Here is a 52,634-nt window from a genome sequence, read left to right on the forward strand (position 1 = left end):
AGGCGAATTCCAACCAGGCTGTGTTGAAGGTGCTGGCAAGGCTCGGCGCCGGCGCCGACGTGGTCTCGGAAGGCGAACTGCGCCGCGCTTTGGCCGCCGGCATTCCGGCAAGCAAGATCCTGTTTTCAGGCGTCGGCAAGACCGCGCGCGAAATGGATTTTGCGCTCTCGGCCGGCATTCTCTGTTTCAACGTCGAATCCGAACCGGAGCTGGAGCTGCTGTCGGCCCGCGCCACCGCGCTGGGCAAGATCGCGCCGATCTCGCTGCGCATCAACCCGGATGTCGACGCCAGGACGCACAAGAAGATTTCGACTGGGAAGGCCGAGAACAAGTTCGGCATTCCCTGGCAGCAGGCGCGGAAGGTTTATGCCCGCGCGGCTGAGTTGCCGGGCATCAGGATCACCGGCATAGATACCCATATCGGCAGCCAGATCACCGAATTGCAGCCCTTCGACGACGCCTTCGCGCTGCTGGTGGAACTGGTCGGCGCGTTGCGTGCCGACGGGCATGCCATTGAGCATATCGATGTCGGTGGTGGCCTCGGCATTCCCTACCGCGTCGACAACAACCCGCCGCCTTTGCCCGAAGCCTATGCCCAGATCGTCAGGAAGCATGTCGCCAAGCTCGGGCTGAAAGTGATGTTCGAGCCGGGCCGGCTGATCGTCGGCAATGCCGGAATCCTGGTCTCGGAGGTCATCTTCGTGAAAGAGGGCGACGCCAAGAACTTCCTCGTCGTCGACGCCGCGATGAACGATCTGATCCGGCCGACCCTTTACGACGCCTTCCACGACATCAGGCCGGCGGTGCAGCAGCCGGTCGCGGCACCGCGCATGAAGGTCGACGTCGTCGGCCCGGTCTGCGAGACCGGCGACTATCTCGGGCTCGACCGTGACCTGCCCAGGCTGAAAGCCGGCGACCTGATCGCTGTCGCCACCGCCGGCGCCTATGGCGCCGTCCAGGCCGGCACCTACAACACCAGGCCGCTGGTGCCGGAAGTGCTGGTCGACGGCGACCGCTTCCACATCGTGCGCCCGCGCCAGACCTATGACGAATTGATCGGGCTGGATTCGGTGCCTGATTGGTTGACCTGAGAGATACCTTGCAGCGCTACAGCCGGTGCTGAATGAGCACCCTGGCCTCGGCGATCCTGTCCTCGTTCCGGCGATAGAATATCCACTGCTTGATACGCTTGCTGCGCAAAAGCCCTGCCTGGGTGAGCACGCGCATATGCTCGCTGAGCGTCGCCTGCGTGATCCCCAGCTTTTCCGCGATCAGCAGCGCGCAGACCCCGTCCTCGACCAGATCACCGTCCGCCTGCGGCGGAAAATGCGCGCGCGGGTCCTTGAGCCAATCGAGGATCTGCAGTCTGCGCTCGCTGGCAATCGCTTTGAAGACGTCGACCTCTTGCATTTAGGCACTTTGCCAAGTTACTAAGTAATGTCAACTCTGGGAGTGAAGCATGCTGCATGGCCACACGATCACCCGCGAGCGCATTGCGGCGATGGAACCCCGCATCCGGCCCTTCGTGCGCCACACGCCGGTGCTGCGCGTCGACATGGCCGATTTCGGCCGCCCGCCTCTGCCTGTCGACCTGAAGCTCGAATGCCTGCAGCATTCCGGCTCGTTCAAGGCGCGTGGCGCGTTCACCAATCTCCTCGAACGGCCGGTTCCCGCAGTTGGCGTCGTCGCCGCATCGGGCGGCAACCACGGCGCCGCGGTCGCGTATGCCGCCATGCGGCTCGGCCATAAGGCGACCATCTTTGTTCCCGAAGTGAGCCCGCCGGCCAAGCTGGGCCGCATCCGCGGCTACGGCGCCGAGCTGATCGTCGGCGGCGCCCGTTATGCCGAGGCGCTGGCCGCCAGCGAGAGCTTCGCCGAAAAATCCGGCGCGCTGCAGATCCACGCCTTCAACCAGGAGGAGACGCTGGTCGGGCAAGGCACGCTGGGCCTCGAGATCGAGGCCGACCTGCCGAAGCTCGACACGCTGCTGGTCGCTGTCGGCGGCGGCGGCTTGATCGGCGGCATCGCCGCTTGGTTTTCCGGCCGCATCAGGATCATTGCCGTCGAGCCAGAGGGTGCGCCGACGCTACACCGCGCTTTCGAGGCGGGCCGGCCTGTCGATGCCCCAACCGAGGGCATCGCCGCCGATTCGCTCGCGCCGAAGCGTGTCGGCGAAATGATGTTTCCTATCGCCGAGGCGTTCGTCGAGCGCTCGATCCTCGTCGGCGACGACGACATTATCGCCGCCCAGGCGGCGCTGTGGGACCGGGTGCGAATCATCTCCGAGCCGGGCGGTGCGGCGGCCTTCGCGGCGCTCCTGTCCGGCCGCTACAGGCCGGCTGTGGGCGAGCGCGTTGCCGTTCTGGTCTGCGGCGCAAACGCCAATCCAGCGAAATTTTGACAATATCCGGGGCATTATTGTTCACGTTTTGGGGAACCGCCTCGCCTTCGCCGTGTTTGTTGGTATCCTTAGGGCGACGTGCAGCCGCCTGAATGCACGACGTATGCGCTAAGATTTTGGGTCTTCGCATCGTGCTTCCCGAAAATCGACTTTTCGGGCCCATGCGATAGACTCGTGAGGTCCGGGCTATCCCGCCCGGCCAGGAAGGGCCGATGACGCAACGACCCGTCTTTACCAGCGATCGCAGCCTGGCCGGGCGCCTTGCCTTGAGCCGGCTGGCGACGCAGGTCTCGATAATCGTCGAGCGCGGCTGGCCGTTGCTGCTGCCGCTGATCATCGTCGCCAGCCTGTTTCTCAGTATCTCGTGGCTCGGTCTGTTCCCGCTTTTGCCCGATTTAGCGCGATTCGGTCTCATCACGGCATTCGGCGTCGCAGCGCTTGCCGCACTCTATCCATTGCGTTTCTTCCGCACGCCATCCAGTGCCGAGGTCGACCGCCGCATCGAGGCGGCCAACCGGTTGCTGCACAGCCCGGTGCAGGTCCAGACCGATCGCCCGAGCGGCAAGGAAAGCATTTTTTCGCGAGCCCTGTGGCGCGAGCATCAGCGGCGCATGGCGGACCGGCTGGGCGAGCTTGGCGGCGACGTGCCGCGCACGCGCGTCCCCGAGCATGACCCGTGGGCGTTGCGCGCCGTTGCGGCGCTTTTGTTGGTCACCGCCTTTGCCTTCTCCTTCGGGCCGTCGGGCGGCAAGCTGAGTGACGGGTTTGTTGCCCGTGCCGCGCGCGACGTCGTGCCGCCGCGCATTGATGCCTGGGTGACGCCACCGGCCTATACCGGCAGGCCACCAGTATTCCTCAACGCCCCTGTCCTTGCCAACAATGCCAATCAAGCGGCGCAGACCTTCACGGTTCCGGAGGGCAGCGACGTGTCGCTGCGCGTCACGGGCGGTTCGGGCGAGGAAACGCTGAGCTACGCCGACGCCGGCGGCAACACCCGCGCCATCGATCCGACCGGGCCGCAAGCCAAGCCAGAGGCAAATACTGCAACGCCTTCCACCGTGCGCCAGTTCAGCGGCAAGTTGACGGCCGACGGCATGCTGACGCTGCAATCCGGCGACGGCGAGCTCGGCCGCTGGGCCTTCGCCATAATCCCCGACAAGCCGCCGCAGATCCGCTTTGTCGGTGAGCCGAAACGCGCCGTCAACGGCGCCTTCGAGCTCAACTACCAGATCGACGACGACTATGGCGCGGCCTCCGCCAAGGCGGTTTTCGCATTGGCCGATCCGCAGGTGCCCAACGCGCATCCGCTCTATGGCCCGCCGGATATGCCGCTGACGTTGCCGCGCCGCGGCGGCAAGGCCAATGCCGCCAAAACGACGAAGGATCTGACCGACCATGTCTGGGCCGGTGGCAACGTCAAGCTGTCGCTTGTCGCCACCGACGGCGCCGGACACACGGCGACCAGCGAAACCAAGACGCTGGTGATGCCGGAGCGGCCATTCTCCAACCCCTTGGCGCGGGCCGTGGTCGAGCAGCGCCGCATGCTGGCGCTCGACGCCTATGCCAAGGACCGCGTCCTCGACCTGATGGATGCGATCACGCTCAGGCCCGAAGACACGTTCGACAATATGGCGCACTACCTCGCCATCATGAGCGCCCGCACCCGGCTGAAGATGGCCGACAGCGACGACCAGTTGCGCGACGAGGTCGCTTACCTCTGGGAGATCGCGCTCGGCATCGAGGAAGGCAATCTGTCGGCGGCCGAGAAGCGGCTGCGCCAGGCGCAGCAGGCGCTGCAGGATGCGATCAAGAACGGCGCTAGCGACCAAGAGATCGAGAAGGCGATGAAGGAACTGCGCGAGGCGATGAACCAGTTCCTGCAGGAATTCGCGGCGCGGGCGCAGCAGAATCCGAATGCGCCACAGATGCAGCAAAACGGCCAGGAACTGCGCCAGAGCGACATCGACCGCATGATGGACCAAATCGAGAACCTGGCGAAATCCGGCAATCGCGACCAGGCGCAGCAATTGCTGTCGGAGCTGCAGGACATGATGAACAATCTGCAGGCAGGCCGCCAGCAGCAAGGCGGCCAGCAGGACAGCGAGATGCGCCAGCAGATGGACAAGCTGGGCGAGATCATGCGGCGCCAGCAGGAGATGATGAACGACACCTTCCGTATGGACCAGATGCAGCGCGGCCAGCAACAGCGCGGGCAGAACCGCGACGAGCAACTCGGCGAGAACGGTGAGCAAGGCCCGATGGGCGAAGAGGGCAAGCCCAGCCCGGGCGACGACCGCGATCCGCTCGGCCGGCCGAAGCCGATGACGCCGCAGGAATTTGCCGATGCGCTGAAGCAATTGCAGGAAGGCCAGGGCAAGCTGCAGAGCGAGCTCGATCAATTGAGGAAGGGCCTCGAAGGCATGGGCCTCGACCCCAATGAGGGGTTTGGCGAAGCCGGCAAATCCATGGGCAATGCCGAACAGGCGCTCGGCGAGGGCGAGGGCGACCAAGCCGTCGGCCACCAGGGCCGCGCATTGGAAGCCTTGCGCAGGGGCGCCAAGGATATGATGAAGCAATTGCAAGCGATGCAAGGCGACCAGGGCGGCAACGGGCAGGGCGGACGCCAGCAGAATGCCGACCGTGACCCGCTCGGGCGGCCCCGCACCAGTGAGGGTCCCGATGACGGAAGTTCGGTGAGAGTGCCTGACGAGATCGACGTGCAGCGCGCGCGCCAGATCCTCGAGGCAATCCGCAAGCGGCTCGGCAACGCGCTCAGCCCCGATATCGAGCGCAGCTATCTGGAGCGGTTGCTGGAGCTGAAGTAAGGCTGCACTCTACATTTTTGGAAGATCGCCGTGCGCGGTCCTCCGTGGTGGCAGCTATCGCCGGACCGAGCGACGTGTTTAACGGTTGGTGAACGCCTCGCGGATCGCCTCTTCCATGCCGTCGATCGCCTCGCCGGAAGCGTTCGGATTGCGCCGCAGCACTACGTTCGAGGAATCGATGTCGCCGAAGCCGTCGGCGGCCGTAAGTTCGCGGCAGCCGGCCGGAATGTTGCTGCGCGAGATCGGCGCAATCGCCAGCCCGGAGGTGACGGCGAGCCGCAGGCCGCCATTGGTATCGCTGGTGTAGGCGACACGATAGGCGAGACCGCGCTGTTCCAGCGACTTTATCGCGAAATCCTTGCACCAGCCGGCGCGGTTGTAGAGCGCGATCGGCACCGGCCGGTCCTCATGCATGTGATGCAGCTCCGACGTCACCCATACGGTCGGATCATGCATCAGCACCTCACCGCCCGAGAGATCCTGCCATTCGAACACCACCGCCAGATCGAGCTCGCCGGCGGCGAGCGCCGCGATCTGCGCACCGGAATGCGCGTAGCGGACGGTGATGTCGACCTGAGGATGGCGCTTGGCAAAGGCACCGAGCGCGCGCGACAGGATCGCGTGGCCATATTCCTCCGGGATACCGATGCGCACCGGCCCGCCAAGCGGCGCCGCGACCATCGATGCCGCCGTCTCGTCGAGCAGCGAAACGATGCGCCTGGCGTTGGCGATGAGCTCGCCGCCGCGCCGCGTCAGCGCCACACCACGCGAGCCGCGCTCGAACAGGCTGTCGCCGACCATGCTTTCGAGCTTCTTCATCTGCATCGAGACCGCCGACTGGGTGCGGCCGGCCCGCTCCGCCGCCTTGGTGAAATTGCCGGTGTCGGCGACCGCGACGAAGGTGCGCAAGAGGTCGCTGTCGAGATTGGGTCGCATGTGCCCGCCATAAGAAAATCTGATTGCTGGCATCATTCCAATTCGTTTGCAACATGTCAAACGGCGGACGATAGTCGCCTCACCCATTGGATATGCGGCCGCGAAATCGGCCGCGGACCAATCAAAAGTCCTCACTCGTACCCGCTGCCCGAAACGGTGGCGGGTTCTTTTTACCCGGATGCAGGCCTGCTTCCGGCCGGCGCGTAGGAGACCGGAGCGCCCATGCAGAATCGGCTTGTGCTCGGCATCCTCAGCCTCTGTCTCGGCGTGTTGGTCTTTTCACTGCAGGACCCGCTGGTCAAGGCGGTGTCGAGCCGCTATCCCGTCACCGAGGTGATGGCGATCCGCTCGATCGTCGCCCTGCCGATCCTGGTTTTCCTCGTCCACGCCGACGTCGGATTGCAGGCGATCCAGTCGAAGCGGTTCGGCATGTTGACGATGCGCGCCTTCATCCAGTTCACCTCCTACACGGCCTACTATCTGGCAATCGCCGCCCTGCCGCTGGCCGACGCGGTGGCGCTCTATTTCATGGCGCCACTGTTCATCATGGCGCTGGCCGGCCCGTATCTCGGCGAACGCGTGTCCTGGCAGGCGCTCGCCACCGTCCTGGTCGGCATGCTCGGCGTGCTGGTGATGGCGCGCCCGGGTGCCGGCGTGTTCGACTGGGCGGCGCTGCTGTCGCTAGGCTCGGCTCTGCTCTACGGTTTTTCGCAACTGATGGCACGCAAGATCGGCGACACCGAATCCTCGACCGTTATGGCGTTTTACCAGAACGGCGCCTATCTGGCCGGTGCTGCCCTGGTGGCGGGGCTGTTTTGGCTGGCAGACATCGACCATGCCGTGCATCCGAGCCTCGAATTCCTAGTCCGGCCATGGGTCTGGCCGACGACGTCGGATCTGCTGAAGATGGGGGCATGCGGCTTCGTTGCCTCGGCCGGCATGATCCTGTTGTCGCAGGCCTACCGGTTGGCGCCCGCCAACAGCGTCGCCACCTTCGAATACACCGGTATCATCTGGTCGCCGCTATGGGGTTTTCTGTTCTTTGCCGAAGTGCCGCGACCGGCGACGGCGGCCGGCGCAGCCCTCATCATCGGCGCCGGCCTGTTTGCGCTCCATGCCAGCCGGCGCCGGAGCGGCGCGCCAGCCATCGCTGCGACCTGCGACCCTGCGTGAAGGCGGTCGGCCTTGGGCTTTAGGCGAAACAGGCGAGCGCCTGTTCGACGCGGGCGCGAATTTCAGCCAGCGTGAACGGCTTTTGCACGACATCGAGAATAACGCCGTCCAATTCCTCGGCGCGCTCGCGCTGATCGGCAAAGCCGGTCATCAGCATGATCTTCATCGCCGGGAACAGCGCCGCTGCCGCCTTGGCCATCTCGATGCCGTCCATCTCCGGCATGCGGATGTCGGACAGCACAAGGTCGTAGCCCCCTTGCGCCGCCCGGATCAGAGAAAGACCGTGCGCGCCGTCGGCGGCAATAGTGACATTATGCCCGGCGCGTTCGAGCGCACGGGCGGCGAGGGTGCGGACGGATTCATCGTCCTCGACGATCAAGAGCTTTGCCATGGGCAGGATATTTGGCGAGGAAAAGTTGATGTTTCCTGAAGGCGCTGAGTGTCGATGAGGCCTTTTCAGAATTCGCTCCGGCGAGTCAGATGGCGTGGTTTTCGAGAACCGGAGCGGAGCGGACGTTCGAGTCCGGGAGCTTCGCGCTTGATCCCGAACTCGGTTTCGATTTCGGAAAGCATCATGCGCAAAATCAAAAGTGCTACAGCGTCCTTTGCGCGTCCAAAGGACGCGCTGCGCTGCAGGAAGCGCAGAACACTGCGTCAGGTGGCCGCCGGAGTAGAATTATCAAAAAGGCCTCAAGCGTCGCCCTTGACCATGCCGACGAACGGCAATTCGCGAAACGCGTGGGCGACGTCCATGCCATAACCGACGACGAAATAATCGGGGCAGTCGAAGCCGACATAGTCGGCGTTGAGCGTGGTCTGGCGGCGCATGCGCTTGTCGAGCAGCACGGCGATGGCACAGCTCCTCGCGCCGCGCGACAGCATGAGGTCGCGGGTGAAGCTCAGCGTCTTGCCGGATTCGAGAATGTCGTCGATGAGAAGCACATCGCGGCCGGCGACCTCGTTGTCGATGTCGCGCAGCACCCTCACCTCACCGCTGGTTGTCCCGGCGCCATAGCTCGAGATGAAGATGAACTCGACCTCCGGCGACAGGCCGACATCGTGCATGGCACGGATAAGATCGGCGGCGAAGATGAATGATCCCTTCAGCACCGAGATTACCAGAAGGTCGTGGTAGTCGTGCCCGGCGATCTCCTTGGCAAGTTCCAGATTCCGCCGCGCGATGGCGGACGCCGAAAACAGGACTTCGATGTCCTTGCCGCGCACAACTGGCATTGGCCGCCTTTCCAGAAATGATCGCCTTGTAGGCGAAGCTGACCGAAAACGGTCTTCAACCCCGTTTCTAGGCATGTCGAGCCGTCTGGCAAGGCCAAATCTTTGGCAGGGCGCCCGCGAACCGTCCCCTGCGCGTCGCAAATCGTTTATCTGGTGACCTGTTGATTTTCTGGCGCCGTTCTAACGAACCAGCGCATGGCCGCCCGAAATCCAGAAGGCGGCCAAGGCGGCACCGACGCCGGCAATCCAGAAGATCGGCCCACCGTGCACCCATAACGGCCGTTCGACGGCGGTTTCCGGCTTGCGCAACATGTCCATGCCTTCGATCGAAGGGGTGGAAATCGTGCGCGCAGGCGGCGGCGCAAAGTCTGGACGCGTAAAATGGCGGGGCAGCACCTCATAATCGGCATCGATGACGTCGGCGGTCACGTCGCGCATGATGCGTTCCGGCTCGGCGGCCGCATCGGTCATGATTTCGCCGGAAACCGGGCGCGCGGTTCGATCCTCAGCCATCGTGGCCCAACACTACGGCACCTGTTCGCTGTTCGTTTCTTTGGGTAAACGGAAATGGTTAACGCTTCCCCACCGGAACCCCTGTGACTCGTTTGAAAAGCCCCCAAATTAACCGTCGGTTAACCATGCCGGCCGATGGTCTTTCCACAGAAAGGGCTGGCATCTTGCCGCCGAGAATTTCAGGTCGTCGAAAGTGATCCGCTTCGAAAATGTCGGCCTCCGCTATGGCATGGGTCCGGAGATCCTCCGCGACATCTCCTTGCACATTCCGGAGCGCTCCTTTCAGTTCCTGAGCGGACCTTCAGGCGCCGGCAAGACGACGTTGCTGCGGCTTTTGTTCATGTCGCTGAAGCCGACGCGCGGCCTGATCACCATCTTCGGCAAGGACCGCTCGCGCATCTCGCGCACCGAATTGCCGCATCTGAGGCGCCGCATCGGGGTGGTGTTCCAGGATTTTCGCCTGCTCGACCATATGACCACCTACGAGAACGTGGCATTGCCGCTGCGCGTGCGCGGCCGCGAGGAGGCGACCTACCGCACCGACGTCACCGAGCTGCTGAAATGGGTCGGCCTCGGCGAACGCATGCATGTGCTGCCGCCGGTGCTGTCTGGCGGCGAGAAGCAGCGCGCCGCGATCGCCCGTGCGTTGATCGAGCAGCCCGAGATCCTGCTCGCCGATGAGCCGACCGGCAATGTCGATCCACCGCTGGCACGACGCTTGCTGCGGCTGTTCATCGAGCTCAACCGGCTGGGCACTGCCGTGGTGATCGCCACGCACGACCTCGGCCTGATGGAACAGGTCGACGCACGGCGCATGATCCTGGCCGGCGGAAGGCTGGACATCTATGACTGAGCTCTCCGTCGAACATTTCGAGGGTCACGACGCCGCAGCGGCCAAGCCCCGCGTCCAGCGCAAGATGGCGCCGATCGTGCCGGCGCAGAACATCGCCGGCCGGGCGCTGGTGCTGGTCATCGCCATCATGACGTTTCTGTCCTGCCTGACGTTTGGCGCAGTCACGCTGGTGCGTGACACCGCCTCGGTCTGGGAGAACCAGATCTCGCGCGAGGCGACCATCCAGATCAAGCCGGTCGACGGCCTCGACATGGAGGCCGCGCTTGCGCTGGCCTCGCAGATCGCCGGCGAATTCCCTGGCGTGAAAAGCGCCAGGATCGTCGACCGCGAAGCAACGGCCCGGCTGCTCGAGCCTTGGTTGGGCTCGGGCCTGAACATCGATGAGCTGCCGGTGCCGCGCCTGATCATCATCACCATCGACGAGAACAGTCCGCCCGATTTCGCCGCACTGCGCGCGGCGATCACGCCGAAGCTGCCGAGTGCATCGCTCGACGATCATCGCACCTGGGTCGACCGGCTGGTCACCATGGCCCGCACCACGGTAACGATCGGTCTCGCAGTGCTGGCGCTGATGCTGTCGGCGACGGTGCTGACCGTGGTGTTCGCGACGCGCGGCGCCATGGCCGGCAACGGCCACATCATCGAGGTGCTGCATTTCGTCGGCGCCGAGGCGCGCTTCATCGCGCGCGAATTCCGCCGGCATTTTCTGGTCACCGGCATGAAGGGCGCCGCGGCGGGCGGCGCCGCGGCAATCCTCGTCTTCATCGTCTTCTCCTGGTGGTCGTCACGCAACATGGCAACGCCGCAGGCCGACCAGGCGACCGCCCTGTTCGGCAATTTCGCCATCGGCTCGGCGGGTTATCTCGGGGTCGCTGTCATGGTGCTGGTGATCGGCGCGCTGACCGCGGCAACCTCCCATTTCACGGTGGTTACCTATCTCAGCGACATCGACATTCGCCAGCCGGACGCCGGCTAAAGGAAAGATCGATCACGGATGAAAACGCATCGTCACGAAAATTGCATTTTTTTCCTACCAAAGGCCGTATTTCGGGGTTAACCATTTCATGATGGACGTTCGGGACTCGACCGATACCGCTGGGTGTATGCCAGTGCTGGTTGCGCGTCCGCATGAATTCGCCGGGCCTGATGAATTTGCCAAGCCGGATCAGTTCGCCAAACACGGGCGGCTGCTGGCAGCCCGCTCCTTACGCCTCTCGGCTCTCCTTCTGCTCGGTCTTGTGGCGTTGTTTGTCGCCGGCTTCGGCTGGTTCGCCAATACCGTCAGCCGTCTGACGACGCCCGCCAATCCGGCAAGGGCCGACGCTATCATCGTGCTGACCGGCGGTCAGTCGCGCCTCGACGCCGCAATGGGGCTGCTTGCGTCAGGCAAGGGCGAGCGGCTGCTGATCAGCGGCGTCCATCCCTCCGCCAGCCGCCGCCAGCTTCAGGCCGCGACCGGCGGCGACAAGAGGCTGTTTTCCTGCTGCGTCGACATCGACCGCGCCGCGCTCGACACGATCGGCAATGCCGAGGAAAGCGCCAAATGGGTCGAGGACCACGCCTACGGCACCGTCATCCTCGTCACCAACAATTATCACATGCCGCGCAGCCTGCTGGAAATGGGACGGCTGCTGCACGGCGCCAGGCTTGAACCCTATCCGGTGGTCAACACCAACCTTGGGAATGGCGGCTGGCTGACCAAGCCGGAAGCACTGCGCGTGCTGTTCACCGAATACAGCAAATACCTGCTGGCGCTGGCGCGCGGCATCATGCCGGTGAAGCAACCGCCCAACAGCGTCTCGCTGGCCGACGCCGCGGGCGGAAACTGAACGGCACCGGCAGTTTTTATTTCCTGGCTGTTGCACCCGAGCGCAAGCGCGCGATCTCCTGTTCGAGCCGTTCTATGCGCCTGTCGCGCTCGGCCAGAGCCGCCGCCACGTCGGCCGCTTCGAAACGCTGCGGGATGTGCTGTGAGCAATTGGAATCCCAGGCCGAAACGGTAAACAGGATGACCTGTTCGGGTCGCGCTTTGTAGTCTTGCGGCATCAGCTTTGCCATCAGCTCGGCATCGCCCTCGACGACGCACGCTTTGCCCCAGATCTTGATGCGCTGCCGGTGTGCATAATCGATCAGGAACAGGAAGGCCTGCGGGTTGTCGCTGAGATTGCCTTGGGTGATGAACTGCCTGTTGCCGGTAAAATCGGCAAAGCCGATCGTCCGCTCATCAAGTACCTTGAGGAAACCGGCAGGCCCCCCGCGATGCTGGATGTAAGGCTGGCCGTCCGCATTGGCGGTCGACAGGAAGACGCTGGTCTGCGCCTCGATGAAGGCGGCGAGATCGGGCATGATTGCCGCCTGCCAGCCACCACGCTCCTCGACGCGGGCATAGGCCTGGCGCGAGCCCTTGCGGGTCTGGATCGCCTTCACCGTCGGTGTGAAGGCAACATCGCTGGTGTGAGCGTTCATGAAGACCCTCCTCAACTGCCGAGCTACGCTGCATTACTCACCGAAAAGTAGATACTTCCATCTTCGAGAAGCAGATGCCATATCTGCGATGCGTCCTTCCATTCTTCGGAAGGGCCAATTTTTTCGGGAAAGTTATGGATCGCCTCCACTCCATGTCGCTTTTCGTTGCCGCGGCGGAGACAGGCAGCCTTTCGGCGGCCGGGCGTCGCTTCGGCATTCCGCTGACGACGGTCAGCCGCAAGGTTTCGGACCTGGAAAGGCACCTGAAGACACGGCTGTTGAACCGCTCGGCGCGGCAGCTGTCGCTGACCGATGCCGGCCACGCCTATCTCGCCGCCTGTCGTCGCATTCTCGACGAGGTCGGCGAGGCCGAGCGAATAGCCGCCGGCGAGTACAGCGCCCCGACCGGCGAACTGATCGTCACCGCGCCGATCGTCTTCGGCCGCCTGCATGTGCTGCCGGTCGTCACCGCCTTTCTCGCCGCCTACCCCGACGTAAGTGTGCGGCTGACACTCGCCGACCGGATAACCCAGTTGGTCGAAGAGCACATCGATCTCGCCATCCGCATCGGCGCCCTTGCCGATTCGAGCCTGGTCGCCGTCCGCCTGGGTTCGATCCGCCGCGTCGTTTGCGCGAGCCCGGCCTATCTCGCCGAGCACGGCACGCCGAAAACGCCGCAAGAGCTTGCAGCACACAGTGCGATCACCTTCGAAGGGCTCAACGCCTCCGCCTGGAGTTTCGCCACCGGCAAGGCCGAATTCACCGTACCGGTCCGCTCCAGGTTACGGGTCAACACCGCTGAGGCGGCAATCGATGCGGCGATTGCTGGCGTCGGCGTGACGAGGCTGCTTTCCTACCAGATCGCCGCCGCGGTTCGGTCGGGTACGCTGCGCCCCGTGCTGCAGGAGTTCGAGCCCGAGCCATGGCCGGTGAGCCTCGTCCACGCCGGCCAAGGGCTGCTGCCGGTGAAGCTGCGCGCGTTCCTCGACTTCGCCGCCCCACGCCTGAAGCAGCGCCTGCTGCAGGCGGCGTGGCAGGCGTGACGAAGGACGGCCTACCGCAAAACCGGGCCGATCGCCCGCCTCGCACCGTTTCCTTTTTGCCGGCGCTTGGTGTAACCAACGCACACCTCCTCACCGGGCACTTGCTGTATGCTCTATTTCCGCTCGCTGGCGTTCAATCTCGCCTTTTACCTCAATCTGATCGTCCAGATGATCCTCTGGACCCCGTATTATTTCCTGTCGCCGCGCCACCGCGCCTGGTTCGTGCCGAAATTCTGGTCGCGCACCAGCATGTGGCTCTACGACAAGATCGCCGGCACCAGAAGCGAGATCACCGGCCAGGAGAACCTGCCTGAAGGCTCCTTCATCCTGGCGCCGAAGCACCAGTCCTTCTGGGACACGATCGCTTTCCTGCCGTTCCTCGACGATCCCGTTTACATATTGAAGCGGGAGCTGACCTGGATCCCGTTCTTCGGCTGGTACATCTTGAAGATGCGGATGATTCCGGTCGACCGCGGCAGCCGCTCGAAGGCATTGAAGATGGTGATCGCCGCGACCAAACAGGAATTGGCGCGCAATCCCCGCCAGCTCATCATCTATCCCGAGGGCACGCGCCGGGCGCCGGGCGACGAGCCGGTCTACAAATACGGCATCGTCGAACTCTACGCGCAACTTGGCATTCCGGTGGTGCCGGTCGCTCACGTCGCCGGCCTCTATTGGCCGCGCCGCAAATTCCTGCGCTATCCCGGCACGATCAAGGCGCGCTTCCTGTCGCCGATCCCGCCCGGCCTCGGCAAGGACGAATTCATGCAACGACTGATCGGCGAGACGGAGGCCGCCTGCGACCAGCTCCTCGTCGAGGCGTCGCAAACGCCGAACCCGCCGCCGATGCCGCCGACTGCGGTGAAAAGGCTTGGTGAGCTGGACGCGAAACCTGAATTGAAAGGCTGAGGCAACGGCCTCAGATGCCACAAGGGCTCACGGCAGGGCAGCCAGGGCGGCTGTTGCAACCAGCGTCACGGCAAACACCAGATTGATGATCCGCGAAGCCAGCGGTTTGCGCAGCAAACGTGCAAAGGCTGCGCCGGCGAGAAGCCACAAGAGATGAATGGCAACGATCATCAAGGTGAGAACCCCCAGCTTGGCTGAAATACCGAGACCGCCGGCGCCGGAAGACGCGCTGGCGAACACGGCGGCAATCGCCACATAGGCTTTCGGGTTGGCAACAGCCAGAAGAAACCCGCCAAGGAAAGTGGGAAGCGCCGCTCCACGGACGCGTGCCGTCAGTGGCGGCGCCGTCGCTATCTTGAACGCCAGGTAAAGGATGTAGGCTGCCGAGGCGACCGCCAGCAGCGCCGCGAGCTTCGGCAACGCGGCGAGAACGGCCATGATGCCCGTCGCCACCACCATGAGCACGAGGATCGTGCCAACAACGATCCCCGAGGCATAGCGGAGCGAATCCCGCAGGCCGAACGCGGCGCCGACCGCGGTGACGCTTATCGTCGCCGGCCCCGGGCTGCCCATGACGATGGCCGATGCCAGCACAAGCGCCAGCAATTGCTGCCATAGCTGCTGATCGAGAAGAACCTGTCCGGCCATGCGGCGTCCCTGCATCCTGTGACGATGTAGGACGGTAGGCAAGGCAGCGGTGCGGGTCTTGAACGATCGTGCGCGGCTATGCGCTGGCCTTGTCGAGCTCGGCGATATCGTCCGGACTGAGCTGCAACGACGCCGCACGCACCAGGCTGTCGAGCTGGCCGAGCGTCGTCGCGCTGGCGATCGGAGCGGTGACGCCAGGGCGCGCCATGACCCAGGCCAGCGCCGCTTCCGCCGGCTTGGCCGAATGTCTGGCCGACACGGCGTCGAGCGCTGAGAGAATGCGCATGCCACGCGCGTTGAGATACCCTTTCACACCGCCGCCGCGCGGGCTTTTGCCGAGATCGGCTTCGCTGCGGTACTTGCCGCTCAAAAACCCTTTGGCGAGGCTGAAATAGGTGATGACGCCGATGTCCTCGGCCACGCACAGATCACGCAGCGGACCATCGAAGAACGAGCGGTCGTAGAGGTTGTATTCCGGCTGCAGCACCTCGTAGCGCGGCAGGCCGCGCAGGCTTGCTACGTCGAGTGCGGCGCGCAATTGGGCGGCGTCGAGGTTGGAAGCGCCGGCATAGCGGATTTTGCCCTTGTCGAGCAGTTTCTGGTAAGCACCGAGCGTTTCCTCATACGGGGTCGCAGGGTCGGGCCAGTGCGACAGATAGAGATCGACGGTATCGACCTGCAGCCGCTTCAGCGAGGCATCAATGGCCTTTTCGATATAGGCGGCGGACAGATCCCTTTTGCCCTGCCCCATGTCCGAACCGACCTTGGTGATGACGACAACCCTGTCGCGGTTGCCGCGGCTCTTCATCCATTTGCCGATGATGGTTTCGGATTCGCCGCCCTGGTGGCCGGCAATCCAGCGCGAATAGGAATCGGCCGTGTCGATGGCGTTGAGACCGGCGTCGACAAAGCGGTCGAGCAAGTCGAACGAGGTTTTCTCATCGGCGGTCCAGCCGAACACATTGCCGCCCAGAACCAATGGCGCGATGGATAGGTCGGTGCGACCGAGACGACGTTTCTGCAAGGCTGATCTCCATGGTGATTCATGCTGAGGCGGGTGGGAGCCGCCGACCGGGCTAACCTATGTCGCGCCATGGCAACGTCAAACGCATAGCCTCTTTTCCAACCCGCTGGCGCTTCACAAAACCGCGACCCGCCGCGCCGTGTCCGGCTTCCAAACCAGCCCCTCTGAGGAAATTGGCAAGTTTAGCACATAGATTGTCAAATCTGCCAATTCTGGCCTTTGCCGGCCGGCCATAAGTTCCGCGGCGCCGACGCAAATTTCGGCACGGTCTGGCCAAGCCCAGACTGTTTGCCCCGGATCGTTTGTTATGGAGACCGGCATGAAAGCAATTGTATTTGACGCCATCGGCTCGCCGCGCGACGTGCTCTACGTGGACGACCTGCCGATGCCGCGGATCGGCGATGGCGAGGTGCTGGTCAGGATGGTCTCGGCCTCGATCAATCCGGGCGACTTCCTGTTTATCCAGAACCTCTATCCCGAACCGAAGAAGCCGCATTTTCCCCAGCAGATCGCGGGAAACCATGGCGCCGGCATCGTCGAAGCCGTTGGCGCGAACGTTTTGCTGGAACCGGGCACGCTCGTCGCGTTCAGCTATTATGGCAGTTGGGCCGAGTACGCGGCCATTCCCGCCGAATGGCTGATCCCGTTGCCTGCCGGCTATCCGGTCGAACGCGCCGGGCAGATGGTGAACCCCATTACCGCGTGGGATCTGATGGTGGATTCCCGTGTGCGGCCTGGCCAGTGGCTGGCTGTCACGGCCGGCTATTCGTCGATTTCGACAATGGTGATGCAGTTCGCCCAACGACGCGGCATCAACGTCATCGCGCTGGTGCGGCGCTCGCACCAAAGCTTCGATCTGAAGACGCTTGGCGTCGCCGCCATTCTTGACCTTTCGGACTTGAAGGCAAGTATCCGGGAAGCCGTGATGGATATCACCGGTGGCGCCGGATTGAACGGGATTATCGACAATGTCGGCGGACCTGTCAGCGGCGAATTGATCCGCACCCTGGCGCTCGGCGGGCAGATGGTGATCAATGGCGGCATGAGTGCCGAGCGCTTCGAACTTCACAATTTCGATGTGTTGCTGAGCGGCGTGGAGATCAGGGCGAATATCTATCGCTACTTCTTTTCGCCGCCGGTCGAAGCCGACCGACCTGTGCTACGCGAGATCATCGACATCTTCGGCCAGCCCGGCTTCCACGTTCCTGTCGGCGGTCTCCGCCCGTTGACCGAGTTCAAGCTCGCCGTGGCAAACAGCCTGGATCGCGCCGATCTTGGCAAACAGATTTTCAGGATGTAGCCCGGACCACGACGCCGAAAGCATCATGGTCAACGACCAAAGAAGCTACGTCGCGACCCGTCTTGTCACCTCTTCCAGCCAGCGATCGCTTATACCCAGTGCTTCGAGGTGCTCCAGCGTGCTGAGCACGTAATCCTCATTCCTCCCCGACTGGCCGACGGCGCCGCGAACGACGGCTGCTGCCTCGGCGGCGTCGAGCGCACCGGCGTATTGCTCATGGCTGCGGTCCACGACATAGGCGATGGCTTCGACCGTCTCGCCCCCATCCGTTTCACGCTTGTCGAGGCGGACGCTGAGCACACGCTCGAGATAGACGTTGGTGACCAGCTCGCGTTCGCGCAGATAGGTGACGACCTCGTTGCGCAGCTCGCCTGGAACCCGGAACGCCAGCCCGATGCAGGAGCCGCCGCGGTCGAGGCCGAGCACCAGGCCCGGCCGTTCGCGCGAGCCGCGATGCACGAAAGAATAGACGCAGAGCGAACGGCGATAGCCATGCAGGCGGGCACGCCGCGTCTCGACATGCGCGAATCCCGGCCGCCAGATCAGTGAGCCGTAGCCAAAAACCCAAAAATCGCCCATATCGCCAAGCCTGATTGTGACGAACCACCTCACCGGTGGTGTTTCAGTCCGTCTACCTGTTGTTGCCGAAAGCGACAGCCCGCCCGTGCCACCCGCGTTAACGAAAGCCGGAGCATGACGTCAAGTGACGAGCGCCCGCCGCCCAGCCAACGTCGCCGCCTGTTGTGGCTTGCCGCTTTCATTCTCGTGCTGTTCGGCATCTACAGCGCCGGCTGGTTCTACCTGGCGGTCTTGGTCGAGAGCGCAACCGACAAGGCGGTCGCCGATCTCGACGACAAAGGCATCAAGGCCGACTGCGCCAATCTCGCGGTCAGCGGCTATCCCTTCACCTTCACCCTTTCCTGCGACAGTCTGGCTTACGAGGACGACAGCCGCAACGTCGCTGCATCGACAGGCAAAATCAACGCCGCCACGCAGATCACGCGGCTTCTGTCGCCTGCCGCCGAGTTCAGGGGGCCGCTCAGGACCTCTGTTCCCGGCATGACGCCGCTGTGGATCGACTGGGATGATTTGCAAGCCGACATGAAGCTGTCCTGGCCGCTGCCGAGGCGCCTCTCGCTGCAGGCAGAAGGCCTGTCCGGCCAGACCGATCCGGCGGACGACACCGATCCCGTCTCGCTGTTCAGCGCCGGAACCGCCACCGGACAATTGCGCCCAAACGGCCCGGACATCGACTATGCCGGCAATTTCACCGATCTCGAAATTGACGCAGAGGCCATCGGCGGGCGCGTCTTGCCGCCGCTCGACGGCAGCGGCGACGTGACATTGAAGAACGGCGTGACGCTGATCAAGGCAAGTCCGAAGAGCCTGCGCGGCCAGGCGGCCGAAATCCACGAGCTCGATCTGTCTTCAGGAACCGCGCGCATCACCGTTTCCGGACCGCTGTCGGTCGATGACGACGGTCTCATAAATGCCGACCTGATGATCAAGCTCACTGACCCGAAGGCCGTGGCGGCAATCCTCGCCACCGCCATCCCCGAGCAGAAGAAAGAAATCCAGACCGGCTTCGCCGGACTGGCGCTGCTCGGCAACGCACCGTCGATGCCGCTGAAGATCGTCAAGGGCAAGGCCTCGCTCGGCTTCATCCCGCTCGGCAAGATCAAGCCGCTCGACTAGAGCAATTCCAGGAAAATTGTGAACGGTTTTCCGTCCGGATTGCGTCAAACAAAAAGATAGACCGGTTCGGCGTTTCCGTGAAACGATGAACCGTTCTGGGGCGGTACGGCCTGCGATCGGCTTGCCGCGGCTTATCCCTTCGGCGGGTGTTCGACTGCCTGGCGGCCGAAATCCGGTACGTCGATGTCCTGGCCGGCCTCGATAATCGAGCGGCGGACAGCGCGGGTGCGGGTGAACAGGTCGAACAGCTTTTCGCCGTCGCCCCAGCGGATCGCCCGCTGCAGCGAGGNGGATGGCGTCCTTGTTGTGCAGGCAGACGTCGCGCCACATGGTCGGGTCGGACGCCGCGAGACGGGTGAAGTCGCGAAAGCCGGAAGCCGAGTATTTGATGACCTCGGACTTGGTCACCGACTCCAAATCGTCGGCGGTACCGACGATGTTATAGGCGATGATGTGCGGCAGGTGCGAAACGATGGCCAGCGTCATGTCGTGATGCTGCGGGTCCATCGTGTCGATGTTGGAGCCGCAGCGGCGCCAGAATTCCGAGAGCTTTTCCAGCGCCACGGGATCGGTGCCGGCCAGCGGCGTGAAAATGCACCAGCGGTTCTCGAACAGTTCGGCAAAACCGGCATCCGGTCCCGATTTTTCGGTGCCGGCCAAAGGATGGCCGGGGATGAAGTGCACGCCATCAGGCACATGCGGCTGCATCTGCGCGATCACCGATGCCTTGGTCGAGCCGACATCGGTGAGGATGGCGCCCTTCTTCAGCGCCGGTGCGATCTCCTGGGCGACCGTGCCTGAAGAGCCGACCGGCACCGAAACGATGACCAGATCGGCATCGCGAACCGCTTCTTTCGCATCTGTCGTGTAGNTGTCGTGTAGGTGTCGCCAAGGCCGAGTTGGCTCGCCCGCTCCAGCGTCGCTTCGCTGCGCGTCGAAATGGCGACTTGGCCGGCAAGTCCCTCGCGGCGGATGACGCGGGCCAGCGACGAACCGATCAGGCCGATGCCGACCAGCGCGATCTTTTCGAACATGGGTGAGGTCATGGTGCCCTAGCTTTTCAGGAATGTCGCGAGTGCTGCGACAACGCCGCGATTAGCCTCTTCGGTGCCGATGCTCATGCGCAGCGCGTTGGGAAAACCGTAGCCGGAAACGCGCCGCAATATGTAGCCGCGCGCACTGAGGTAGTCGTCGGCGGCCGCCGCCGAATGCTTTTTGTCCTCGGGAAAGTGGATCAGGATGAAATTGCCGACGCTCGGGGTCACCCGCAGCCCGAGCCCGGTCAATTGCTCGCTCAGCCAGGCCAGCCAGGTCTCGTTATGCGCGACGCTGCGCTCGATATGAGCGCGGTCGCGGATCGCCGCGATGCCGGCCTCGATCGCCGTCGCATTGACGTTGAAAGGCCCGCGCACGCGGTTGATCGCGTCGATGACGTGCATTGGCGCATAGATCCAGCCGATCCGCGCGCCACCGAGGCCCAATTTCGAGAAGGTGCGGGTCATGACCACGTTTTCCGCGCTGCCCACCAACTCGACGCCGGCTTCATAGTCGTTGCGCCGGACATATTCGGCGTAGGCGGCATCCAGCACCAGAAGCACGTTTCGCGGCAGGCCGGCATGCAGGCGGCGCACCTCCTGGAACGGCACGTAAGTGCCGGTCGGGTTGTTCGGATTGGCAAGGAAGATGATCCTGGTACGCGGCGTCACCGCGGCGAGGATCGCATCGATGTCGGCGCGTTCATCGGTCTCCTTGACCGTTACCGGGACGGCACCGGCCGACTGTATGTAGATCTTGTAGACCATGAAGCCGTGTTCGGTGATGATGGCTTCATCGCCGGGCGCGAGGTAGGTCTGCGCAAGCAGGCCCAGGATCTCGTCGGAACCGTTGGAGCAGACGATGTTCGCCGGATTGAGCCCATGCACCTCGGCGATCGCCTCCCGCAGGCGCCTGGCGCTGCCGTCGGGGTAGACCGCGAGCTTGTCGGCGACCGCGCGCGCGGCCTCTATCGCCTTTGGCGAAGGACCGAGCGGGTTCTCGTTCGCCGACAGTTTGTAGACTTTGGCGACACCTTCCGGCGCCGCGCTCTTGCCGGGCACATAGGCTTCGATGTCCATGATGCCGGCGCGGGGCGTTGGACGTGTCTGATCCGGTGTCTGGCTCATTCCATGAAATCCGTCGAGGATGCCTCCATCCGGAGGCCGCAGCGGAAATACAAGCCGTGGCCAGGAATGTCGAGGGGCGGCAATTCGGGATCAAGAACTTGCCGTTGACGAAGCCATGCGTCAGTCCTAGAAGGGCATCGACAGTTCCGTGGTGATTTGGCCGGTCGGCTTGCAGCCACGTTAAACAACTTGCTAAAGGGCCGTTTGCATCTTGTAACCGGCTTTGCGAAGGCATGGCCGGTTTTTTGTTGCCCAGACCGGTGGACAACTAAAGCCCGGGCAAGGAGATGTGATGGTCGCTTTGCGCGCTCGAAAAACCAACAACGAGGCCGACCAGCCGTCGAGCCCAGTGTTGCGTTTCGGCGCCGACGAGCCGCTCAAGCTCGACGCCGGCACGCTGCTGTCGCCGTTCCAGATCGCCTACCAAACCTATGGCACGCTCAACGACGCGCGCTCCAACGCCATCCTCGTCTGCCATGCGCTGACCGGCGACCAGCATGTCGCCAACACCAATCCGGTGACCGGCAAGCCGGGCTGGTGGGAAGTGCTGATCGGCCCCGGCAAGATCATCGATACCGACCGTTTCTTCGTCATCTCGTCCAACGTCATCGGCGGCTGCCTCGGTTCCACCGGCCCCGCCTCGACAAATCCCGCAACCGCCAAGCCTTACGGACTCGACCTGCCGATCATCACCATCCGCGACATGGTGCGGGCGCAGCTGATGCTGGTCGAGCATTTCGGCATCGAACAGCTGTTCAGCGTGCTGGGCGGCTCGATGGGCGGCATGCAGGTGCTGCAATGGGCCTCCAGCTATCCCGAGCGCGTCTTCTCGGCCCTGCCGATCGCCACCGGCGCCCGCCATTCCTCGCAGAACATCGCTTTCCACGAGGTCGGCAGGCAAGCGGTGATGGCCGACCCCGACTGGCATGGCGGCAAATATTTCGAGCACGGCAAGCGACCGGAAAAGGGGCTGGCGGTGGCGCGCATGGCCGCCCACATCACTTATCTGTCGGAAGCAGCGCTGCACCGCAAGTTCGGCCGCAACCTGCAGGACCGCGAAGCGTTGACCTTCGGCTTCGATGCCGACTTCCAGATCGAGAGCTATCTGCGCCATCAGGGCATGACCTTCGTCGATCGCTTCGATGCCAACTCCTATCTCTACATGACCCGGGCGATGGACTATTTCGATCTCGCCGCCGACCATGGCGGCCGGCTGGCCGATGCCTTCGCCGGCACCAAGACCCGTTTTTGCCTGGTCTCCTTCACCAGCGACTGGCTGTTCCCGACCGAGGAGAGCCGCTCGGTCGTTCACGCGCTGAACGCGGCCGGCGCCTCGGTATCGTTCGTCGAAATCGAGACCGACCGCGGCCACGACGCCTTCCTGCTCGACGAGCCGGAACTGTTCGCCGCCATCAAAGGCTTCATCGCCTCGGCGGCCCGGGCTAGAGGGCTCGGCGCATGACCTCGAAAAGTTGCACGCTTTTCGGATCAGGACCATGTGCCAGGCATCAGCGCATGACCCTGAAAAGTTGCAGACTTTTCGGATCAGGATCATGCGCCAGGCATCAGCGCATGGCCCCGAAAAGTTGCAGACTTTTCGGATCAGGACCATGCGCCAGGCAGGAGCCGAGCCAATGAGCGTCAACCGCGCCCAGCGCGTCGACCTCGAAGTCGTCGCCGATCTCATCCCGCCGCAGTCGCGGGTGCTGGACGTCGGTTCCGGCGACGGCCTGCTGCTCGAATTGCTGCAGGCGACCAAGAAGGTCGACGGCCGCGGGCTGGAACTGTCGCAGCGTGGCGTCAACGAATGCGTGGCGCGCGGCCTGTCGGTCATTCAAGGCGATGCCGACAAGGACCTCCAATTCTATCCCGACAAGGGCTTCGACTTTGTCGTCTTGTCGCAGACCTTGCAGGCGACCCGCAATCCGAAGCTGGTGCTCGACGAACTGCTCCGGATCGGCAACCGCGCCATCGTCTCATTCCCCAATTTCGGCCACTGGCGGGTACGCTTTTCGCTGCTCTTCAACGGCCGCATGCCGGTGACCAAGGACCTGCCCTATTACTGGTACGACACCCCCAACATCCATTTCTGCACCATTCGCGATTTCGTCAATCTATGCGACGAGCTGGGCGCGACGGTGGAAAAGGCAACCGCGCTCGACGCCAACGGCCAGCGGATCGGCTTCTCGATGCCGTGGTGGTTCTGGAACTTTTTCGGCCAGCAGGCGGTATTTCTGCTGAAACGATAGGTTAACAGGCAGAAGCAACGAACCTCCGACCTCCGCAAAAAACCATATTTTCAGTTTTCCATTCAATGAAGTTGCCCAGCATTCTTTGTTGCTTTAACAGGTCTCAAATGGGTTGGTTTGGGGGAAGCAATGAAGACGCTAGTATTAGCAACAGCTTTGATATCGGCCACTTTGATTTCTGGGTGTACGACATCGAAGACCGATTTCCAGAATGGACAAGTCGCGTTGAGCGGCAGCCCGGCGCTGAAGCGGCAGGCGATCCAGCGGTGCATGACCAAGTTCAAGATGCGGTTCGGCAAGGTTGAAAGGGCAAACCTCGCCGCGCTCATGAACGTCCAGGACGCCGGATTGGAACACACGTTCTGCACGCGATTGATGAACGGCTTCGCGAACGGGAGGATCAACTACTCGGATTATCTGGCTGCATTGTCGCACGGCGACATGTCCAACGCGATCAAGGTGCTGCAGGGGCGGTGAAGCTGCCGATGCAGACGCGATCCAAATTCAGTGTCGCCGGACAGATGGCGGCGCCATAGAAGCCGATCGTAGCCGATCATTGCCCTATTCAAGTACGTCGGTGGCCTTGTGCGGATGCGCAACGCCGTCGACAAGGACCACATCGGACTGAGAATTCTCGGTGCGCAGCGGCAAGATCTCCTGATAGGCGGCCGAGCGGTACCATCCGCGCGCCTGCTGCATGTCTGGAAATTCGATCATGACGAGGTGCCCCGGCCAGGTGTTTTCAACCACGTCCACCTCGCTGCCATGCACAATGAAGCGCCCGCCGAACGGCTCAAGCGTGGCATCGATCTTCTGCAGGTACTCGACGATCGGCGGCCCCGGCGTGACCTGGCGCATATGGGCGACGGCGTAGGCGGTCATGGTGTAACTCCTTGTGGTCGAAAGCCGGACAACCGGCTTGATGGGAGCAGTTTGCCGGGACGTTGCGCGCTGGTCGATTACCCCCGAGGTAATGACACCGAATACAAAACTGGCGCGCCGCTGCCGTCACCTGAAAGATATTTCTGCCTGGCACCGATGATTTCCGCCCACCTGCGCTGTCCTTATCGATGAGCGCGCCTGGATGGTCCGGCGGCCGGGAACAGAGAGGTGATCCATGGGATCGTTGCAAAATCAGAATCTCGTCGTCGTCGGAGGCAGCCGGGGTGTCGGCCGCTCCATTGCGGAGGTCGCCCTCAAGGAGAAAGCGACGGTGCTGGCGGTCGCCCGCGGAAAACAGGCCCTGGCGCAATTTGCCTGGGAGGTCTCCGGCGTGAAGACGCTCGCGATCGATGCGACGGTGGACTCCGCCCCCGATAAGGTCTTCGCCGCGCTTGAGCCGGACGTGCTGGTGATCTGCGCAGGTGCGCTGGCCCCTTCCGCGCCGGTGCATGAACAGAACTGGAAGGCCTTCTCGGCAAATTGGGACACCGACGTCAAGGCGTCGTTCCTGTTTTGCCGGGCCGCTCTGCGCCGTCCGCTCAAGCCGGGAACCCGGATCGTTCTGATCTCCAGCGGCGCGGCCTTGACCGGCGGACCACCCAATGCCGGCGGCTATGCCGGCGCAAAACGCATGCAGATGTTCCTGGCCGGTCATAGCCAGAAGGAGTCGGACCGGCTTGGCCTCGGCCTGCGCTTCATGGCGCTCGCGCCGATGCGGATCATGCCGGAGACCGGCGTGGGCAAGGCCGGCGTCGACAGCATCGCGGCCTATATGGGCATCCAGCCGGCGGACTTCATCGCCGCCATGACCGACATGCAGACGCCGGCCGATGTCGGACGGGCGGTGGTCGCACTCGCCACCGGCCAGCCGCAAGGCAGTTCCTTCATGGTGAGCGGGAGCGGGCTTGCCCCGGCCGCCTGAGGCGCGCGTAATGCAAACCTGACCCGGAACCCGAAAGTAGCATGACAGACGCTCAACCACCTCTGGAACCGGCACGCCAGCCGATCCTCGATCGGCTGGCCTTCGAGAAGGTCACGGCCGCGCATCGCCGCGAGCTCAAGCTGCATTGCTATCGCATGATGGGTTCGCTGCACGAGGCCGACGACCTCGTCCAGGACACGTTGCTTCGCGCCTGGCGCGCAAGGTCGGAGTTCGACGGGCGGGGTTCGGTTCGCGGTTGGCTCTATATGATCGCGACCAATGCTTGCCTTAACGCCATCAAGGCGAGGTCGAGGGCGCGTCGCATTCTCCGGGAACCCGGACGGCCGCCGTCGCACGGGGCGGCCATAGGCGGGCCCGTAGCTGACGTCGCGTGGCTGGAGCCCTACCCCGACGCCGAGCTTCCAGACATTGCCGGCAGCGAGCCAGGTCCGGAAGCCCGTTACGAGAGCCGCGAGGCCGTCCAGCTCGCCTTCGTCGCCGCTATCCAGGATCTGCCGCCCAGGCAGCGCGCCGCGCTGCTGCTTGCCGACGTCCTGGGATGGTCGGCCGTCGAGACGGCGCGTTTGCTGGGCGGATCGACGGCTTCGATCAACAGCGCGTTGCAGCGCGCCCGCGCAACGCTGACGGCGCGCTATCCTGGCGGACGGCCGGCCAGCCGATCACGGCCCAACCCCGAAGAAGGCCTGCTGCTCGAACGTTACATGCAGGCCTGGCAGGCCGCCAATCTCGAAGGTTTGATCGAGCTCCTGCGTGAGGACGCCATCTATACCATGCCGCCTTGGCGCGAATGGTATCAAGGCCGCGAAGCGATCCGCGGTTTCTTCGAGACCGTCTGGCCGAGGTTCGGCGGCTTCCGCACGCTGGCCACCGCGGCCAATGGCCAGCCGGCGGTCGGGGTCTATTCCCGCAGCCACGATGACCCGGCGTGGCGGGCCCATTCCCTGCATGTGTTCGAGCCAGCCGAGGGCGGGATCGCTTCCTTGACGATCTTCATAGGGCCGCTCGGGCCATCTCTGTTCCCGGCCTTCGGCCTGCCACCGGCCTAGCTTACCCGTGGGCAAGCCTTACCGGTCGAGTTCCGGGAAATACGGGTCGGAGAAAAACCGCCGGTCGCGCTCGCCTTGCAGGCAGTCGATCGGTGCGTCGATGCGGATCGTCCTCGGATCCTCCTTGGGATACTCGACGCCGCTGACCTCGAGGATCAGTTTGCGGCGAGTGGCGGTGGCGAATTCGGAAACCGCATAGATTGGCAGGACGAACGAGCCCGGTCCGCCGGTGACGCATTCGGCATAATACCGGTCGAGATGGCTGAAGGTCGGTGACGGGCTGATCAGGATCGGCAACCCGTTGATGACGATGCCCTTCGCCAGCGCCGCATCGCGTGCCGTTGTGACCGGCAAGCCGGTGTTGTTTGGGCCATCGCCAGAGACGTCGATGACGCGGCGTTTGGCCACGAAGGCCGTGCCATCGAAAAGCTCGGCGCCGAAGGCCACGGCACCGGAAATCGAGGTGCCGCGGAAGCTCCTGAACGGGCGGGCCGCGATCTTGTCGGCGAAAGCGTTGGCGCTCTCCTTGCTGTCGATGACGTGCCAGGCAATGACCGCATCGTCGCGGATGGTGCCGGCCCATTCGAAATAGGCGATGGCGATGCGGCCGGAAGGGCCGGTACGCACGGCATTGATGAAGTCGGGATGTCGCAGCGCCGCGACATAGCCGGCGCGCTGCAGGGCAAACTCCCTTTCATCCATCGACTGCGAGATGTCGACGGCCAGCACCAGCTCGACGTCGACGGCAATGGCATTGGCGGGCGCGGCCACAGGTGCTGCCGGGGCACAGGCAAGGCAGGCGAGCAGGGCGAGAGCGTCAAGCATGGCCGATCGGAACGTTCCCATCTGAAACGATCGCGATAGTTTTTCGCCGCGATCGCGGCGAAATAAAGCTTGGCTTCTATTTCTTTCGGCGAGCCGAGGCGATAATCGGGGGCGGTTCGATGGCGCCTGCCCTGACACGGGCCGGCTTGAGGGGCGGTTGGCCGGCATCCTTGACGATGGTCAACGCTCGCGGGAAGAAGCGGGTATTGTGCTGGCCGCGGCCGATATTGAGGATCGCGGCGTCTGGAAGGCGCTTGTCCAGCATCGACAGCACTTGCCTCAGCGTCGCGCCGTCGAACGCGTCCAGCGCCTCGTCGATGATCACCCATTTCGGCCGTCGCAAGGCGAGCCTGGCAAAGGCCAGCAGACGCTGCTCGTCGTCGCTGAGCTCACGCTCCCAGCGCGCCGAGTGATCGAGCGAGGACGACAGGCGTTGCAGCCCGACATCGGCCAGCACCTCCGAAATCTCGGCATCGCTCGCCTCCGCCGCGCCGTCTGAATGGTTGAGCACCTCGCGCAGCCTGCCGAGCGGGAAATAGGGAGTACGCGGAACGAAGATCGGCGCTTCTCCGGCCGGCATGCCGATCCGGCCGCTGCCCCATGGCCACAGACCGGCAATGGCGCGGAAGAAAAGCGTCTTGCCGGCGCCCGGATCTCCGGTGATCATGACGCGGTCGCCGGCGCGGATTTCGACATGCGGCTCGGCAAGCTTGGTGCATCCGTCCGGCGAGGCAATCTCGAGCTTCTCGAATGTCAGGCTGCCGTCGGGATTTTCGCCGAACGAAATGCGCCTTTCCGTATCGTGCAGCGCGTCGGTGTCGCCGAGCGCGATGCGGAAGTCGGCGACCCGCATCAGCGTGGCGCGCCAATCGGCGATGCCGCCGATATTGTTGATGAACCAGCGCAGCGAGGAATGGACCTGGTTGAAGGCGCCGACCGCCATCATCAAGCCGCCAAAGCTGATATCGCCGGCAAAATAGACCGGGGAAGCGACGAGGATCGGCGCGACGACAGTGATCCAGCCATAGGTGTCGGTTACCCAGGAAAGATTGATCTGGGCGCTGTAGATGCGCCGCATGGCACCCAGCACCATGCCAAGGTCGAATTCGAGCCGGCGCCTGGCATCGGCCTCGCCATGCGCAAGCGCGATGGCATCGACATTCTCGTTGACGCGAACCACCGAGGAGCGCAGTTCCGCCTCACGCGTATAGCGATCGTTGTTGAAGCGGATCAGCGGCCGCCCGACCAGCCAGCTCAACCACGAAGCTGTGCCCGCATAGAGGATCGCCGCCCAGACCATGTAACCGGGTATGGCCAGCGAATGGCCGCCTATGTGGAAGACGAAGCCGGAAGACAGCGACCACAAGACGCCAACGAACGAGGCAAGCAGGATGCAGGACTGCAGCAGGCCGATGCCGAGACCGGTCGAAAGGTCGGAGAGATGCCCGGCATCCTGCTGCAGGCGCTGGTCGGGATTGACGCCGATGGCGCCGGCATGGGTCAGCCGGAAGGCACGCGCCGGCCGCATCCATTCGCCGATCAGGTCGAGCGTCAGCGCCTCGCGCAGCTTCAGGCGAAGCATCTGGTCGAGCCAGGTCTGGCTGACATTGAGCACCACAAGCCCGCCGGCGATGCCGGCGAAGACCAGAAGCTGATGCAGGAAAGCCGGCATGTCGCGCCGCGCCAGCGCGTCGTAGAAAGGCTGGTTCCAGCGATTGAGCAGAACCTGCCCGATCGAGCTCGCCACGATGACGGCGACGATGCCGATCGCTGCCCAAAGCAATTGTTTTCGCACTGGCGAGGTGGTCAGCGCCAATTTGATTGTTGCCAGCTGCTCACGCAGGCTGCTGGCTTCGATCGACGTGGCAAGCTTCTGGGCGCTGGGCTCGACATCCGGATGATCAGCCATGAGTGGATCCTTGCATTCGGAAGCGGTGCTAAACCCCGGTGATAGGATCGACCGCATATGCCTTCAATCGGGCAGCGAACCCGTCCGCGACAGATAGGTGAGAAAAAGCCTGCGTCGGATCACGAACGCGTCATCCTGGCGACGCCGGACGTTCGGCCCCCGACAGCCGGCCAAGCGTCGGCGCGCCATGCGGCGAGAGAACCGGCACGAAGACGCGGCGGGAGGCGCGCTGCGCCACCGGGACGCCCTGATAGAGCCGCTTCTGCGCCTCGACAACGATGACGCCCGAAAAGATCGGCCAGAAGCGCCGGCCGGCACGCTCCAGCACATTGTGGAACTGCATCATGAAACGTCGCGGCGACGGCGGAAAGAACAGCGCATCGGACCATGCCGCCGGCGTGAAATTCGCTTCGCGCAGCAATTCGGTCAGCTGGCCGCGCGAGAACGGCCGGCCATTGCCGAAAGGCGTATGCTCGAAGCGCGCCCAGACGCCTCGCCGGTTGGGCACGACGATGACGACACGTCCGGCCGGCGACAGCACCCGCCAGATCTCGTTCAGCGTCTCGCGCGGGTTCTCGACATGTTCGAGCGAATGGACGAGCAGCATGCGGTCGATGCAGGAATCGACCAGCGGCAGCTCCTCGTCGAAGACCAGGGCGGTCGCCGTCGGCCCCGTCGCCGGCCAGACCACCGCGCCCTGCGTCGCCGGCATGAAGGCAAAGACACGCTCGGCATCGCTGCCGAAGCGCTCCAGCCATGGCAAGGTATAGCCGAGGCCGACCAGCCGCTCGTTGGGCACAGCAGCCCATAGCGAGGACAGCGCCATGGTGATCGAGCGTTCGGCCAGGCGCCCGAGCGTGGTCGAATAGAAGGAACGGAGGTCGACAATATCTGAATGCATGGGCGGAACGGTAGCTTCGAAGCAGTCCAAGTTCAACAAAGGCAGATGACATCGGCTGGCAGGCGCCCTATGTCTGCGCCTGTAAACGGAGAGATATGATGCCGGTCGAGATCGAACAATTCATGTGCCGCAGCGACAATTTCGGCGTGCTGGTGCATGACCCCAAAAGCGGCCAGACGGCGCTCATCGACGCACCAGAAGAGGCGCCGATCCTGGCCGCCATCAAGCGCACCGGCTGGACACCGACGATGATCCTGACCACCCACCACCATCTCGACCACGTCGAGGCCAATCTGGCGCTGAAGGAGCGTTTCAAGCTGCGCATCGTCGGGCCGGAAGCCGAAAAGGCAAAGATTCCCGGCATCGACGAAACCGTCGAGCAAGGCTCGGTCGTCCACCTCGGCGATGAGCGGATCGAGGTCATCGCCACACCCGGCCACACCGCAGGCCATGTCACCTATCACCTGCCGGCGTCAAAAGTGGCATTCGCCGCCGATACGCTGTTTGCGCTCGGCTGTGGGCGGCTGCTCGAATGCAAGCCGCCGGTGATGTACGAATCCCTGAAAAAGCTCGCAGCGCTGCCGGCCGAGACGGTCGTCTATTGCGGACATGAGTATACGCTGGCCAACGCCCGTTTCGCGCTGACCGTCGACCCGACCAATTCGGCGCTGAAAGAGCGTGCCGCCAAGATCGAGGCGCTGCGCGCCGACGGCAAGCCGACGCTGCCGACGACGATCGGCGAGGAACTGTCGACCAATCCGTTCCTGCGCTGGCACGATCCGGCGATCCGCAGGCATCTCGGCCTGGAAAAGGCCTCCGACGCCGAAGTGTTCGCCGAGATCCGCAAGCGCAAGGACAATTTCTGAGCGGCACCAGGAGCTAGGGCATGACCAGTTCCGCCGAAATCATCGCCCTGCTCGGCCTGAAGCCGCATCCGGAAGGCGGCTGGTATGCCGAAACCTTTCGCGACGGCGCGGCAGGCACGCGCGGCCATTCGACGGCGATCTATTTCCTTCTGGAGAAGGACCAATTGTCGGCCTGGCACCGGGTCAAGGACGCGGCCGAGGTTTGGCACTTCTATGACGGTGCGCCGCTGGCGCTGTCGATACATCGAGAAGGCGGTCCCGTCATCGAGGAGATCCTTGGCACGGCGCTTGCCGCAGGCGAGCGGCCGCAGATCGTCGTGCCGGCAGGCTGGTGGCAGTCGGCACGCAGCCTCGGCGAATGGACGCTGGTCGGCTGCACCGTGGCGCCGGGCTTCGATTTCGCCGCCTTCGAATTGGCAGAGCCGGGCTGGCAGCCTGGAGCATGATTGACATGAATGATCATCGGCTTCCTGCGCGGAACAAGGCGCTCATTGCCGCCTACGTCGCGATTGGTATAGCAGGCCTTCTGTTGCGCCCTATTTATCCGAAGAGCATCTTTGTAGCGCTCTTTCTGATGTCCGTGTTCGGTGCAGCCTATTTGATCTTCTGGTCTCGGATGACGTTTCAGGAATGGAAGCAACTTCCGACGCTTCAGAAACGCTTGCTCTTCATGATTTTTGTCGTGGCCCTCGGCGGATTCTTATGCATGATTTACCTGACACTGCGTTCCACGTTGAGGTAGTGAGCAGTAGTTAGCCGAATCCGGGCGGTTGATTAGCGCTGACCCGCCCCATTGAGCGCCATTAGGTCTTGCACTTCGGACTCGTCGGTCCCGACCAATCCTGTAGGTGCGATTTTTGCAAACAGCTTAGAGGATCAGCCTTGGACGTCTCTTCGCGTTGATCCTAGCCCAGCAGCAAACCCAGCGTGATCGCCAGCTGGCCGGCATAATACAGCGCCCAGACCCCATGGCGCACCCAAATGCGGTACGCCGAGATGGCAGGCAGCAGGAACTTTTCCGCGGCGTGCAGCCCGTCGGACAGCAGGAGCAGGACGCCGCCGCCTACGACCCAGACGCTGTTCAGGGTGAGCGCCGCAATGCCCATGCCAAGCAGTGCCGCGGCATGCACACCGATCGGCAAACGCAAGGCCTGGCCGATGCGGCGCTGGAGCGCGAAAACCATGGCCAGCACCGATACGATCATCGCCAGCACGATCGCTGCCCGCCACGGCTCGGCCGAAAGCAGCCCGAGGCCGCTGCCGGCGCGCAGGAACAGCACGACGTAAAGCACATGCGCGGCAAGAAAACTGGCCGTGCCGCCAAGAAATGCCTTCTCGCCGTCGCGCGACAGGAAGGCGTCGCCGACGGCACCGACGCCCAGCGCGGCGACAAGCAGCCATGGGCCGCCCTGCTGCGCGACCAGCACCGCCAGCATCGCCACCGCCAATGTCCTTGCCGCCGACCGCGAAAGGCGCGGCGGCATGCCGAGGCTGAACGCGTAAATCACCGCCGCCGCCAGCGAAAACAGCAGCGTCGCATTGGCATTGGCATCGATGCCGCCGGAAAACGGCATCATGCGTTTGCCTCGCTCGCGGCCCTCTTGCGCAGGAACAGCGATTTCGCCGCCAGTGCCGCGCCGCCGGTGATCAGCACGCAGGCGGCGAGGATGCGCCATGACGGCTCGGCGAAGCCGGCTGATATCAGCACCAGCGTCGACAGCAGCGGTGCGGCATAGCTCGCCGCCCCCAGCACCTGGATGTTGCCGCGCTTGACGCCGATGTCCCAGGCATAGAACGCCGCTCCCACCGGCATCAGACCGAGGCCGAGCACGGCCAGCCACTGGCCGGCGCCGTTGGGCAGCACCGTTTCTTCCAGCAACAGATGGCAGACCAGCGAAAGTGCCGCGGTGGCGGCGCAGAACCAGGTGACGATGCTGGTCGGCACCGACGGGAAGCGCCGCGACAACAGCGAATAGGACGACCACAGCACCGCGCAGACGCCGGCCATTGCATAGCCGAAGGCATAACGCGCATCGAAGGCAAGCCCGCCGCCCTTGGTGACGATCAGGACCGTGCCGGCAAGGCCGAGCAGCGCGCCGGCGACATGGTTCCAGGCCAGCCGCTCGCCCGGCATCAGCGCCGACCCCAGCACGATCAGCAGCGGCCACAGATAGGCGATCAGGCTGGCCTCGACGGCCGGCGCATTGCGCAGCGCGGTGAAATAGAAGAAGTGGTAGCCGAACAGGCCGGCAATGCCGATCACCCAGACTTTGCGTGGTATTTTGACTTGGCGCGGTATCTTCGCGGCGCCATCGGCTGCCGGCATGAACAGCCGGGCAACCAGGCCGACGCAGGTGCCGATCGTAAAGGTGATTGCCGAAAGCAGGAACGGCGGCACCGAACCCGAAGCATCCGTAAACAGCGCCAGCAGCGCCCACATGGCGACCGCGGAGAAGCCGATCAGTGTTGCGCGCGCCATACCCGTCGCCCCGTGGCCCATTGGCGGCGCACCATCACGCCTATTCGTCTGCTTCGAACCGCTCCGCGCTGACCGTCAACGGGCCGATTTGCGTGCTGACCGTGGCGCGGATCGGCGCATATACGCCGCTTTGGCCGACCGGTGCAAACGTCACCATGATGCGGCTGCGTTTCTTCAGGTAGTTCAGCGCCTTGCGGTTCTTGCGGTAACCGGCCACCGGCTCGAAGCCCAGCCTGCAGGTGACCGTATCGCCCTTGTAGCCGGCCACCGAGATCGACCCTTTGGACTCGTAGGTCAGTTTCAGATCGGCACGCATTTCGCCGTCATAGAGCTTCACCGTGCGCCCGCAGACCTGGTCGAGGCTGTCGGCATGGATGACGGTGGCGGCCATCGGATCGAGGACCGATACGAGATGGCTGCCGGCCAGCGGGATCCAATTCTCGGGATTGCGCTTCTTCGGTTCAGGCACGACCTTGGTTGAGGTGACGACGCCGTTGGCAAACTGGATGTCGATCATCGATGCCTTCTTGCCGGACGTGTAGTCGGCGTGGAACGCCTGCGGCTGCAACTGCTTGCCCGAAATCTTGCCCTTAGACGAGATCGTGCCCCGCGTGTCGTCGAACAATGTGGCGAGCCCGGCGGCAGAAACGCTGCCCTCGATCGAATAGGTGTCGCCCTCGTAATGGCTGGAGAATTTCGCCTTGGCCACGGAAAGGCCGAGGAACGACACCGAATACTCTCCCGTGAAGGATTGCGGCTCAGCGGCCGAAACCGTCGTCGACAGCGCGACGGCCACCAGCACGACCAGGGCATGAAGGAAAGAACGAGGCATGGGCGGGTCCTTGATTGTCGACCGGAGACGGGCGATCTGGCATGTCCCTGTGCGACCGCTTATAGGCTGAATTCCGGCCTTAATGTGAAGGCGGCGTCGGCAGGGAACGCTGGGGCTGGTCGGTGGGAGGTGACGGAAGCCAGAAATGAAAAACCCGCCTCGGCGGGCGGGTCGTCGGCGCGAATCAGCACCATACCCAAATTAGTAGCATAGCTGCCGGCACAAAGCAAGAACAAAATGTGGCGCTCGATGAATTTGTCGATCTCCCCCCTTGCGGAGGAGATGCCCGGCAGGGCAGAGGGGGTGGGAAGGATCGCCAAGATCCAGCTTATCCTCCCAGTGCCGAGAGTTTTGGCTGCAACGGAGCTAAGTCGGAGGGACAGCACCCCCTCTGGCCTGCCGGCCATCTCCCCCGCAAGCGGGGAGATCGGCAGCTTCGCCACTGGTGCTCATCTCTTGAAGGTGCAATTCCCTCTCCCGAACCAACCCCAAGCTTGACGCATCGGCGAAATGCAACTATGGAACGCCAACTTTTTCCATAAGGCCGCCTGACCGAAACCGCGCGCCACCCGGCGCGGGTCGAATGTTTGGCCAGGACCGAGAACCGAAGGTTAGTATCATGTCCCGCACCTGCGAACTCACTGCCAAGGCAGTCATGTCCGGCAACAATGTGAGCCACGCCAACAACAAGACCAAGCGTCGCTTCCTGCCCAATCTCGTCAATGTGACGCTGATCTCTGAAGCGCTGAACCAGAATGTGCGCCTGCGCATTTCGGCCAACGCGCTGCGTTCGGTCGAGCATCGCGGCGGCCTCGATGCCTTCCTGGCCAAGGCCGATGCCAAGCAATTGTCGCAGCGCGCCCGCCTGTTGAAGAAGCAGATCGCCAAGAAGCTCGCCGAACAGCCGGCCGCCTGAATTTTTCGGCGGCAGCCGCCTTCCAGGGCGTGATCCGAACTCCGGATCGCGTTCCGCTGGTTCCATTACCCAGGATAAAAAAATGATTTTCCTCTCGCGATACCTGCCCTTCGTGGCCGCCATGGCGCTCGTCGTCGTGGCCTCGAACATCCTCGTGCAGTTTCCGATGCAGGGCGCAATCGGCGGGTTGTCGCTGGCCGACATCCTGACCTGGGGCGCCTTCACCTATCCGTTCTCCTTCCTGGTCACCGATCTCGCCAATCGCCGCTACGGCCCGGCGGTGGCGCGCAGGATCGTCTTTGTCGGGTTCATGACAGCGGTGGTCTGCTCGATCGTCATCCCGCCCTTGCTGTTTCGCCACGGCCTGATCGAATTCGAGACCGCCGCCGACCGGCTGGTGCGCATTGCCGCGGCGTCGGGTGCGGCCTTCCTCACCGCGCAATTGCTCGACGTCACCGTGTTCAACCGACTGCGCCGGCAGAGCTGGTGGCGCGCGCCGATCGTCGGCACGCTGGTCGGCTCCGTTTTCGATACGGTGGTGTTTTTCACCGTCGCCTTCGCGGCGGCTTTCGCCTTCGCCGGGCCGAACGATGGCTTTGCGCTGGAGACCGCACCGCTCATGGGCATGCTGCCAGTCGAGACGATGCGCTGGATATCCTGGGCGCTCGGCGATCTCAGCGTCAAGCTGATCATAGCGGTGGTAGCGCTGATCCCTTACCGGCTGCTTGCCGCCCGCTGGAGCCAGCCGGCACTGGCGGCATAGAGCATGATCCCGAACCGAAGGTCCGCGTTAGCGAAAAGTGGGAACCGGTTTTCGGACAAGATCATGCTCAAAGACTATCGAGCATGATCCCCTGGCTTCAGCTGGACTCGGCAAAAACGCCTGACGGCGGACAGGAGCTTCGCCTGAAACGGCGCGGCGGCGAATTCTCGATCATGCTTGGCGCCAACGAGCTGATGAACAGTCGGCTCAGCGGTTCCGAAGAGGCGCTGGCCAAACTGTCCCGTCAAAGGATTGCCGGCCGCCGGAACCCAAGCATCCTGATCGGCGGCCTGGGCATGGGCTTTACCTTGCGCGCGGCGCTGGCCGAGCTCGGCGACGATGCGCAGGTCACTGTTGCCGAACTGGTGCCGGCAGTCGTGACGTGGGCGCGCGGCCCGATGGCCGAGGTTTTCGACGGTTGCCTTGACGACCGGCGCGTCAGTGTTCACGAGACCGATGTCGGTCAGCTCATCCGTTCGCAAGCATCGGCCTGGGACGCGATCCTGCTCGACGTCGACAACGGCCCCGAGGGCATCGTCTACAAGGCCAACGATGCGCTCTACAGCGGCACCGGCCTCAACGCTGCACGCGCCGCGCTCAAGCCCGGCGGTGTGCTGGCGGTCTGGTCGCAGGGCCCTGACGCAGGTTTCACCCGAAGGCTCAAGCAGGCGGGCTTCACGGTCGACGAGGTTAAGGTGCGGGCTCACGGCAAGCGCGGCGCTCGTCACATCGTCTGGCTCGCGAGTAAAGCATAGCGGAAGCAATTCGGGCGGATTGCTGTTTGGGCTCCGCCCGGCATGCCGACACCTACTACTTCGCTTTCTGAAGCTCGGCCGCGAGCGCCTGCAGCAGCCCGCGCGTGCCCTCTTCGCGTCCTTGCGCTGAATCAATGCCATCGAAAAACGCACCCTGTTCGGTATAGGTCAGGCGAGTGCCGTCGCCGGAGGGTGCGAGCTCGACGGTGGTGAGCGACGCCGACAGCGGCTGCGGCCCGACCGCCATCCGGTAGGAAAATACGATGCGTCGGTCAGGGACGATGTCCTGGAACTGCGCATCGAGCCTGATTTCCGGGCCGCCCTGATAGCTGAACCGCGAAACCTCGCCGCCGCCGACATGGAAATCGAAGGTGAACTCGGCGATGGTGAAGCCGTCACCTTCGACGCGCCAGCGCCGCACTGTCGCCTTGTCGGCAAAGGCGAAGAAGACGCGCTCGGGCGATTGAGGATAGGTCCGCTCGATCGTGAAGGTCGAATGGATGACGGAGTGGTCGTTCACGGGCGCAATCTGGTTCATTTCTCTTCGTCCTTTTCCTGGTCGTGGAGTGTTGCGTTCGGTTGGTCGGCCTCCGCCAGAATCTGGCCGAGACGGTCGAGGTGGCGTTCGGCCGGCGTGCGGCGCGCGGCGATCCAGTCGGCGAGCGGGGCGAGCCCGCCGGGCTCGATCCGGCAGGTGCGCACGCGTCCGATTTTTTCGCTGCGGATCAGCCCGCACGCTTCCAGCGCCTGGAGATGCTGGAGCACCGCGGCGAAGGTCATGCCGAACGGCTCCGCCAGCTGGCTGACGGTGGCCGGCCCGCGGCCCAGCCTTTCCAGGATTGCCCGCCGCGTCGGCTCGGCAAGAGCCCGCAGGATGCTGTCGATCTCGGAATAGTTAAGCATGGACTTGAGTATTTCGCCGATGACACAAATTGTCAAGCCACAACTAAAGTATTTTTGCAGATGGTGAGAGCCGGCTGGAAAACCCGCGACGCGGGTCATTGCCAGGGGAAATCGCCAAGGGAAATTGCATGCGCTGCGAACGGCGCGGAAACGCCAGCATCGCCACCAGCCGATCAATGGCCGATCGCGCGTCAATCCTCGTGCAGGATGAATTCCAGATAGAGATTGCGCTGCAGGATCGAGTGGTTGTCGTCGGACATCAGCGACACGATCAGCGCGCCATCGTCGCGGGTCCAGACGTCGAGCGCTTCCATGTTGTCGATCTGGTAATCCATGTCGGCTTCAAGCAGCACCGGCCCGTCGGCGACGGCGCCCTTCTCGACGCTTTCGCCATAGATGCGCCGCAGCCGCATCTTGACGCCGCCGGCCATCGAAAAACTGCGCTCCAGAAGCAACAGGTCGCCATCCGGCAGGAAGGCGCCGTCGGTGATGTCGAAATCGCCATTGCGCTTGACGGTGAAGACGCCCTTGTGCGGCCCTTCGATGATCGCGGCAAAGATGTTGCCGGCCTTGTCGAGGCTCTTTTCCGACACCACGACCAGCCCGCCCTGGTGCTGTCCGTAAGGATGGGCGCGGGTGACGGTCTCAAAGCCGCGATTGCGGCGAAGTTCCCAGGCTGGGATCAGGAAGTCCAATTGCTTGAACGGCGCCTTCATATCGGCCGGGTCGATCTTGAACTCTGCGATACGGTGATCGCGCTCGAAGCCGACCGTGGCAATGCCGTCCTGGACCGCGAGGCCTTCGGCATCGACCGCCCATTTCAGGTCGATCGGCTGGCCGGCCGCGTCGACCATCTGCTGCATGCGAAAATTCTGAATGCCGGAAGGCCGCTTGTCGGCATCGTGGACGAGGGTGCCGAAGAACCAGAAGCCGGTGTCGGCGACGCCGATGAAATCGCTGCCCGGCTTGAGGAACCGAAGCGCCGACAGCGCGCCGAAATCGCGCGTCGGCGAGGTCATTTCGAGCCCGCCGACGAATTCGAGCGGCCCGAACTGTTTGTCCGGCCGGCCGATATGGAATTCGCTGATCGGCCGTGCCGAGATTTCGGCCGGCTCGACCGGGGCCGGCCCGGCAGCGACAGCCGGCGCCAAACTGATGCCTGACAACGCAATGGCGGCCAAAAGCGTCTGCCAAAGGCCGCCGCGGGAAAAAATCATCCGGCGCGCCGCATGCCGCCGCGCCGCGTGTCGCGCACGGTTTCCTCGGCGAACAGCGAGGCCAGCTGCTCGGTCATGGCGCCGGCCAGTTCTTCGGCATCGACGATGGTGACGGCGCGGCGATAGTAGCGGGTGACGTCGTGGCCGATGCCGATGGCCAAAAGCTCGACCGGCGAGCGCGTCTCGATGAGCTCGATGATGGCGCGCAGATGCCGCTCGAGATAATTGCCCGGATTGACCGACAGCGTCGAATCGTCGACCGGCGCGCCGTCCGAGATCATCATCAGGATCTTGCGCTGCTCCGGCCGCGCGATCAGCCGGTTGTGCGCCCAAAGCAGCGCCTCGCCGTCGATGTTTTCCTTGAGCAGGCCCTCGCGCATCATCAGGCCGAGATTGCGGCGCGCCCGCCGCCACGGATGGTCGGCGGATTTATAGATGATGTGGCGCAGATCGTTGAGCCGGCCGGGGTTCGGCGGCTTGCCTTCCTTCAGCCATTTCTCGCGCGCCTGCCCGCCCTTCCAGGCGCGGGTGGTGAAGCCGAGGATTTCGACTGAGACGCCGCAGCGTTCCAGCGTGCGCGCCAGGATGTCGGCGCAGGTCGCCGCGACCGTGATCGGCCGGCCGCGCATCGAACCCGAATTGTCGAGCACCAGCGACACCACCGTGTCGCGGAATTTGGTATCACGCTCCTGCTTGAAGGACAGCGGCTGCATCGGGTCGATGACGACGCGCACCAGCCGTGCCGGATCGAGATAACCTTCTTCGAGGTCGAAATCCCAGGAGCGGTTCTGCTGCGCCATCAGGCGGCGCTGCAACCGGTTGGCCAGCCGCCCGACGACGCCGGACAGGTTGGCGAGCTGCTTGTCGAGGAAGGCGCGCAGCCGGTCGAGCTCCTCCTCCTCGCACAGTTCCTCCGCGCCTACGGTCTCGTCGAAGGCCGTGGTGAAGACCTTGTAGTCGATCTCTTTCGGCAGATTGGTGAAGGGATTGTCGTTGCGGCGCGCCTCGCCGGGCGTCTCCGCGTCGGCGTCGTCATCGTCGGAAAGGTCGTCGGCAGTGGCGTCGGAGGCCTCGGTCTCGGCCGATTGCTCGTCGTCGGACGATGCCTCGGTATCTTCGGACTGCGACTGCTCGGAGCCGGAATCGTCTTCGCCGCCCTCCTCGCTCTGCTCCTCGCCTTGCGGCTGGTTTTCGTCGTTGTCCTCCGAGTCTTCCGTCTCCTGGTCGTCGCCGAGTTCCTCGGCCATTTCCATGGAGGCGAGCATCTCGCGCACGACGCGGGCAAAGGCCTGCTGGTCGTCGAGCTTTGCCGACAGCCCGTCGAGGTCGGCGCTGGCCTTTTCCTCGACCCAAGGCCGCCAGAGATCGACCAGCCGTTCGCCGCTCTTCGGCACAGTGCGGCCGGTCAGCTTTTCGCGCACCATCAGCGCCAGCGCTTCCTCGATCGGCGCGTCGGCCTTGTCCTTGACGTCGACGAGGTTGGCCCTGGCGTATTTGTCCTCGAGCATCGAGCCTATATTGTCAGCGACGCCCTGCATGGCGCGAGAACCGATCGCCTCCACCCGGGCCTGCTCGACCGCGTCATAGATGGCGCGGGCCTGCTTGCCTTCCGGCGCCAGCCTGGTGTGGATGCGCGCATCATGGCAGGCGCGCTTCAGCGCCATGGAATCGCCGAGCCCCCGGGTGATGGCGATATCGGCTTTCGATGCCTTCTTCGGCAGTTCGGGCAGCCGGGCGCGGCTGCCGGCCAGCGCCGGCCGGTCCTTGGCGAAGCCGACTTCGAGGTCCTTGTCGCCGGCGATGGCGCGCATGCAGACGGTAACCGCGCGCTTGAAGCTGTCGTTCTCAGCGCCGGTCTTGGATTTGTTTCGCGTGTTGTCGCCCGGACCCGCCATCGAGACTCTGCTTAGCCCAGCACCACATTGGCAGCCGATTCCGGCAGATCTTCGCCGAAGGCGCGCTGGTAGAACTCGGCGACCAGCGAGCGTTCCAGCTCGTCGCATTTGTTGAGGAAGGTCAGCCGGAACGCCATGCCGATATTGCCGAAGATCTCGGCATTCTCGGCCCAGGTGATGACCGTGCGCGGGCTCATCACCGTCGACAAATCGCCGTTGATGAAGGCCGAGCGCGTCATGTCGGCGACGCGCACCATCTTGTTGACGATCTCCTTGCCCTTGCCGTCGCGATAGTGCTTGGCCTTGGCCAGCACGATGTTCACCTCATTGTCGTGCGGCAAATAGTTCAGCGTGGTGACGATCGACCAGCGGTCCATCTGCGCCTGGTTGATCTGCTGGGTGCCGTGATAGAGTCCGGTGGTGTCGCCCAGCCCAACCGTGTTGGCGGTCGAAAACAGCCGGAAGGCCGGATGCGGGCGGATGACCCGGCTCTGGTCGAGCAGCGTCAGCCGGCCCGACGATTCCAGCACGCGCTGGATGACGAACATCACGTCCGGACGCCCGGCATCGTATTCGTCGAAGCACAGCGCAACATTGTGCTGATAGGCCCAGGGCAGGATGCCGTCGCGGAATTCGGTGATCTGCAGCCCGTCCTTGACGACGATGGCGTCCTTGCCGACGAGGTCGATACGGCTGACATGGCTGTCGAGATTAACGCGCACGCAGGGCCAGTTGAGGCGGGCGGCGACCTGCTCGATATGCGTCGATTTGCCGGTGCCGTGATAGCCCGACACCATGACCCGGCGGTTGTAGGCAAAGCCGGCGAGGATCGCCATGGTCGTGTTCTTGTCGAACAGATAGTCCGGGTCGATGTCGGGCACATGCTCGCTCGTCACCGAATAGGCCGGCACCACCATCTTGGAGTCGAAGCCGAATGTCTCCTTCACCGACACCGTGGTGTCGGGCAGGTTGGCGATGTCGCGATCGACCTTGTTCATCTCTATCAACGTCTCCACAAGCGAAACGCCGCGTTTCGCTGGCAATCGATTTTGTTCGGGGGCGGTCTTAGAGCCTTTTCCAACCTTATGAAAGTTGGAAAGCGACACGAACCGTAAGGTCGCTCAGCACAAACCTGCCTGCTTGAGCACGCGATAGGCCTGGAGCACATCGCGGAACCGGTCTTCCGAACCTCTGTCGCCGCCATTCGCATCCGGATGGTGGCGTTTCACAAGTTCCTTATAGCGCGCCTTGATATCCTTGCCAGTCGCCTTTGTATCAAGGCCAAGCGTTTCCAGTGCCTTGGCCTCAAGCGGCTTGGCCTTGCGCTCGCGTGCTTCGCGCGGGTCCTTCGGGCCTTTGAACAGATCGAACGGATCGCGCATGCGGTTGTAGTAGCCGGCGCGACCGGAGCGCGCCTGGGCGAAGTCGGGCGAGGAGCGTGTCGAAGCACCGTTGACGCCCATTTTCCAGGTCGGCCGGTGGCCGGTCATGGCCTCCTTCTGGAAGCGGGCAATCTCGGTGTCGGGAACGCCCGAGAAATAATTGAAGCCCTTATTGTACTCGCGCACATGATCGAAGCAGAACTGGAAGTACTCGCCTTCCTTCATGCGTCCGACCGGGGCGCGGTGGGTGCCGGCCTCCTTGCAGCCATCCCACTGGCAGATCGGCGAGCGCGACTTCAGCTCCGCGTCCTTCTCCGGGCGGATGCGAATCTTTTCGAAATATTTTGGGTACGGCTTCATCTCACCCATTTATGGGCTGTTCGCTGATGCGAAACAAGAATTGACATTTTCGCGATGATCGCCCTAACCGCTGAATCGCGGCATAAAACCGGCGAACGGCGAATTTTGTGCGATGACATAGATGTGGTGAAAGGGAAGCGGCGATGTCCATACAGGCAACGATGGAAGACAAGCTGAAAAAGGCGTTTTCGCCGGAACGGCTGGCCGTCATCAACGAAAGCCATCTCCATGCCGGCCATCATCATCTGGATTCCGGCCATCACGCCACCTTCGACGGCACCGGCGAGACGCATTTCCGCGTCCGCATCGTCGCGCCCGCCTTTGCCGGCATGAGCCGCGTCGAACGCCACCGCGCCGTCAACGCATTGCTGGCCGAGGAATTGAAATCCGGCGTCCATGCCCTGGCGATCGAGCCGGCGGCGCCCGGCGAAAAGACCCGCTGGTAGTTGCCCTACCAGATTGTCTTTACATATCGATAGTCTCGCAGCTTGTGATCCGCGGTCACCAAAGGTGCCGCAAATTTTCGACTGGTCGCAACAATGATCCGATCAGCCGGATCCTTGTGAAACTCTCCCGGAAGTTCGGTACTAGTCACGGCGATCTCATTGTCGACGGAAATGAAGCTCAATTTTTCAAGCTTGCTGACCGTCGCCAGCCATTCACCCACATCCATCGATAGCAGGAGACGCCCCCTGGAAACCAGCATGGCGATTTCCCATGCTGATATCGAGGAGATCAAAATCTCGCCGCCTAACCTCTCCCGCTCGATTGCGCGAAGTGCTGGTTCTGAAAGCAGATCGGTCTCACCGCCGACCCAGCGGACGAGAACATGCGTGTCCAACACGATCAATTGCTGGCTTCCCAATCATCTTCGGCCACCGGATCCGTCGGGCGGTCGTAACGCAGGACAGACCCACGCAGCACCTCCAAAGGGTCGCGCGCAACCGATTCATAGCGTCGTATCTCTAATGTGGGCTGGCCGTGATCGGTCACAATGATTGGCTCGCCAGTCGTTTCAACCTGACGAAAATACTCGAGAGCCTTTGCCTTGAACTTCGATTTCGACACCTGCGCGGTCATGCGCCACCTCAATGAACAAAATTGCCGTTCACCATATAGGGTCAGATGTGACCACGGCCAATGACCATAGTCACAAAAATCGCTTCGGCTTTAGCCGGCCCTCGTTCCCGCGTCTGCGCGCCCCTCACCTGCCTGCCGCCATCCAAACTGGTAACTCAGCCGAGGCTCGCCCTCAGGAAAGCCATCACCGCGGCGGTCAACGCATCGCCTTCGGTGCCGAAGTCGCGATTGATCGACATGTGCGAATAGGCGCTGCCATCGAACAGCGTGACCCTGGTTCCGGTGGCGCCCAGACGCCCGGCAAAGGCCTGCGCGTCCGCCGCGCGGGTTTTCGCCCGCGAATAGGCGATGAACGTCGGCGGATGCTTGCGGCCGTCGACATAGGTGACCGGCGACAGCGCCCGCCACTGCGCCGGATCGGGAAAGGCGCGGGCATAGACCCCTGCCATGCCGCCGCTCCTGGCCAACGCCTCCAGATCGTAGGCCCTGGTATCGTCGAGGACCAGCGCCGCGACGCCGGGCAGGCCGCCGCGCAGGCCGGTCAGCGCGACGAGATGGCAGCCGGCCGAATGGCCCATCGCGACGATCCGGTCCGGATCGCCGCCATGGCTGGCGATGTTGGCGCGGACGTAGCGATACGCCAGTTCGACATCGGCGGCCTGGGTGGCGACGTCGGCTTCAGGCAGCATCCGGTAGTCGATCGAGACGAAGCAGAAGCCATTGTCGAGCAGGAATTNAGGAATTGCGGCTTGGAGTTGACGTTGTTGCGGTTGCCGACCCGCCAGGCGCCGCCATGGACGAAAAAGACGACCGGCAGGCCGCTTGCGCCATCGCGGGAATAAATGTCGAGCTTGGCCGGCCCATAGTCGAAGGTTTCGGATGATGGCGGACGCAGCTGCAATGCCGCTGCAGCCTGACCCGGCAGCAGCGCCGCCATCGACACCAGAAGCAGGGTTCGCCGATCGATTGTCATAGACTCCTGACTGCCCACGGCTGCCATAAGGCGTGCACTGTCATTCGCCAAGCATCGCCGGCTTGATCCTCAGCCGCGCGATCCGATTCTTGTCGCGTTTCATGACGACGAAGCGCTTGCCGTGAAACGTAAAGGCCTGCTTTTCGTCCGGAATCGACTGCGCCTCGTGGATGACAAGGCCGGCAATGGTGGTGGCTTCCTCGTCCGGCAGGTTCCAGTCGAGCGCCCGGTTGAGGTCGCGGATCGACACCGTGCCGTCGACGACGACGGAGCCGTCGGCTTCCTGCTTGACGCCCTGGATGTCGATGTCGTGCTCGTCGGCGATCTCGCCGACGATCTCCTCGATGATGTCCTCCAGCGTCACCAGTCCCTCGACCTCGCCATATTCGTCGACGACGATGGCGAAATGCGCCTTGCGGCGCAGGAAGGCGTTGAGCTGCTCCTGCAGCGTCGTGGTGTCGGGCACGAACCACGGCCGCGACGCGATCTTCATCACGTCGATCCTGGAGAAATCATTGCCGACCTCGTTCAGCGCGCGCAGCAGGTCCTTCGCGTGCAGCACGCCGACGATGTTGTCGAGCGAGCCCTTCCACAGCGGCATGCGGGTATGCGGGCTCTGCAGGATCTCGCGCACCACCGCTTCCGGCGGGTCGTCGGCGTTGACCGAGCGCATATTGGTGCGGTGGACCATCACGTCCGACACTTCGAGCTCCTCAAGGTCGAACAGGCCGCCAATGCGGGCACGATCCTCGCGCACCACCTGGCCGTCGCGGCGGAAATCGTCGACGGCGCCACGCAATTCCTCATGCGTCGAGCGCTGCGGCTCGATACGCTGCAGCTCGTAGCCGAAGGCGGCGAACAGGTGCCGACGCAAGACGAAGCCCAGCAGGCCGAGGCCGGCAAGCGCGGCAGCCGCGATCCAGCCGGCCTGGCTCATCCCGGATGGTTCTCCCCGAGGAACGCCAGCACTTCCGAGGCCGGCACATCCCTGGCGATGAAGGCCTGGCCGATGCCGCGCGTCAGGATGAAGGTCAGCGCGCCGCGCGACACCTTTTTGTCCTGGGTGATGAAGGAGAACAGCTTTTCGGCGTCAGGCAATTCGCCTGGAATGTCGGCCATGCGCCACGGCAGGCCGACGGCGCGAAGGTGCGCCTCGACGCGCGCCGCATCGTCGGGGCTCGCCAAATTGAGCCTTGAAGAAAAACGGTGCGCCAGCGCCATGCCGATGGCAACGCCCTCGCCATGCACCAGCCGCGTGCCGTCATAGCCGGTCGCCGCCTCGAGCGCGTGACCGAAGGTGTGGCCGAGATTGAGCAGCGCACGGTCGCCGGTCTCGAATTCGTCGCGTGCAACGACGTCGGCCTTGGCGCGACAGGCCTCGGCAATCGCTTTTGCCCGCTCCGGCCCGCCGGCAAACACGCGAGACCAGTTTTCCTCCAGCCAGGCGAAGAACTCCGGCCGGTCGATCAGCCCGTATTTGGCCAGTTCGGCATAGCCGGCGCGAAACTCGCGGATCGGCAGCGTGTCGAGCACTTCGATGTCGGCAAGCACCAGCTTCGGCTGGTGGAACACGCCGACCAGGTTCTTGCCGCGCTTGCTGTTGATGCCGGTCTTGCCGCCGACGGAGGAATCGACCTGCGCCAGCAGCGAGGTCGGAATCTGCACGAAGTTCATGCCGCGCCGCGCGATGCCGGCGGCAAGGCCGGCGAGATCGCCGATGACGCCGCCGCCGAGCGCGATGACGACGTCGCCACGCTCCAGCTTGGCGGCCAGCACGCCGTCGACCACCTCTTCCAGATGCGCAAAGCTCTTGGTCTTTTCGCCGGGCGGCAGCGTGATGACGGCATGTTGGATGCCACCGCTTGCCAGGCCGGCCGCAAGCGTTGCGAGATGCGCGGCCGCGACGTTTTCGTCGGTGACGACCGCCGCCCGCGTGCCCGGCAGACGGTGCGCAATTTCGGCGCCGGCGCGTGACAGCAGGCCGGGGCCGATCAAAATGTCGTAGGTACGGTCGCCAAGCCCGACTTCGACAGAGACCGTTGCATCAGCGCTCACGACCGCACCTCGTCAATGTCGGCAACGCCGAGATGGCCGCGCAGCGCGTCCACCACTTCGGCCGCAATGATCTCCTTGCGGTCGTCGCGGGTCGGCACGATGACATCGGCCGCGGCGTAAACCGGGTAGCGTTCCGCCATCAGCCGTTCCAGCACGGCCCGGGGATCGGCGCTTTTCAGCAGCGGCCGGTTCTGCTTCTTGGAAACGCGCTCCATCAACAGGTCGATCTCGGCCTTCAGCCAGACCGAAACGCCATGGCTGGCGATCGCCTCGCGCGTCTGCGCATTCATGAACGCGCCGCCGCCGGTCGACAGCACCTGGGGCCCGTGCTCCAGCACGCGCAGGATGACGCGCTGCTCCAGTGCCCGGAACTCCGCCTCGCCATAGCGCTCGAACAGGTCCGGGACGCTCATGCGCGAAACACTTTCGATCTCCTGGTCGCTGTCGATAAAGGGTAGCGCCAGCATCGCCGCCACCTTGCGGCCGATCGCCGTCTTGCCGGCGCCCATCAGCCCGACAAAGACGATGGAACGGTCGCCCAGCCGGCCGAGCAGCGCGGCATGGCTCTCGCCCGGAGGGTTTGCTGGTAACGCGTTCATGTTTCTAGGGCCTCTTTGCCGGCGTATCGACATCAAAAGCCTGTTTGCGTCAAGCGTGGCGCGCCCGGGACCTGTTATCGGCTTCACCCTTGAATTGGTGGGATTGGCGTCTCATAAGGGCACAGGGTTGGAAATGCAGAACAAGACGACGGGCGAAAATTAATGCCGACACTGTTTCGCTTTGTCGTGACGCTCGTGATTCTGGCCGGCATTGTCTACGGCGCGATGTTCGCCCTGGTCATGTTCGTCGAGCCGAGAAAGGCGGAAATGAGCGTGCGTATCCCTCCGGAAAAGCTCAATCCAAAAAAATGAACAGCGCCGCCCGCATCGAAGCCTTCCTCGAGATGATGAGCGCCGAGCGCGGCGCTGCCGAAAACACGCTTTCCTCCTATCGCCGCGACCTCGAGGACGCTTCCGCCGGGATCGGCGGCGGGCTCGCCGCTGCCACCAGCGCCGACATCCGTGCCTATCTCGACGACATCGCCGCGCGCGGCTTTGCCGCCACCTCGCAGGCGCGCAAATTGTCGGCAATCCGTCAGTTCTTCAAGTTCCTCTACGCCGAAGGCCTGCGCGGCGACGATCCGACCGGCACGCTGGACAGCCCGAAGAAAGGCCGGCCGCTGCCGAAGACGATGAGCGAGGCCGATACCGGCCGGCTGCTCGACCGCGCCACGCAGGAGGCGATCGACCCCTCGCTCAACGACGACGACAGCCTGGCGGCGCTGCGCCTGCACGCACTGGTCGAGGTCCTCTACGCCACCGGCCTGCGGGTTTCGGAGTTGGTCAGCCTGCCGGTGACGGTGGCGCAGCGCGACGACCGCTTCTTCATGGTGCGCGGCAAGGGCAACAAGGAACGCATGGTGCCGCTGTCGGCCAAGGCGCGCACGGCGATGCGGACCTGGCTTGCCGCACGGGCGGCGGTGCCGGCTCTTGCCGACAGCCCGTTCCTGTTTCCGGCCGCCTCCGAAAACGGCTATCTCTCGAGACAGGTCTTTGCCCGCGAGCTGAAAGGGCTTGCCGCGCGAGCCGGCATTGCCGCGGCGAAGATATCGCCGCATGTGCTGCGCCATGCTTTCGCCAGCCATCTGCTGCAGAACGGCGCCGATCTCAGGGCCGTGCAGCAGCTGCTCGGCCATGCCGATATTTCAACGACGCAGATCTACACCCATGTACTGGAGGAGCGGCTGGTGCGTCTGGTCAACGATCATCATCCGCTTGCCGACTAGGCGTCATGTCGCTATGTGAGAACGACGTTCCACCGCGCCCAGCCTGCATTTTCGGGCTTGCGTCAGTCATTGCCTTCCGACTTGCCGGTTCGCCCAAGAATGTACAATTACCTCGATTTCGAAAAGCCTGTGCAGGATCTCGAAGGCAAGATCCTCGAGCTGAAGAAGCTTGCCGAGAACGGTGAGGCGGTCGACGTCGGCGATGAGATCGCCCGTCTCGAGAAGCGCTCACGCGATGCGCTGCGCGACGCCTATAAGGCGCTAACGCCATGGCAGAAGGTGCAGGTGGCGCGCCATCCGGACAGGCCGCATTGCATCGACTACATCAAGGGCCTGCTTACCGATTTCACGCCGCTCGCCGGCGACCGCAATTTCGGCGAGGACCAGGCGATCGTCGGCGGCTTCGCCCGCTTCCGTGGCGAGCCGGTGGCGATCATCGGCCAGGAAAAAGGTTCCGACACGGCAAGCCGGCTGAAGCATAATTTCGGCTCGGTGCGGCCGGAGGGCTACCGCAAGGCGGTGCGGCTGATGGAACTCGCCGACCGCTTCCAAATCCCGCTGCTGACGCTGGTCGACACTGCCGGCGCCTATCCCGGCGTCAACGCCGAAGAGCGCGGCCAGGCGGAAGCCATCGCCCGCTCGACCTCAGCCTGCCTTGGCCTGAAGGTGCCGTCGATCTCGGTGGTGATCGGCGAAGGCGGCTCCGGCGGCGCCATAGCGATCGCCACCGCCAACCGCGTCTACATGCTCGAACACGCCATCTACTCGGTGATATCGCCGGAGGGCGCCGCCTCGATCCTGTGGCGCGACACCACCCGGTCCAGGGATGCTGCGACCAACATGAAGATCACGGCGCAGGATCTGCTGGAGCTGAAGATCATCGACGCCATCGTCGCCGAACCGCTCGGCGGTGCCCATCGCGCCCCCGAAACGGTGATTGCCGCCACCGGCGACCTCATCGCCAGGACGATGAAGGAATTTTCCGGCGCCAACACCGACTTCCGCGAGCATCGCCGCGAGAAATACCTGGCGATGGGCCGCAATCTGTAGCCAACGCAGGTGCGCGGCCTGAAATGTGACGGCGTGGAGCAATTTCGCCACAAAAATGCCGCTGCGTTCGTCACAGTGAGCTTGCCGTAGGGGACGCGCCAATTTCGTTTGGGGCAAGAGGGCTGCTTGGCGCAAGGTCGCTTGCGGTAAGGAATTTTCAAGGTTAACGGGCTTAAGGTCCGTCAGTGGTCAGTTTAGCAGCCGCGGCATCCGCGGCGCAGAGATGAAGACGATAGCCATATCCATGTTTGCCAAGCTTGCCCGCACCGGAGTTCTGATCGCTGCGATCGGCGTCGCCGGCTGCAATGATGCTTCGATGAAGGATTTTGCACCGCAGGCCAACAAGCCGCTGCCGGACAAGATCCTGGCCGAGATGAGGGCCAAGGGCATGGTCCGCACCTCTTCGCTGATGGCCCGCATCTTCAAGGAAGAAGGCAAGCTCGAAATCTGGAAGGCCAAGACCAACGGCCGCTACGACCTGGTCGCCAGCTACGACATCTGCAAATGGTCGGGCAAGCTCGGGCCGAAGTTCACCGAAGGCGACCGCCAAGCGCCGGAAGGCTTTTACACGGTCCGCCCGGCGCAGATGAACCCGCGGTCGAATTATCACCTGTCCTTCAACATCGGCTACCCGAACGCCTATGACCGCGCCAATGGCCGCACTGGTTCCAACCTGATGGTCCATGGCGCCTGCTCGTCGTCGGGCTGCTATTCGATGACCGACGCGCAGATCGAGCAGATCTACGCTTTCGGTCGTGACGCCTTCCAGGGCGGCCAGACCGAGTTCCAGATCCAGGCTTTTCCGTTCCGCATGACTGCAGCCAACATGGCGCGCTACCGCAACGACCCGAACTACGAATTCTGGAAGATGCTGAGGGTCGGCTACGACAATTTCGAAGTCACCAAGGTGCCGCCGAAAGTAGACGTCTGCGAGAAGCGCTACGTCTTCAACCAGGTTGCGGCCGACGGCTCGACCTTTAATCCGACCGGCGCTTGCCCGGCGACCACCCAGCCCGATTCACTGAAGAGCGCCATCAACGCCTATCAAAGCACCTATGAGGCGGCCTTCAACGGCGCCGTCAAGGCCAGCGTGCCGGCACCCAAGCCGACCATCGCCGGGATCAAGGAAGCCAGCATCGTTTCCGACTGGTCGAAACGGCGGGCCCGCGGCGAACGCGTGCCGATCGAGCCGCCGTCGCTCAACCCAGACGGCACGGTGACCGAGACGGCGCGCATGGGCCGCGTCGATTCGCCGGCCGGCCGCAAGATGGCGGCACTCGACGCCGAAAAGGCCGCCAAGCAGAAGGCCGAGGAACAAAGGCTAGCCGCCATTGAAGCGGCCAAGGCCGCCAAAGAGGCAGCCAAGGCGCAGGCGCTGGCCGAGAAGGAAGCGGCCAAGGCGCAGGCACTGGCTGAAAAGGAAGCTGCCAAGACCGCCGCCGAGATGCCTGTCGCCACCGCCACTGTAGCGCCATCGGAGGCCGCCCCGGCAGTCGAAACGCAGGCTGCGGACGCCGAAAGCACGGCGACAAGGTTGAAGAAAAAGCTGCTCGGCATGTTTGGCGGCTGAGCTTCATGCTTGAACAAGAAGATGGGGGCCAAGGAGACAGGCCCTCAACCAGCCCCGCCGCCGTCTACGACCTCAAAGGTCTGAACTGCCCGTTGCCCGCGCTCAAGGCCAAAAAGCGCTTGGCCGCAATGCAGCCGGGTAGCCGCCTCTGGCTCGAAACCACCGACCCCCTCGCCGTCATCGACATCCCCGCCTTCTGCGCCGAGAGCGGCCATCGGCTGATCGAAACGGCGGCAATATCGGGCGGCCACCGCTTCCTGGTCGAGCGCGGCGGCGGCCGAGCCTGGACTTAGCTCGTTCTGCTGACGGTGCGCTGCCCCTCATCTGCCTGCCGGCATCTTCTCCCCGTATAGTGACGGGGAGAAGGGGCTGGCCGCAACTTTGGCGCTCTTTCTGCGGCGCTGGAGATTGGCGAAATCGTCGACGAGAGCGTCCTTCTTGAGAAGATGCCGGCAGGCAGATGAGGGGCAGCGCGGCGTTCGACTTAAAACTGATGAAAGCCTCTACCGCCCGGCAATAGCCAGCGGGTTGCTTTCCAGTGCCGCGCGGTCCGGCGTGTCGATCGACGGCCGGTTGGTGAAGGCGGCGAACAGCCGGCGGACATAGTCTTCCGGCATGTCGAGCGTGATCAGCACCAGCCTGGTGCCGCGCTGGCCGTCCGGCCAGGCCGGCAGTTGCACCGGCGGATGCAGGATCTTCTGCACGCCATGAATAACCAGCGGCCGCGACGGATCTTCTGCAAGCTCGATGACGCCTTTCATCCGCAACAGGCGCTCGCCATGCGCCGAGCGCAACAGATCGAGGAACATCTCGATTGCCGAAAACGGCACCGGCCCGTCATGAACCAGCGAATACGCGCGGATGCGGGAATCGTGCCTGTGGCCATGGTCATGGTGACCGTGGTCGGCATGACCATGACCGCTGTGGTCATGGCTGCCAACATCATGGTCGTGGCCGGCTTCTTCGCCGAGCCAACGCTGCACATCGACGGATTTGGTGGCCGGATTGTAGAGGCCGCAATCGAACAGGGTCGCCGCGCTTGCCTGGCTCGCGTCGAGCACCACGGCGCCCGGGTTGATCTGCCTGAGCCGCGCCCGCAACGCCTCCGCGTCGCCTGCATCCGTAGCCAGGTCGGCCTTGCTGAGCACGATGCGATCGGCGACGGCCACCTGCTTCACCGCCTCGACATGGGCATCGAGCGTCGCATTGCCGTTGATGGCGTCAACCAGGGTGATGACGCCGTCGAGCCGGAAGGCCTGGACCAGGGCCGGGTGTGCCATGATCGACTGCAGCACAGGGGCGGGATCGGCGAGCCCGGTGGTCTCGACGACGACGCGGGCAAGCCGGTCGATGCGGCCGGTCTGCAGCCGGTCGACGAGATCGGCCAGCGTGTCGACCAGCTCGCCGCGCACCGTGCAACAGAGGCAGCCATCGGAAAGCTGGATGATGCCGTCGGACGCCTGCTCGACCAGAAGATGGTCGATCGCCACTTCGCCGAACTCGTTGATGATGACGGCGGTGTCGGCGAGCGCGGGATCCCGGAGCAGCCGGTTGAGCAGCGTCGTCTTGCCGGCGCCGAGAAAGCCGGTGAGCACCGAAACGGGGATCGGGAAGCCGGCCATACGGCTAGTTCAGCGCCTTGGCCGGCCGTTGGACCTGCGCGGCGGTGGTGGACCCGGCCACGGCCGGCTCGGCGCCGGCCGGCGGCGCCCGGTCC

Annotated in this window: 59 protein-coding genes, 1 pseudogene and 1 riboswitch (1 of these 61 only partly in view); of the genes and pseudogenes, 28 read left to right on the forward strand and 32 right to left on the reverse strand. The window is 63.7% G+C overall.

All coding sequences use genetic code 11. From position 1 onward, the window contains the following. On the forward strand, positions 1–1,091 hold the 3' portion of the coding sequence (gene lysA / locus X760_RS64095) for a diaminopimelate decarboxylase (RefSeq protein WP_023721087.1). Its footprint begins 178 nt before the window's first position; only the last 1,091 of its 1,269 coding nucleotides appear in the window; the start codon falls outside the window, past its left edge; its stop codon occupies positions 1,089–1,091. A 16-nt stretch (positions 1,092–1,107) separates the two neighbouring features. On the opposite strand, the gene X760_RS64100 is transcribed toward lysA, so the two are convergent. Continuing rightward, complete coding sequence (locus tag X760_RS64100; protein ID WP_023721088.1) at positions 1,108–1,410, reverse strand: metalloregulator ArsR/SmtB family transcription factor; 303 nt, start codon at positions 1,408–1,410, stop codon at positions 1,108–1,110. 49 nt (positions 1,411–1,459) lie between these two features. Between X760_RS64100 and X760_RS64105 the strand changes: the two genes are divergently transcribed. After that, positions 1,460–2,401 carry a threonine/serine dehydratase gene (locus X760_RS64105; RefSeq protein ID WP_023721089.1) on the forward strand — a complete coding sequence of 314 codons (942 nt, stop codon included), beginning with the start codon at positions 1,460–1,462 and terminating at the stop codon, positions 2,399–2,401. 212 nt (positions 2,402–2,613) lie between these two features. Beyond that, positions 2,614–5,226 (forward strand): TIGR02302 family protein, encoded by a 2,613-nt coding sequence (locus tag X760_RS64110; RefSeq protein WP_023721090.1) that lies wholly within the window; start codon positions 2,614–2,616, stop codon positions 5,224–5,226. Positions 5,227–5,304: 78 nt separating this feature from the next. Here the strand turns inward: X760_RS64110 and X760_RS64115 are convergent, their stop codons facing one another. Further along, positions 5,305–6,162 (reverse strand): LysR substrate-binding domain-containing protein, encoded by an 858-nt coding sequence (locus tag X760_RS64115; RefSeq protein ID WP_023721091.1) that lies wholly within the window; start codon positions 6,160–6,162, stop codon positions 5,305–5,307. A gap of 222 nt (positions 6,163–6,384) precedes the next feature. Between X760_RS64115 and X760_RS64120 the strand changes: the two genes are divergently transcribed. Next, positions 6,385–7,335, forward strand: a complete 951-nt coding sequence (locus X760_RS64120) for a DMT family transporter (RefSeq protein WP_023721092.1) — start codon at positions 6,385–6,387, stop codon at positions 7,333–7,335. Between the two features lie 19 nt (positions 7,336–7,354). On the opposite strand, the gene X760_RS64125 is transcribed toward X760_RS64120, so the two are convergent. The 3 genes from X760_RS64125 to X760_RS78100 all read right to left on the reverse strand — a co-directional run bounded on the left by X760_RS64125 (position 7,355) and on the right by X760_RS78100 (position 9,039). Then, complete coding sequence (locus X760_RS64125; RefSeq protein ID WP_023721093.1) at positions 7,355–7,726, reverse strand: response regulator; 372 nt, start codon at positions 7,724–7,726, stop codon at positions 7,355–7,357. Positions 7,727–8,025: 299 nt separating this feature from the next. Next, positions 8,026–8,568 (reverse strand): hypoxanthine phosphoribosyltransferase, encoded by a 543-nt coding sequence (hpt, locus tag X760_RS64130; protein ID WP_023721145.1) that lies wholly within the window; start codon positions 8,566–8,568, stop codon positions 8,026–8,028. 180 nt (positions 8,569–8,748) lie between these two features. Beyond that, a complete protein-coding gene (locus tag X760_RS78100) occupies positions 8,749–9,039 on the reverse strand; it encodes a hypothetical protein (RefSeq protein ID WP_245278668.1) in 291 nt (96 codons plus the stop codon). Positions 9,040–9,274: 235 nt separating this feature from the next. On the opposite strand from X760_RS78100, the gene ftsE reads away from it, so the two are divergent. From ftsE to X760_RS0138935, 3 genes are all read left to right on the forward strand, one after another. Beyond that, the gene (gene ftsE / locus X760_RS64135; RefSeq protein ID WP_023677923.1) at positions 9,275–9,934 is read left to right on the forward strand and encodes a cell division ATP-binding protein FtsE; all 660 of its coding nucleotides are present in this window, start codon (positions 9,275–9,277) and stop codon (positions 9,932–9,934) included. Beyond that, positions 9,927–10,910: an ABC transporter permease gene (locus tag X760_RS64140; protein ID WP_023721095.1), complete on the forward strand. Its 984-nt coding sequence runs from the start codon at positions 9,927–9,929 to the stop codon at positions 10,908–10,910. Before ftsE ends, X760_RS64140 begins: the two co-directional genes overlap by 8 nt. A gap of 88 nt (positions 10,911–10,998) precedes the next feature. Further along, a complete protein-coding gene (locus X760_RS0138935) occupies positions 10,999–11,763 on the forward strand; it encodes a YdcF family protein (protein ID WP_031194568.1) in 765 nt (254 codons plus the stop codon). 16 nt (positions 11,764–11,779) lie between these two features. Here the strand turns inward: X760_RS0138935 and X760_RS64145 are convergent, their stop codons facing one another. Then, the gene (locus X760_RS64145; RefSeq protein WP_023721097.1) at positions 11,780–12,400 is read right to left on the reverse strand and encodes a pyridoxamine 5'-phosphate oxidase family protein; all 621 of its coding nucleotides are present in this window, start codon (positions 12,398–12,400) and stop codon (positions 11,780–11,782) included. Between the two features lie 134 nt (positions 12,401–12,534). Here X760_RS64145 and X760_RS64150 point away from each other — a divergent pair, with 134 nt between their 5' ends. Next, a complete protein-coding gene (locus X760_RS64150) occupies positions 12,535–13,443 on the forward strand; it encodes a LysR family transcriptional regulator (protein WP_023721098.1) in 909 nt (302 codons plus the stop codon). A gap of 108 nt (positions 13,444–13,551) precedes the next feature. Continuing rightward, on the forward strand, positions 13,552–14,352 hold the full coding sequence (locus X760_RS64155; RefSeq protein WP_023721099.1) for a 1-acyl-sn-glycerol-3-phosphate acyltransferase: 801 nt from the start codon (positions 13,552–13,554) through the stop codon (positions 14,350–14,352). Between the two features lie 27 nt (positions 14,353–14,379). Here X760_RS64155 and X760_RS64160 read toward each other — a convergent pair whose 3' ends face one another. Beyond that, positions 14,380–15,000 carry a LysE family transporter gene (locus X760_RS64160; RefSeq protein ID WP_023721100.1) on the reverse strand — a complete coding sequence of 207 codons (621 nt, stop codon included), beginning with the start codon at positions 14,998–15,000 and terminating at the stop codon, positions 14,380–14,382. Between the two features lie 76 nt (positions 15,001–15,076). Continuing rightward, positions 15,077–16,024 (reverse strand): aldo/keto reductase, encoded by a 948-nt coding sequence (locus X760_RS64165; RefSeq protein ID WP_023721101.1) that lies wholly within the window; start codon positions 16,022–16,024, stop codon positions 15,077–15,079. Between the two features lie 319 nt (positions 16,025–16,343). Between X760_RS64165 and X760_RS64170 the strand changes: the two genes are divergently transcribed. Then, positions 16,344–17,324 (forward strand): zinc-binding dehydrogenase, encoded by a 981-nt coding sequence (locus tag X760_RS64170; RefSeq protein ID WP_031194569.1) that lies wholly within the window; start codon positions 16,344–16,346, stop codon positions 17,322–17,324. Between the two features lie 45 nt (positions 17,325–17,369). On the opposite strand, the gene X760_RS64175 is transcribed toward X760_RS64170, so the two are convergent. Next, entirely contained in the window at positions 17,370–17,903 is a 534-nt protein-coding gene (locus X760_RS64175; protein ID WP_023721103.1) for a gamma-glutamylcyclotransferase, read from the reverse strand. A gap of 114 nt (positions 17,904–18,017) precedes the next feature. Here X760_RS64175 and X760_RS64180 point away from each other — a divergent pair, with 114 nt between their 5' ends. Continuing rightward, positions 18,018–19,019, forward strand: coding sequence for a DUF2125 domain-containing protein (locus X760_RS64180; RefSeq protein WP_023721104.1), 1,002 nt, complete (start codon positions 18,018–18,020; stop codon positions 19,017–19,019). A gap of 131 nt (positions 19,020–19,150) precedes the next feature. Here X760_RS64180 and X760_RS64185 read toward each other — a convergent pair. Together X760_RS64185 and hisC are read right to left on the reverse strand one after the other, a co-directional pair. Then, positions 19,151–20,065, reverse strand: a pseudogene (locus tag X760_RS64185) (prephenate/arogenate dehydrogenase family protein). Positions 20,066–20,071: 6 nt separating this feature from the next. Then, on the reverse strand, positions 20,072–21,181 hold the full coding sequence (gene hisC / locus X760_RS64190) for a histidinol-phosphate transaminase (protein ID WP_023721107.1): 1,110 nt from the start codon (positions 21,179–21,181) through the stop codon (positions 20,072–20,074). Positions 21,182–21,319: 138 nt separating this feature from the next. Continuing rightward, positions 21,320–21,397: riboswitch (SAM riboswitch) on the forward strand. A 76-nt stretch (positions 21,398–21,473) separates the two neighbouring features. On the opposite strand from hisC, the gene X760_RS64195 reads away from it, so the two are divergent. The 3 genes from X760_RS64195 to X760_RS0138945 all read left to right on the forward strand — a co-directional run bounded on the left by X760_RS64195 (position 21,474) and on the right by X760_RS0138945 (position 23,907). Further along, a complete protein-coding gene (locus X760_RS64195) occupies positions 21,474–22,643 on the forward strand; it encodes a homoserine O-acetyltransferase (protein ID WP_023721108.1) in 1,170 nt (389 codons plus the stop codon). Between the two features lie 172 nt (positions 22,644–22,815). Next, entirely contained in the window at positions 22,816–23,430 is a 615-nt protein-coding gene (gene metW / locus X760_RS64200; RefSeq protein WP_023721109.1) for a methionine biosynthesis protein MetW, read from the forward strand. A 225-nt stretch (positions 23,431–23,655) separates the two neighbouring features. Next, positions 23,656–23,907 carry a hypothetical protein gene (locus X760_RS0138945; protein ID WP_023721110.1) on the forward strand — a complete coding sequence of 84 codons (252 nt, stop codon included), beginning with the start codon at positions 23,656–23,658 and terminating at the stop codon, positions 23,905–23,907. 84 nt (positions 23,908–23,991) lie between these two features. On the opposite strand, the gene X760_RS64205 is transcribed toward X760_RS0138945, so the two are convergent. After that, positions 23,992–24,312 carry a DUF1330 domain-containing protein gene (locus tag X760_RS64205; RefSeq protein WP_023721111.1) on the reverse strand — a complete coding sequence of 107 codons (321 nt, stop codon included), beginning with the start codon at positions 24,310–24,312 and terminating at the stop codon, positions 23,992–23,994. Positions 24,313–24,547: 235 nt separating this feature from the next. Between X760_RS64205 and X760_RS64210 the strand changes: the two genes are divergently transcribed. Next, complete coding sequence (locus tag X760_RS64210) at positions 24,548–25,294, forward strand: SDR family oxidoreductase (protein ID WP_023721112.1); 747 nt, start codon at positions 24,548–24,550, stop codon at positions 25,292–25,294. Positions 25,295–25,335: 41 nt separating this feature from the next. Continuing rightward, positions 25,336–26,361, forward strand: a complete 1,026-nt coding sequence (locus X760_RS64215; protein ID WP_023721113.1) for an RNA polymerase subunit sigma-70 — start codon at positions 25,336–25,338, stop codon at positions 26,359–26,361. A gap of 18 nt (positions 26,362–26,379) precedes the next feature. On the opposite strand, the gene X760_RS64220 is transcribed toward X760_RS64215, so the two are convergent. From X760_RS64220 to X760_RS64230, 3 genes are all read right to left on the reverse strand, one after another. After that, entirely contained in the window at positions 26,380–27,186 is an 807-nt protein-coding gene (locus tag X760_RS64220) for a DUF1194 domain-containing protein (RefSeq protein WP_023721114.1), read from the reverse strand. Between the two features lie 76 nt (positions 27,187–27,262). Next, positions 27,263–29,095 (reverse strand): ABC transporter ATP-binding protein/permease, encoded by a 1,833-nt coding sequence (locus tag X760_RS64225; protein WP_023721115.1) that lies wholly within the window; start codon positions 29,093–29,095, stop codon positions 27,263–27,265. 130 nt (positions 29,096–29,225) lie between these two features. Further along, a complete protein-coding gene (locus tag X760_RS64230; RefSeq protein ID WP_023721116.1) occupies positions 29,226–29,996 on the reverse strand; it encodes a methyltransferase domain-containing protein in 771 nt (256 codons plus the stop codon). Positions 29,997–30,094: 98 nt separating this feature from the next. Between X760_RS64230 and gloB the strand changes: the two genes are divergently transcribed. From gloB to X760_RS64245, 3 genes are read left to right on the forward strand one after another with little or no spacing between them, the layout of a single operon-like run. After that, positions 30,095–30,862 (forward strand): hydroxyacylglutathione hydrolase, encoded by a 768-nt coding sequence (gloB, locus tag X760_RS64235; protein WP_023721117.1) that lies wholly within the window; start codon positions 30,095–30,097, stop codon positions 30,860–30,862. Between the two features lie 20 nt (positions 30,863–30,882). Then, complete coding sequence (locus tag X760_RS64240; protein ID WP_023721118.1) at positions 30,883–31,308, forward strand: cupin domain-containing protein; 426 nt, start codon at positions 30,883–30,885, stop codon at positions 31,306–31,308. Positions 31,309–31,313: 5 nt separating this feature from the next. Beyond that, on the forward strand, positions 31,314–31,604 hold the full coding sequence (locus X760_RS64245; protein ID WP_156948170.1) for a hypothetical protein: 291 nt from the start codon (positions 31,314–31,316) through the stop codon (positions 31,602–31,604). 163 nt (positions 31,605–31,767) lie between these two features. On the opposite strand, the gene X760_RS64250 is transcribed toward X760_RS64245, so the two are convergent. The 4 genes from X760_RS64250 to X760_RS64265 are packed head-to-tail and all read right to left on the reverse strand — an operon-like array spanning position 31,768 to position 34,493. Continuing rightward, positions 31,768–32,439: a lysoplasmalogenase family protein gene (locus tag X760_RS64250; RefSeq protein WP_031194571.1), complete on the reverse strand. Its 672-nt coding sequence runs from the start codon at positions 32,437–32,439 to the stop codon at positions 31,768–31,770. Beyond that, a complete protein-coding gene (locus X760_RS64255; RefSeq protein ID WP_023721121.1) occupies positions 32,436–33,341 on the reverse strand; it encodes an EamA family transporter in 906 nt (301 codons plus the stop codon). The genes X760_RS64250 and X760_RS64255 overlap by 4 nt, the downstream gene beginning before the upstream one ends. 40 nt (positions 33,342–33,381) lie before the next feature. Continuing rightward, positions 33,382–34,173, reverse strand: a complete 792-nt coding sequence (locus X760_RS64260) for a DUF3108 domain-containing protein (protein WP_023721122.1) — start codon at positions 34,171–34,173, stop codon at positions 33,382–33,384. Positions 34,174–34,232: 59 nt separating this feature from the next. Beyond that, positions 34,233–34,493 carry a hypothetical protein gene (locus X760_RS64265; RefSeq protein ID WP_156948171.1) on the reverse strand — a complete coding sequence of 87 codons (261 nt, stop codon included), beginning with the start codon at positions 34,491–34,493 and terminating at the stop codon, positions 34,233–34,235. 299 nt (positions 34,494–34,792) lie between these two features. Between X760_RS64265 and rpmB the strand changes: the two genes are divergently transcribed. From rpmB to X760_RS64280, 3 genes are all read left to right on the forward strand, one after another. After that, a complete protein-coding gene (gene rpmB / locus X760_RS64270) occupies positions 34,793–35,089 on the forward strand; it encodes a 50S ribosomal protein L28 (protein ID WP_023721124.1) in 297 nt (98 codons plus the stop codon). Positions 35,090–35,171: 82 nt separating this feature from the next. Further along, the gene (locus tag X760_RS64275; protein WP_023721125.1) at positions 35,172–35,852 is read left to right on the forward strand and encodes a queuosine precursor transporter; all 681 of its coding nucleotides are present in this window, start codon (positions 35,172–35,174) and stop codon (positions 35,850–35,852) included. 83 nt (positions 35,853–35,935) lie between these two features. Beyond that, positions 35,936–36,607: a spermidine synthase gene (locus tag X760_RS64280; RefSeq protein ID WP_023721126.1), complete on the forward strand. Its 672-nt coding sequence runs from the start codon at positions 35,936–35,938 to the stop codon at positions 36,605–36,607. 55 nt (positions 36,608–36,662) lie between these two features. Here X760_RS64280 and X760_RS64285 read toward each other — a convergent pair whose 3' ends face one another. The 6 genes from X760_RS64285 to X760_RS64310 form a co-directional block, all read right to left on the reverse strand. Further along, entirely contained in the window at positions 36,663–37,145 is a 483-nt protein-coding gene (locus X760_RS64285) for an SRPBCC family protein (protein WP_031194572.1), read from the reverse strand. After that, positions 37,142–37,510 carry a metalloregulator ArsR/SmtB family transcription factor gene (locus X760_RS64290; RefSeq protein WP_023721128.1) on the reverse strand — a complete coding sequence of 123 codons (369 nt, stop codon included), beginning with the start codon at positions 37,508–37,510 and terminating at the stop codon, positions 37,142–37,144. Before X760_RS64290 ends, X760_RS64285 begins: the two co-directional genes overlap by 4 nt. A 191-nt stretch (positions 37,511–37,701) precedes the next feature. Continuing rightward, positions 37,702–38,727, reverse strand: a complete 1,026-nt coding sequence (locus X760_RS64295) for an esterase-like activity of phytase family protein (protein ID WP_023721129.1) — start codon at positions 38,725–38,727, stop codon at positions 37,702–37,704. Beyond that, positions 38,724–40,622, reverse strand: coding sequence for a cobaltochelatase subunit CobT (gene cobT / locus X760_RS64300; RefSeq protein WP_023721130.1), 1,899 nt, complete (start codon positions 40,620–40,622; stop codon positions 38,724–38,726). Before cobT ends, X760_RS64295 begins: the two co-directional genes overlap by 4 nt. Positions 40,623–40,633: 11 nt before the next feature. Further along, a complete protein-coding gene (cobS, locus tag X760_RS64305) occupies positions 40,634–41,620 on the reverse strand; it encodes a cobaltochelatase subunit CobS (protein WP_023721131.1) in 987 nt (328 codons plus the stop codon). A gap of 123 nt (positions 41,621–41,743) precedes the next feature. Further along, complete coding sequence (locus tag X760_RS64310; RefSeq protein ID WP_036238769.1) at positions 41,744–42,373, reverse strand: J domain-containing protein; 630 nt, start codon at positions 42,371–42,373, stop codon at positions 41,744–41,746. A gap of 134 nt (positions 42,374–42,507) precedes the next feature. Here X760_RS64310 and X760_RS64315 point away from each other — a divergent pair, with 134 nt between their 5' ends. Further along, positions 42,508–42,810 (forward strand): BolA family protein, encoded by a 303-nt coding sequence (locus tag X760_RS64315; protein WP_023721132.1) that lies wholly within the window; start codon positions 42,508–42,510, stop codon positions 42,808–42,810. A 5-nt stretch (positions 42,811–42,815) separates the two neighbouring features. Here X760_RS64315 and X760_RS64320 read toward each other — a convergent pair whose 3' ends face one another. From X760_RS64320 to X760_RS64345, 6 genes are all read right to left on the reverse strand, one after another. Beyond that, positions 42,816–43,208 (reverse strand): type II toxin-antitoxin system VapC family toxin, encoded by a 393-nt coding sequence (locus X760_RS64320; protein WP_245278670.1) that lies wholly within the window; start codon positions 43,206–43,208, stop codon positions 42,816–42,818. A 2-nt stretch (positions 43,209–43,210) separates the two neighbouring features. Then, positions 43,211–43,444 carry a type II toxin-antitoxin system prevent-host-death family antitoxin gene (locus X760_RS64325; RefSeq protein WP_023721134.1) on the reverse strand — a complete coding sequence of 78 codons (234 nt, stop codon included), beginning with the start codon at positions 43,442–43,444 and terminating at the stop codon, positions 43,211–43,213. Between the two features lie 155 nt (positions 43,445–43,599). Continuing rightward, positions 43,600–44,346, reverse strand: a complete 747-nt coding sequence (locus X760_RS64330) for an alpha/beta hydrolase (RefSeq protein WP_348633243.1) — start codon at positions 44,344–44,346, stop codon at positions 43,600–43,602. Between the two features lie 111 nt (positions 44,347–44,457). Next, entirely contained in the window at positions 44,458–45,354 is an 897-nt protein-coding gene (locus tag X760_RS64335; protein ID WP_023721135.1) for an HlyC/CorC family transporter, read from the reverse strand. After that, entirely contained in the window at positions 45,351–46,472 is a 1,122-nt protein-coding gene (gene aroB, locus X760_RS64340; RefSeq protein WP_023721136.1) for a 3-dehydroquinate synthase, read from the reverse strand. Before aroB ends, X760_RS64335 begins: the two co-directional genes overlap by 4 nt. Further along, positions 46,469–47,071, reverse strand: a complete 603-nt coding sequence (locus tag X760_RS64345) for a shikimate kinase (RefSeq protein WP_023721137.1) — start codon at positions 47,069–47,071, stop codon at positions 46,469–46,471. The genes aroB and X760_RS64345 overlap by 4 nt, the downstream gene beginning before the upstream one ends. 162 nt (positions 47,072–47,233) lie before the next feature. Between X760_RS64345 and X760_RS64350 the strand changes: the two genes are divergently transcribed. From X760_RS64350 to X760_RS73820, 5 genes are all read left to right on the forward strand, one after another. Continuing rightward, the gene (locus X760_RS64350; RefSeq protein ID WP_023721139.1) at positions 47,234–47,383 is read left to right on the forward strand and encodes a hypothetical protein; all 150 of its coding nucleotides are present in this window, start codon (positions 47,234–47,236) and stop codon (positions 47,381–47,383) included. Beyond that, the gene (locus X760_RS64355; RefSeq protein ID WP_023721140.1) at positions 47,380–48,297 is read left to right on the forward strand and encodes a site-specific tyrosine recombinase XerD; all 918 of its coding nucleotides are present in this window, start codon (positions 47,380–47,382) and stop codon (positions 48,295–48,297) included. Before X760_RS64350 ends, X760_RS64355 begins: the two co-directional genes overlap by 4 nt. A 99-nt stretch (positions 48,298–48,396) precedes the next feature. Further along, the gene (locus X760_RS64360) at positions 48,397–49,347 is read left to right on the forward strand and encodes an acetyl-CoA carboxylase carboxyltransferase subunit alpha (protein WP_023721141.1); all 951 of its coding nucleotides are present in this window, start codon (positions 48,397–48,399) and stop codon (positions 49,345–49,347) included. Positions 49,348–49,591: 244 nt separating this feature from the next. After that, positions 49,592–50,917, forward strand: a complete 1,326-nt coding sequence (locus X760_RS64365) for a murein L,D-transpeptidase family protein (protein ID WP_023721142.1) — start codon at positions 49,592–49,594, stop codon at positions 50,915–50,917. 5 nt (positions 50,918–50,922) lie between these two features. Next, positions 50,923–51,210: a sulfurtransferase TusA family protein gene (locus X760_RS73820; RefSeq protein WP_023721143.1), complete on the forward strand. Its 288-nt coding sequence runs from the start codon at positions 50,923–50,925 to the stop codon at positions 51,208–51,210. 210 nt (positions 51,211–51,420) lie between these two features. Here X760_RS73820 and X760_RS64375 read toward each other — a convergent pair whose 3' ends face one another. Then, positions 51,421–52,539 (reverse strand): GTP-binding protein, encoded by a 1,119-nt coding sequence (locus X760_RS64375; protein ID WP_023721144.1) that lies wholly within the window; start codon positions 52,537–52,539, stop codon positions 51,421–51,423. Positions 52,540–52,634: the final 95 nt, after the last annotated feature.

Origin of the sequence: Mesorhizobium sp. LSHC420B00 (assembly GCF_000503055.1) — a bacterium.
Lineage (GTDB): Bacteria > Pseudomonadota > Alphaproteobacteria > Rhizobiales > Rhizobiaceae > Mesorhizobium.

Bases quoted from the DNA above. Each gene is read 5' to 3' on its own strand.
- X760_RS64100 (WP_023721088.1), bottom strand. From the start codon at position 1,410: ATGCAAGAGGTCGACGTCTTCAAAGCGATTGCCAGCGAGCGCAGACTG.
- X760_RS64105 (WP_023721089.1), top strand. From the start codon at position 1,460: ATGCTGCATGGCCACACGATCACCCGCGAGCGCATTGCGGCGATGGAA.
- X760_RS64110 (WP_023721090.1), top strand. From the start codon at position 2,614: ATGACGCAACGACCCGTCTTTACCAGCGATCGCAGCCTGGCCGGGCGC.
- X760_RS64115 (WP_023721091.1), bottom strand. From the start codon at position 6,162: ATGCGACCCAATCTCGACAGCGACCTCTTGCGCACCTTCGTCGCGGTC.
- X760_RS64120 (WP_023721092.1), top strand. From the start codon at position 6,385: ATGCAGAATCGGCTTGTGCTCGGCATCCTCAGCCTCTGTCTCGGCGTG.
- X760_RS64125 (WP_023721093.1), bottom strand. From the start codon at position 7,726: ATGGCAAAGCTCTTGATCGTCGAGGACGATGAATCCGTCCGCACCCTC.
- hpt (WP_023721145.1), bottom strand. From the start codon at position 8,568: ATGCCAGTTGTGCGCGGCAAGGACATCGAAGTCCTGTTTTCGGCGTCC.
- X760_RS78100 (WP_245278668.1), bottom strand. From the start codon at position 9,039: ATGACCGATGCGGCCGCCGAGCCGGAACGCATCATGCGCGACGTGACC.
- X760_RS64140 (WP_023721095.1), top strand. From the start codon at position 9,927: ATGACTGAGCTCTCCGTCGAACATTTCGAGGGTCACGACGCCGCAGCG.
- X760_RS0138935 (WP_031194568.1), top strand. From the start codon at position 10,999: ATGATGGACGTTCGGGACTCGACCGATACCGCTGGGTGTATGCCAGTG.
- X760_RS64145 (WP_023721097.1), bottom strand. From the start codon at position 12,400: ATGAACGCTCACACCAGCGATGTTGCCTTCACACCGACGGTGAAGGCG.
- X760_RS64150 (WP_023721098.1), top strand. From the start codon at position 12,535: ATGGATCGCCTCCACTCCATGTCGCTTTTCGTTGCCGCGGCGGAGACA.
- X760_RS64155 (WP_023721099.1), top strand. From the start codon at position 13,552: ATGCTCTATTTCCGCTCGCTGGCGTTCAATCTCGCCTTTTACCTCAAT.
- X760_RS64160 (WP_023721100.1), bottom strand. From the start codon at position 15,000: ATGGCCGGACAGGTTCTTCTCGATCAGCAGCTATGGCAGCAATTGCTG.
- X760_RS64170 (WP_031194569.1), top strand. From the start codon at position 16,344: ATGAAAGCAATTGTATTTGACGCCATCGGCTCGCCGCGCGACGTGCTC.
- X760_RS64175 (WP_023721103.1), bottom strand. From the start codon at position 17,903: ATGGGCGATTTTTGGGTTTTTGGCTACGGCTCACTGATCTGGCGGCCG.
- X760_RS64180 (WP_023721104.1), top strand. From the start codon at position 18,018: ATGACGTCAAGTGACGAGCGCCCGCCGCCCAGCCAACGTCGCCGCCTG.
- hisC (WP_023721107.1), bottom strand. From the start codon at position 21,181: ATGAGCCAGACACCGGATCAGACACGTCCAACGCCCCGCGCCGGCATC.
- X760_RS64195 (WP_023721108.1), top strand. From the start codon at position 21,474: ATGGTCGCTTTGCGCGCTCGAAAAACCAACAACGAGGCCGACCAGCCG.
- metW (WP_023721109.1), top strand. From the start codon at position 22,816: ATGAGCGTCAACCGCGCCCAGCGCGTCGACCTCGAAGTCGTCGCCGAT.
- X760_RS64205 (WP_023721111.1), bottom strand. From the start codon at position 24,312: ATGACCGCCTACGCCGTCGCCCATATGCGCCAGGTCACGCCGGGGCCG.
- X760_RS64210 (WP_023721112.1), top strand. From the start codon at position 24,548: ATGGGATCGTTGCAAAATCAGAATCTCGTCGTCGTCGGAGGCAGCCGG.
- X760_RS64215 (WP_023721113.1), top strand. From the start codon at position 25,336: ATGACAGACGCTCAACCACCTCTGGAACCGGCACGCCAGCCGATCCTC.
- X760_RS64220 (WP_023721114.1), bottom strand. From the start codon at position 27,186: ATGCTTGACGCTCTCGCCCTGCTCGCCTGCCTTGCCTGTGCCCCGGCA.
- X760_RS64225 (WP_023721115.1), bottom strand. From the start codon at position 29,095: ATGGCTGATCATCCGGATGTCGAGCCCAGCGCCCAGAAGCTTGCCACG.
- X760_RS64230 (WP_023721116.1), bottom strand. From the start codon at position 29,996: ATGCATTCAGATATTGTCGACCTCCGTTCCTTCTATTCGACCACGCTC.
- gloB (WP_023721117.1), top strand. From the start codon at position 30,095: ATGCCGGTCGAGATCGAACAATTCATGTGCCGCAGCGACAATTTCGGC.
- X760_RS64240 (WP_023721118.1), top strand. From the start codon at position 30,883: ATGACCAGTTCCGCCGAAATCATCGCCCTGCTCGGCCTGAAGCCGCAT.
- X760_RS64245 (WP_156948170.1), top strand. From the start codon at position 31,314: ATGAATGATCATCGGCTTCCTGCGCGGAACAAGGCGCTCATTGCCGCC.
- X760_RS64250 (WP_031194571.1), bottom strand. From the start codon at position 32,439: ATGATGCCGTTTTCCGGCGGCATCGATGCCAATGCCAATGCGACGCTG.
- X760_RS64255 (WP_023721121.1), bottom strand. From the start codon at position 33,341: ATGGCGCGCGCAACACTGATCGGCTTCTCCGCGGTCGCCATGTGGGCG.
- X760_RS64260 (WP_023721122.1), bottom strand. From the start codon at position 34,173: ATGCCTCGTTCTTTCCTTCATGCCCTGGTCGTGCTGGTGGCCGTCGCG.
- rpmB (WP_023721124.1), top strand. From the start codon at position 34,793: ATGTCCCGCACCTGCGAACTCACTGCCAAGGCAGTCATGTCCGGCAAC.
- X760_RS64275 (WP_023721125.1), top strand. From the start codon at position 35,172: ATGATTTTCCTCTCGCGATACCTGCCCTTCGTGGCCGCCATGGCGCTC.
- X760_RS64280 (WP_023721126.1), top strand. From the start codon at position 35,936: ATGATCCCCTGGCTTCAGCTGGACTCGGCAAAAACGCCTGACGGCGGA.
- X760_RS64285 (WP_031194572.1), bottom strand. From the start codon at position 37,145: ATGAACCAGATTGCGCCCGTGAACGACCACTCCGTCATCCATTCGACC.
- X760_RS64290 (WP_023721128.1), bottom strand. From the start codon at position 37,510: ATGCTTAACTATTCCGAGATCGACAGCATCCTGCGGGCTCTTGCCGAG.
- X760_RS64295 (WP_023721129.1), bottom strand. From the start codon at position 38,727: ATGATTTTTTCCCGCGGCGGCCTTTGGCAGACGCTTTTGGCCGCCATT.
- cobT (WP_023721130.1), bottom strand. From the start codon at position 40,622: ATGGCGGGTCCGGGCGACAACACGCGAAACAAATCCAAGACCGGCGCT.
- cobS (WP_023721131.1), bottom strand. From the start codon at position 41,620: ATGAACAAGGTCGATCGCGACATCGCCAACCTGCCCGACACCACGGTG.
- X760_RS64310 (WP_036238769.1), bottom strand. From the start codon at position 42,373: ATGGGTGAGATGAAGCCGTACCCAAAATATTTCGAAAAGATTCGCATC.
- X760_RS64315 (WP_023721132.1), top strand. From the start codon at position 42,508: ATGTCCATACAGGCAACGATGGAAGACAAGCTGAAAAAGGCGTTTTCG.
- X760_RS64325 (WP_023721134.1), bottom strand. From the start codon at position 43,444: ATGACCGCGCAGGTGTCGAAATCGAAGTTCAAGGCAAAGGCTCTCGAG.
- X760_RS64335 (WP_023721135.1), bottom strand. From the start codon at position 45,354: ATGAGCCAGGCCGGCTGGATCGCGGCTGCCGCGCTTGCCGGCCTCGGC.
- X760_RS64345 (WP_023721137.1), bottom strand. From the start codon at position 47,071: ATGAACGCGTTACCAGCAAACCCTCCGGGCGAGAGCCATGCCGCGCTG.
- X760_RS64350 (WP_023721139.1), top strand. From the start codon at position 47,234: ATGCCGACACTGTTTCGCTTTGTCGTGACGCTCGTGATTCTGGCCGGC.
- X760_RS64355 (WP_023721140.1), top strand. From the start codon at position 47,380: ATGAACAGCGCCGCCCGCATCGAAGCCTTCCTCGAGATGATGAGCGCC.
- X760_RS64360 (WP_023721141.1), top strand. From the start codon at position 48,397: ATGTACAATTACCTCGATTTCGAAAAGCCTGTGCAGGATCTCGAAGGC.
- X760_RS64365 (WP_023721142.1), top strand. From the start codon at position 49,592: ATGTTTGCCAAGCTTGCCCGCACCGGAGTTCTGATCGCTGCGATCGGC.
- X760_RS73820 (WP_023721143.1), top strand. From the start codon at position 50,923: ATGCTTGAACAAGAAGATGGGGGCCAAGGAGACAGGCCCTCAACCAGC.
- X760_RS64375 (WP_023721144.1), bottom strand. From the start codon at position 52,539: ATGGCCGGCTTCCCGATCCCCGTTTCGGTGCTCACCGGCTTTCTCGGC.